58 protein-coding genes and 1 other annotated feature (2 of these 59 only partly in view) are annotated in these 57,671 nt (G+C 38.1%); of the genes, 35 read left to right on the top strand and 23 right to left on the bottom strand.

Annotated elements, in window-relative coordinates:
* A protein-coding gene (locus NYQ66_RS12340) for an MvdC/MvdD family ATP grasp protein (protein ID WP_259869930.1) crosses the window boundary here: on the bottom strand, positions 1-80 show its start. The gene continues 853 nt to the left of window position 1, outside the view; the window shows 80 of its 933 coding nt (coding positions 1-80); its start codon is at positions 78-80; its stop codon lies beyond the left edge, outside the window.
* A 194-nt stretch (positions 81-274) separates the two neighbouring features.
* Here NYQ66_RS12340 and NYQ66_RS12335 point away from each other — a divergent pair, with 194 nt between their 5' ends.
* Complete coding sequence (locus tag NYQ66_RS12335; RefSeq protein WP_259869928.1) at positions 275-2,035, top strand: recombinase family protein; 1,761 nt, start codon at positions 275-277, stop codon at positions 2,033-2,035.
* 277 nt (positions 2,036-2,312) lie between these two features.
* Here NYQ66_RS12335 and NYQ66_RS12330 read toward each other — a convergent pair whose 3' ends face one another.
* Positions 2,313-2,627 (bottom strand): antibiotic biosynthesis monooxygenase family protein, encoded by a 315-nt coding sequence (locus NYQ66_RS12330; protein ID WP_259869926.1) that lies wholly within the window; start codon positions 2,625-2,627, stop codon positions 2,313-2,315.
* Positions 2,628-3,495: 868 nt separating this feature from the next.
* Between NYQ66_RS12330 and NYQ66_RS12325 the strand changes: the two genes are divergently transcribed.
* Entirely contained in the window at positions 3,496-3,603 is a 108-nt protein-coding gene (locus tag NYQ66_RS12325) for a YjcZ family sporulation protein (protein ID WP_259869924.1), read from the top strand.
* Between the two features lie 172 nt (positions 3,604-3,775).
* Complete coding sequence (sda, locus tag NYQ66_RS12320) at positions 3,776-3,907, top strand: sporulation histidine kinase inhibitor Sda (protein WP_259869921.1); 132 nt, start codon at positions 3,776-3,778, stop codon at positions 3,905-3,907.
* Positions 3,908-4,085: 178 nt separating this feature from the next.
* On the opposite strand, the gene NYQ66_RS12315 is transcribed toward sda, so the two are convergent.
* Complete coding sequence (locus NYQ66_RS12315) at positions 4,086-4,268, bottom strand: hypothetical protein (RefSeq protein ID WP_259869918.1); 183 nt, start codon at positions 4,266-4,268, stop codon at positions 4,086-4,088.
* A gap of 208 nt (positions 4,269-4,476) precedes the next feature.
* Between NYQ66_RS12315 and NYQ66_RS12310 the strand changes: the two genes are divergently transcribed.
* Both NYQ66_RS12310 and panF read left to right on the top strand, forming a co-directional pair.
* Positions 4,477-4,767 (top strand): YhdT family protein, encoded by a 291-nt coding sequence (locus NYQ66_RS12310; protein WP_259869915.1) that lies wholly within the window; start codon positions 4,477-4,479, stop codon positions 4,765-4,767.
* The gene (gene panF / locus NYQ66_RS12305; RefSeq protein WP_259869911.1) at positions 4,764-6,230 is read left to right on the top strand and encodes a sodium/pantothenate symporter; all 1,467 of its coding nucleotides are present in this window, start codon (positions 4,764-4,766) and stop codon (positions 6,228-6,230) included. The genes NYQ66_RS12310 and panF overlap by 4 nt, the downstream gene beginning before the upstream one ends.
* A gap of 70 nt (positions 6,231-6,300) precedes the next feature.
* Here the strand turns inward: panF and NYQ66_RS12300 are convergent, their stop codons facing one another.
* Positions 6,301-7,728 carry a hypothetical protein gene (locus NYQ66_RS12300; RefSeq protein ID WP_259869910.1) on the bottom strand — a complete coding sequence of 476 codons (1,428 nt, stop codon included), beginning with the start codon at positions 7,726-7,728 and terminating at the stop codon, positions 6,301-6,303.
* A 181-nt stretch (positions 7,729-7,909) separates the two neighbouring features.
* Between NYQ66_RS12300 and NYQ66_RS12295 the strand changes: the two genes are divergently transcribed.
* Positions 7,910-8,242: a hypothetical protein gene (locus NYQ66_RS12295; RefSeq protein WP_259869908.1), complete on the top strand. Its 333-nt coding sequence runs from the start codon at positions 7,910-7,912 to the stop codon at positions 8,240-8,242.
* 131 nt (positions 8,243-8,373) lie between these two features.
* Here the strand turns inward: NYQ66_RS12295 and NYQ66_RS12290 are convergent, their stop codons facing one another.
* The gene (locus tag NYQ66_RS12290) at positions 8,374-9,171 is read right to left on the bottom strand and encodes an HAD family hydrolase (protein ID WP_259869905.1); all 798 of its coding nucleotides are present in this window, start codon (positions 9,169-9,171) and stop codon (positions 8,374-8,376) included.
* A 279-nt stretch (positions 9,172-9,450) separates the two neighbouring features.
* On the opposite strand from NYQ66_RS12290, the gene NYQ66_RS12285 reads away from it, so the two are divergent.
* The 6 genes from NYQ66_RS12285 (at position 9,451) to NYQ66_RS12260 (ending at position 14,402) form a co-directional block, all read left to right on the top strand.
* Positions 9,451-9,834, top strand: a complete 384-nt coding sequence (locus tag NYQ66_RS12285; protein WP_259869902.1) for a GntR family transcriptional regulator — start codon at positions 9,451-9,453, stop codon at positions 9,832-9,834.
* Positions 9,835-9,836: 2 nt separating this feature from the next.
* Positions 9,837-10,526: an ATP-binding cassette domain-containing protein gene (locus NYQ66_RS12280; protein ID WP_259869899.1), complete on the top strand. Its 690-nt coding sequence runs from the start codon at positions 9,837-9,839 to the stop codon at positions 10,524-10,526.
* Positions 10,523-11,356: a hypothetical protein gene (locus NYQ66_RS12275; RefSeq protein WP_259869896.1), complete on the top strand. Its 834-nt coding sequence runs from the start codon at positions 10,523-10,525 to the stop codon at positions 11,354-11,356. The genes NYQ66_RS12280 and NYQ66_RS12275 overlap by 4 nt, the downstream gene beginning before the upstream one ends.
* Before the next feature lie 13 nt (positions 11,357-11,369).
* The gene (locus NYQ66_RS12270; protein WP_259869893.1) at positions 11,370-12,596 is read left to right on the top strand and encodes a YfgM family protein; all 1,227 of its coding nucleotides are present in this window, start codon (positions 11,370-11,372) and stop codon (positions 12,594-12,596) included.
* Positions 12,597-12,644: 48 nt separating this feature from the next.
* Positions 12,645-13,187: a sigma-70 family RNA polymerase sigma factor gene (locus NYQ66_RS12265; protein WP_259869890.1), complete on the top strand. Its 543-nt coding sequence runs from the start codon at positions 12,645-12,647 to the stop codon at positions 13,185-13,187.
* Positions 13,188-13,445: 258 nt separating this feature from the next.
* Positions 13,446-14,402 (top strand): ROK family glucokinase, encoded by a 957-nt coding sequence (locus NYQ66_RS12260; protein ID WP_259869887.1) that lies wholly within the window; start codon positions 13,446-13,448, stop codon positions 14,400-14,402.
* Between the two features lie 117 nt (positions 14,403-14,519).
* Here the strand turns inward: NYQ66_RS12260 and NYQ66_RS12255 are convergent, their stop codons facing one another.
* The gene (locus NYQ66_RS12255) at positions 14,520-15,713 is read right to left on the bottom strand and encodes a M50 family metallopeptidase (RefSeq protein WP_259869884.1); all 1,194 of its coding nucleotides are present in this window, start codon (positions 15,711-15,713) and stop codon (positions 14,520-14,522) included.
* A 239-nt stretch (positions 15,714-15,952) separates the two neighbouring features.
* Between NYQ66_RS12255 and NYQ66_RS12250 the strand changes: the two genes are divergently transcribed.
* Complete coding sequence (locus tag NYQ66_RS12250; protein ID WP_259869882.1) at positions 15,953-17,233, top strand: M15 family metallopeptidase; 1,281 nt, start codon at positions 15,953-15,955, stop codon at positions 17,231-17,233.
* 74 nt (positions 17,234-17,307) lie between these two features.
* Here NYQ66_RS12250 and NYQ66_RS12245 read toward each other — a convergent pair whose 3' ends face one another.
* A complete protein-coding gene (locus NYQ66_RS12245) occupies positions 17,308-17,598 on the bottom strand; it encodes a hypothetical protein (RefSeq protein WP_259869880.1) in 291 nt (96 codons plus the stop codon).
* Positions 17,599-17,869: 271 nt separating this feature from the next.
* Between NYQ66_RS12245 and NYQ66_RS12240 the strand changes: the two genes are divergently transcribed.
* Entirely contained in the window at positions 17,870-18,238 is a 369-nt protein-coding gene (locus NYQ66_RS12240) for a hypothetical protein (RefSeq protein ID WP_259869878.1), read from the top strand.
* A 293-nt stretch (positions 18,239-18,531) separates the two neighbouring features.
* Here NYQ66_RS12240 and NYQ66_RS12235 read toward each other — a convergent pair whose 3' ends face one another.
* From NYQ66_RS12235 to NYQ66_RS12225, 3 genes are read right to left on the bottom strand one after another with little or no spacing between them, the layout of a single operon-like run.
* Entirely contained in the window at positions 18,532-19,455 is a 924-nt protein-coding gene (locus NYQ66_RS12235; RefSeq protein WP_259869876.1) for a glycine betaine ABC transporter substrate-binding protein, read from the bottom strand.
* Between the two features lie 17 nt (positions 19,456-19,472).
* Positions 19,473-20,132 carry a cysteine hydrolase family protein gene (locus tag NYQ66_RS12230; RefSeq protein WP_259869874.1) on the bottom strand — a complete coding sequence of 220 codons (660 nt, stop codon included), beginning with the start codon at positions 20,130-20,132 and terminating at the stop codon, positions 19,473-19,475.
* A 4-nt stretch (positions 20,133-20,136) separates the two neighbouring features.
* Positions 20,137-20,688, bottom strand: a complete 552-nt coding sequence (locus NYQ66_RS12225; RefSeq protein WP_259869872.1) for a GbsR/MarR family transcriptional regulator — start codon at positions 20,686-20,688, stop codon at positions 20,137-20,139.
* A 248-nt stretch (positions 20,689-20,936) separates the two neighbouring features.
* Between NYQ66_RS12225 and NYQ66_RS12220 the strand changes: the two genes are divergently transcribed.
* The 4 genes from NYQ66_RS12220 to NYQ66_RS12205 all read left to right on the top strand — a co-directional run bounded on the left by NYQ66_RS12220 (position 20,937) and on the right by NYQ66_RS12205 (position 23,456).
* Positions 20,937-21,791, top strand: a complete 855-nt coding sequence (locus tag NYQ66_RS12220) for an MBL fold metallo-hydrolase (RefSeq protein WP_259869870.1) — start codon at positions 20,937-20,939, stop codon at positions 21,789-21,791.
* 660 nt (positions 21,792-22,451) lie between these two features.
* The gene (locus NYQ66_RS12215) at positions 22,452-22,634 is read left to right on the top strand and encodes a hypothetical protein (RefSeq protein WP_259869869.1); all 183 of its coding nucleotides are present in this window, start codon (positions 22,452-22,454) and stop codon (positions 22,632-22,634) included.
* Positions 22,622-22,915 (top strand): type II toxin-antitoxin system RelE/ParE family toxin, encoded by a 294-nt coding sequence (locus NYQ66_RS12210; protein WP_259869867.1) that lies wholly within the window; start codon positions 22,622-22,624, stop codon positions 22,913-22,915. Before NYQ66_RS12215 ends, NYQ66_RS12210 begins: the two co-directional genes overlap by 13 nt.
* A gap of 139 nt (positions 22,916-23,054) precedes the next feature.
* Positions 23,055-23,456, top strand: a complete 402-nt coding sequence (locus NYQ66_RS12205; protein WP_259869864.1) for a DUF3888 domain-containing protein — start codon at positions 23,055-23,057, stop codon at positions 23,454-23,456.
* Positions 23,457-24,081: 625 nt separating this feature from the next.
* Here the strand turns inward: NYQ66_RS12205 and NYQ66_RS12200 are convergent.
* Together NYQ66_RS12200 and NYQ66_RS12195 are read right to left on the bottom strand one after the other, a co-directional pair.
* On the bottom strand, positions 24,082-25,560 hold the full coding sequence (locus NYQ66_RS12200) for an MDR family MFS transporter (protein WP_259869862.1): 1,479 nt from the start codon (positions 25,558-25,560) through the stop codon (positions 24,082-24,084).
* Positions 25,561-25,581: 21 nt separating this feature from the next.
* Complete coding sequence (locus NYQ66_RS12195; RefSeq protein WP_259869859.1) at positions 25,582-26,436, bottom strand: TetR/AcrR family transcriptional regulator; 855 nt, start codon at positions 26,434-26,436, stop codon at positions 25,582-25,584.
* 171 nt (positions 26,437-26,607) lie between these two features.
* Positions 26,608-26,832, top strand: a binding site (T-box leader).
* A 316-nt stretch (positions 26,833-27,148) separates the two neighbouring features.
* Here NYQ66_RS12195 and thrS point away from each other — a divergent pair.
* The 5 genes from thrS to NYQ66_RS12170 all read left to right on the top strand — a co-directional run bounded on the left by thrS (position 27,149) and on the right by NYQ66_RS12170 (position 32,718).
* Positions 27,149-29,074, top strand: a complete 1,926-nt coding sequence (thrS, locus tag NYQ66_RS12190; RefSeq protein ID WP_259869856.1) for a threonine--tRNA ligase — start codon at positions 27,149-27,151, stop codon at positions 29,072-29,074.
* A gap of 170 nt (positions 29,075-29,244) precedes the next feature.
* Entirely contained in the window at positions 29,245-29,568 is a 324-nt protein-coding gene (locus NYQ66_RS12185) for a PadR family transcriptional regulator (RefSeq protein WP_259869854.1), read from the top strand.
* On the top strand, positions 29,565-30,668 hold the full coding sequence (locus NYQ66_RS12180) for a DUF2812 domain-containing protein (RefSeq protein WP_259869852.1): 1,104 nt from the start codon (positions 29,565-29,567) through the stop codon (positions 30,666-30,668). Before NYQ66_RS12185 ends, NYQ66_RS12180 begins: the two co-directional genes overlap by 4 nt.
* Before the next feature lie 551 nt (positions 30,669-31,219).
* Positions 31,220-32,164 carry an SDR family NAD(P)-dependent oxidoreductase gene (locus NYQ66_RS12175; RefSeq protein ID WP_259869850.1) on the top strand — a complete coding sequence of 315 codons (945 nt, stop codon included), beginning with the start codon at positions 31,220-31,222 and terminating at the stop codon, positions 32,162-32,164.
* A 20-nt stretch (positions 32,165-32,184) separates the two neighbouring features.
* A complete protein-coding gene (locus tag NYQ66_RS12170; protein ID WP_259869847.1) occupies positions 32,185-32,718 on the top strand; it encodes a GNAT family N-acetyltransferase in 534 nt (177 codons plus the stop codon).
* Between the two features lie 66 nt (positions 32,719-32,784).
* On the opposite strand, the gene NYQ66_RS12165 is transcribed toward NYQ66_RS12170, so the two are convergent.
* Positions 32,785-34,488, bottom strand: a complete 1,704-nt coding sequence (locus NYQ66_RS12165) for a DUF2207 domain-containing protein (protein WP_259869845.1) — start codon at positions 34,486-34,488, stop codon at positions 32,785-32,787.
* Between the two features lie 222 nt (positions 34,489-34,710).
* Between NYQ66_RS12165 and NYQ66_RS12160 the strand changes: the two genes are divergently transcribed.
* Entirely contained in the window at positions 34,711-35,085 is a 375-nt protein-coding gene (locus NYQ66_RS12160; protein ID WP_259869843.1) for a carboxymuconolactone decarboxylase family protein, read from the top strand.
* 67 nt (positions 35,086-35,152) lie between these two features.
* Here NYQ66_RS12160 and katG read toward each other — a convergent pair whose 3' ends face one another.
* The 5 genes from katG to NYQ66_RS12135 all read right to left on the bottom strand — a co-directional run bounded on the left by katG (position 35,153) and on the right by NYQ66_RS12135 (position 40,747).
* Positions 35,153-37,369: a catalase/peroxidase HPI gene (gene katG, locus NYQ66_RS12155; RefSeq protein ID WP_259869841.1), complete on the bottom strand. Its 2,217-nt coding sequence runs from the start codon at positions 37,367-37,369 to the stop codon at positions 35,153-35,155.
* Between the two features lie 253 nt (positions 37,370-37,622).
* Entirely contained in the window at positions 37,623-38,777 is a 1,155-nt protein-coding gene (gene thiH, locus NYQ66_RS12150) for a 2-iminoacetate synthase ThiH (protein ID WP_259869839.1), read from the bottom strand.
* A 2-nt stretch (positions 38,778-38,779) separates the two neighbouring features.
* Complete coding sequence (locus tag NYQ66_RS12145) at positions 38,780-39,547, bottom strand: thiazole synthase (RefSeq protein ID WP_259869837.1); 768 nt, start codon at positions 39,545-39,547, stop codon at positions 38,780-38,782.
* A gap of 67 nt (positions 39,548-39,614) precedes the next feature.
* Entirely contained in the window at positions 39,615-39,809 is a 195-nt protein-coding gene (gene thiS, locus NYQ66_RS12140) for a sulfur carrier protein ThiS (RefSeq protein WP_259869835.1), read from the bottom strand.
* A 236-nt stretch (positions 39,810-40,045) separates the two neighbouring features.
* A complete protein-coding gene (locus tag NYQ66_RS12135; RefSeq protein ID WP_259869833.1) occupies positions 40,046-40,747 on the bottom strand; it encodes a bacteriorhodopsin in 702 nt (233 codons plus the stop codon).
* Positions 40,748-41,028: 281 nt separating this feature from the next.
* Between NYQ66_RS12135 and nirB the strand changes: the two genes are divergently transcribed.
* The 8 genes from nirB (at position 41,029) to NYQ66_RS12095 (ending at position 49,635) form a co-directional block, all read left to right on the top strand.
* Positions 41,029-43,437: a nitrite reductase large subunit NirB gene (nirB, locus tag NYQ66_RS12130; protein ID WP_259869830.1), complete on the top strand. Its 2,409-nt coding sequence runs from the start codon at positions 41,029-41,031 to the stop codon at positions 43,435-43,437.
* 18 nt (positions 43,438-43,455) lie between these two features.
* Positions 43,456-43,773, top strand: a complete 318-nt coding sequence (nirD, locus tag NYQ66_RS12125) for a nitrite reductase small subunit NirD (protein ID WP_259869827.1) — start codon at positions 43,456-43,458, stop codon at positions 43,771-43,773.
* A 21-nt stretch (positions 43,774-43,794) separates the two neighbouring features.
* Positions 43,795-45,282, top strand: a complete 1,488-nt coding sequence (cobA, locus tag NYQ66_RS12120; RefSeq protein WP_259869824.1) for a uroporphyrinogen-III C-methyltransferase — start codon at positions 43,795-43,797, stop codon at positions 45,280-45,282.
* Positions 45,261-45,989, top strand: coding sequence for a sirohydrochlorin chelatase (locus NYQ66_RS12115; RefSeq protein ID WP_259869822.1), 729 nt, complete (start codon positions 45,261-45,263; stop codon positions 45,987-45,989). Before cobA ends, NYQ66_RS12115 begins: the two co-directional genes overlap by 22 nt.
* Positions 45,990-46,119: 130 nt before the next feature.
* The gene (locus tag NYQ66_RS12110; protein ID WP_259869821.1) at positions 46,120-46,515 is read left to right on the top strand and encodes a FixH family protein; all 396 of its coding nucleotides are present in this window, start codon (positions 46,120-46,122) and stop codon (positions 46,513-46,515) included.
* 75 nt (positions 46,516-46,590) lie between these two features.
* The gene (locus NYQ66_RS12105) at positions 46,591-47,568 is read left to right on the top strand and encodes a YncE family protein (RefSeq protein ID WP_259869819.1); all 978 of its coding nucleotides are present in this window, start codon (positions 46,591-46,593) and stop codon (positions 47,566-47,568) included.
* The gene (locus tag NYQ66_RS12100) at positions 47,561-48,235 is read left to right on the top strand and encodes a response regulator transcription factor (RefSeq protein ID WP_259869817.1); all 675 of its coding nucleotides are present in this window, start codon (positions 47,561-47,563) and stop codon (positions 48,233-48,235) included. The genes NYQ66_RS12105 and NYQ66_RS12100 overlap by 8 nt, the downstream gene beginning before the upstream one ends.
* A gap of 11 nt (positions 48,236-48,246) precedes the next feature.
* Positions 48,247-49,635 (top strand): sensor histidine kinase, encoded by a 1,389-nt coding sequence (locus NYQ66_RS12095; RefSeq protein WP_259869815.1) that lies wholly within the window; start codon positions 48,247-48,249, stop codon positions 49,633-49,635.
* Positions 49,636-49,786: 151 nt separating this feature from the next.
* Here NYQ66_RS12095 and NYQ66_RS12090 read toward each other — a convergent pair whose 3' ends face one another.
* From NYQ66_RS12090 to NYQ66_RS12070, 5 genes are all read right to left on the bottom strand, one after another.
* Positions 49,787-50,488, bottom strand: coding sequence for an ABC transporter ATP-binding protein (locus NYQ66_RS12090; RefSeq protein ID WP_259869945.1), 702 nt, complete (start codon positions 50,486-50,488; stop codon positions 49,787-49,789).
* Positions 50,488-51,297, bottom strand: coding sequence for an ABC transporter permease (locus NYQ66_RS12085; RefSeq protein ID WP_259869813.1), 810 nt, complete (start codon positions 51,295-51,297; stop codon positions 50,488-50,490). The genes NYQ66_RS12090 and NYQ66_RS12085 overlap by 1 nt, the downstream gene beginning before the upstream one ends.
* A gap of 73 nt (positions 51,298-51,370) precedes the next feature.
* Entirely contained in the window at positions 51,371-51,967 is a 597-nt protein-coding gene (locus tag NYQ66_RS12080; protein ID WP_259869812.1) for a nitrous oxide reductase accessory protein NosL, read from the bottom strand.
* Positions 51,964-53,271, bottom strand: coding sequence for a right-handed parallel beta-helix repeat-containing protein (locus NYQ66_RS12075; protein ID WP_259869809.1), 1,308 nt, complete (start codon positions 53,269-53,271; stop codon positions 51,964-51,966). Before NYQ66_RS12075 ends, NYQ66_RS12080 begins: the two co-directional genes overlap by 4 nt.
* A gap of 254 nt (positions 53,272-53,525) precedes the next feature.
* A complete protein-coding gene (locus NYQ66_RS12070) occupies positions 53,526-54,383 on the bottom strand; it encodes a MurR/RpiR family transcriptional regulator (RefSeq protein WP_259869807.1) in 858 nt (285 codons plus the stop codon).
* A gap of 178 nt (positions 54,384-54,561) precedes the next feature.
* Between NYQ66_RS12070 and gnd the strand changes: the two genes are divergently transcribed.
* The 3 genes from gnd to gntK all read left to right on the top strand — a co-directional run.
* A complete protein-coding gene (gnd, locus tag NYQ66_RS12065) occupies positions 54,562-55,458 on the top strand; it encodes a phosphogluconate dehydrogenase (NAD(+)-dependent, decarboxylating) (RefSeq protein ID WP_259869806.1) in 897 nt (298 codons plus the stop codon).
* A gap of 24 nt (positions 55,459-55,482) precedes the next feature.
* Complete coding sequence (locus NYQ66_RS12060) at positions 55,483-56,826, top strand: GntP family permease (RefSeq protein ID WP_259869805.1); 1,344 nt, start codon at positions 55,483-55,485, stop codon at positions 56,824-56,826.
* 89 nt (positions 56,827-56,915) lie between these two features.
* Positions 56,916-57,671: the 5' portion of a gluconokinase gene (gntK, locus tag NYQ66_RS12055; protein WP_259869804.1), read on the top strand. 783 nt of this gene lie beyond the right edge of the window; 756 of the gene's 1,539 nt are visible here — the first part of the coding sequence; its start codon is at positions 56,916-56,918; its stop codon lies off the right edge, out of view.

The following is a 57,671-nucleotide window of genomic DNA, read 5'->3' as shown; positions in this document are numbered from 1 at the left end:
AAACTAACTGTATCACTGAATTGATGGATAATACTATCGACAGTGAGGTCCATCGAATTCGTTATGATTAAAATGTACATATTTGATTTCCTCCACTAATATTTTTAACCATTCCTTAATAAAACTTCTAAACCCATTTTAGACAATTATACCGTATTTACAATTTAAATAGTTTTTTTGAGAGGGTAATATAGTCTACTTGTTTTAAGTATGCATGACTCGTCCTTTTCCTTTTGGCCCGTTATAATAACATCTAAAATAAGGGGGAGTAAAATTGAATAACAAAAAAAAGGCATTAGCATACATAAGAGTTTCTAGATTGGGGAGAGAAAAATCAAAAAGTGAAAATGCTAGATTTCGGGATAAAGAGAGTCCTCAAACCCAGATGGAGCATATCAAAAGATATTGTGAGCAAAAAGGTTATGAGATTATTAATGTTTTTGAAGACTTAGATTATAGTGGTGGGACAGACGATCGCCCTGATTTCCAAAAAATGTTTCATGAAATAAGGACAAATAAAGATGTTGATGCGGTTATTGTATATAGTCTTAGTAGATTTGCGCGAGATGTTCTGGATTTAAATAAGTATTTAGTCGTTCTTGAGGAGCATAAAGTTGATTTTGTATCTTGTACCGAGGAGTTTCTAAGAACTGATACAATGTATGGGAAATTTTTAATTAATATAATCGGTGCTGTAGCTCAGCTTCAGCGTGAACAAATAGCTGAAAATGTTCGAGACAACATGCGTAATAAGGCACTTCGTGGTCAATTTTTAGGGGGCATTCCCCCTTTTGGTTATGTTTTAAATGAAGATAATCAAAAATTTGTTATTAAGGAAGAAGAAGCAGAAGTAGTAAAACTCATTTTTGATAGATATATAAACGGAGATGGAATAATCAAAATTAGAAATTATTTAAATAAGAATGCCTTTCTTGGTAGAGATGACTACTCTGTTGGAACACTTCAGTCTATCTTAAAAAACGTACATTATACAGGAGATTATGTATATTCGAAACGCAAAAATATTAGCCGCACAAAAAAGAAAAAAACTGATGAAGAAGAGTGGATAATTGTTGAAAATAATCACCCACCGATTATTTCAAAACAACAATACTTATCGGTACAAAAATTAATGAAAAAGCGAAATCGATCTAATCCAGAGAATTTAGACAAGCGAGTAAGTGGTAATCAATTCTTAAGTGGAATATTACAATGTTCTTCATGTGGGCATAAGTATTACCATGGGCCAAAAAGGAATGGTTCTGGGAATAAGTTCGACTACTATGTATGTGGAGGATATAAAACAAAAGGGAAACCTTACTGTACAAATAAACGGGGTCTGAGGATAGATTGGGTTGATCAATTGATTCATGATTCAATAACAGAAGTGCTTAACAAAGACACTTTTCTAAATATGTATAAGCAGACCTTTTCTGATATGATTAAAGAAATTGAGGCAGGGTTGAGTGAGAGTGCTGAGATTACTAAGGAAATTGATCGTTTAAAAGATGAACAGAGCCGCTACCTCAAATTAATCGTTCGAACAGATAATGATCAATTAATTAATCAGTATGAAGGTGAAATTCAGTTTAGAAATGAAGAGATTGAGAACTTAGAGGGGAAATTAAAGGATAACAGTAAGAATGAGAAAACAAAGGAAATGTTAATAGAATTAAAAAAATTGATAGAAGAGATGTTTTTTGAGGGCGAAAACTTCAAAGAATTTGTGGTTTTAGGTATTAATCAAGTTGGACCAATAACAAGAAACTTTGTTAGGGTTGTTGAAATACAAGATGAGGAAGAATTTAACCGGACGAAGCTGGATATCACTTTTGCTTTTAGGAAAGAGGAATTAAAATTATTGTTGAATATAAAATCTGCTTTTAAACTCTATAATAGGATGAAAGCTAACAAAAATGAGTTAACCGAAAATGAAGCAAAGGGAATACAGGAGATTATCGATAAGGCACTTAATGAATATAATAATTGTGTGTATAACGTCGAGTTCGGTCCACCGGTATCTTATAAACTGTAATATAGCGACATTCTAGCGATAAAAATCGTTGGAATGTCGTTTTTTTTTTTGTTATACGAGTCAAACCGTACAAACATGCGAGCAGATTATAAGCTCCTATACTAAATAACGAACAGGTTCGACGTAGGAACGAGTTACAAGGCACTATGTTAGATATTATTGAGCAAATAGACTCCAATATAATGTCGAGGAGAATAAAAGCTCGCCTACCTATAAAAGTTACACAGGTAGGCGAGCTCATCTTGCTTTTTGAAAAAAGAAAACTCAACTACCTTTTTCAAGCGTTTTCAGTATAATGATGCACAACTTCATATTGATGAATCTCATTAAAAACACCCGGCTTTTCTACCTTAGTTCTTAAGCGTTGCGCATGGGATGTGTGATATCCTTCACCTTCACGCCAGGCTAAATATGCTTCCTTTGATTCCCACTTCGTATAGACAATCTGTTTCCCGTCATTCTCTTCATTCAAGAACATAAACTCCAAACATCCAGGAACATCTTTCATTCTTTCTGGGCTTTGTGCATATCGGCTAGCTTTTTGTTGTTTTTCTTCTTTTGGAACGAAATGTTCATTCATAACGACATACATGATAAACTCTCCTATTTATTAAAGTTGTTACGGTTATTATACTAGTAAAATAGATAGAATAATCTTGGCATAATGAATGTTTGAAAAATGTCCATATATAGATAATAGCCTCTGATAGTGCACCTGTTTTTCATCGTTCACTTTGACTTCATAAGTCCCAACTCAGAATATCAATTATTGTGCTATAGTATCCTTGGAGCTATATCTTTCCTTTATTTTGAGATGTTTATTTATATATACCCTTAGCAATTTATGAAATAATAAACCTATGAAGAGGTGGAACAGTGAAGATAACAAACAAACGAAATATATACGTGTCTAATTATCTCCTTTCTATCTTGTTACGCATTATATAAGCAGTATGAAGTAATTGTTATTCGTATAGGAGAAAATCCTGAGATTGATAATGTTGCAGGTGCAGGGCTTGCAATGATTTTTGCTCCAATTTTTTTATTTTTGTTTAATGTTCTCTTCTATATACTTGTTTATTTTTTATCAAGTAGAACGTTTAGTGAAAAAGTATTTTCATGGAGATTACTATTTTTTTCAAAAGGATCTATAGGTTTAAATATGATCAGGTTTTGCATTTATATATATTTAATATGGACTTTTGTTGACCGATTTAGGATAGATGGATTACCACTATGGGTGATTGGTATTTTATCTATAAACAATGTCGTGTATGGATATTGGATATTACATATATTCTTAGAAAGAGCAGAGGCCGCTAAGGTATCGCCAAACAGATAGGCCTAGTTCTAATGCACGAAATGTTCTAAAAAACTCCTTAAATATCCGCATTTGTCCCTTCCGTTTCAGCCGAATATTAATAAGATACTACTATAACAGTTGAAAGGAGGCAAAATTGATGAGTGCAGGATATGGTAATGGATCAGGCTTTGCGTTAATTGTCGTGTTGTTTATTCTTCTAATTATTGTTGGAACTTCTTTTGTAGGTGGCTACGGCGCTTATTAAAATGCTACCAGGATAGAACTGTTATAACGATGACGGGGTATGATGGGGGGGGTTCCATCTTACCCCGTCATCTAGTGTAATTAAGACTTTAGTGCTATTATGAGCCTCACATGTTTAAATATAATAAATTGTGGAATTAGTATAATACAATGAACATAAGAGGAGGCAAATCATGCATTCTTTATCAGATAAGCAATTATTTGATAGTTACAAAAAGGGGATCGAGCTAAATCTAGATAAAGAATTTATTGATTTACTAGAGAAAGAGTTAAAAAGTAGAGGTCTGGAAGTGGAAATAGCTTAATTGGGTTCGTCATGAAATCACTACATACGATCTTTAAAAATTACATAAAGGTAAATAGATAAAAAGGAAGGTTATTCGCCTTCCTTTTTCGTGTTATTTATGGAAGAGCTAGATGCGAAAATCTGAATATATCATCCGATAAAAGACAAAAAAATAAGACAGTCAACTTGTGACGGTCTTATACATTTTGAATTTTGTTTAATATGTTTTTTGCTTGATTTGAATCAGCTTCCGAAAGCTTCTTCTTAAGTATTTCTTTTGTTGATTCATCACATTTTTCAAAGATAAGAAATGCCTTCATCTCATTAGATGTGACTAATTTCCTATAAAGTTTGGAGATACTCCTTTGTTTGGTTGCCATTTTGAAGATATTCCCCCTTATTTATATTGTATATTATATCCTATTCAACTACAAAAGATAAAGTGATAATATAATCCTTTTTTCTAAAAATTCTGGATAATGTCGAGTTTTCCTACGCACACAGATAGTTTCATTGGTACAATTGTGTAAAGGCTACTATAATAATATAGATTGCTAGTGATTGTGATATGGATAATGAGGTGATAGAGTGAAGGATCGCTATACAGATTTTAAAGAAGATCCAAGGTTCAAGATTGCAAACCGGGAAGCGCTTATTGGATGCGGTGTTGCAGTGATCAACTTTATATGGTGGTTTGGCTTTGCTTATGGTTTGGGATCGAAGCCAGTCGATACATATACTTATATATTTGGGTTGCCAGCATGGTTTTTCTATAGCTGTATCGTCGGAACCGTCGTCATTATTGGTGTTGTCATCCTTATGGTGAAAAAAGGCTTTAAAGATATTCCCCTTAATCATGAAGGGGGAGATGACCTATGAACTTGCCGGTAATCATCCCTTTGCTTATCTTTTTACTTATTATTATATTAATTGGATTATATGCAGCAAGGTTTGTAAAAAGCACGAATACTTTTTTGCATGAGTACTTTATAGGTAGCAGGAGCCTCGGTGGATTTATTTTAGCGATGACGATGGTCGCAACTTACGGAAGTGGTAGTAGTTTCTTAGGTGGACCTGGAGCTGCCTATTCGATTGGACTGGCCTGGGTGCTGCTCTCTATGTCACAACTAGTGACGGGTTATTTTACACTTTCTATTCTCGGGAAAAAATTTGCGATCATGTCGAGAAAAATAAACGCAATAACGTTGATCGACTTTTTAAAGGAACGATACCGAAGTAAATGGGTAGTGATTCTTAGTGCATTTAGCATTGTGATTTTCTTATTTTCAGCAATGGCAGCACAATGGGTTGGAGGCGCACGTTTAATTGAATCGATTACGGGTTTATCGTACACGACCGCTATTCTTATTTTTTCTATTACGCTATTATTATATGTTATATTTGGTGGTTTTCGTGCCGTGGTTATTACAGATGCCATACAAGGTGTCATCATGTTTGTTGGAACGCTTGTCATTTTAATTGCGACAATCGTGGCTGGTGGCGGGATCTCGAACATTATGGCAGAACTCGTGTCCGAAAATCCTAACCTGATCACACCATATGGAGCTGATGGTTCGTTAACGCCATTATATATTTCTTCTTTTTGGATTCTCGTTGGTGTTGGTGTCGTCGGATTGCCGCAAGTAGCCGTACGTGCCATGTCATACCGTGACTCTAAGTCACTTCATAAGGCACTGATTATTGGAACAGTGACTGTTGGGATCATCATGCTCGGAATGCATCTAACAGGTGTCTTTGGACGGGCCGTATTGCCGGGAATTGAAGAAGCGGATAAAGTAATTCCGTTGCTAGCGATGGATGTGCTACCGAACTGGATTGCAGGCATCCTACTTGCTGCACCACTAGCTGCTATTATGTCTACGGTTGATTCGTTGTTGTTGGTCGTTAGCTCGTCGATCGTAAAAGATATTTATATCAACTACGTAAAACCAGATGCCGATGAGAAAAGAATTCGGGTGCTAAGTGGAGCAGTTACGACAACGGTGGGTGTATTGGTACTATTTATGGCGATAGATCCGCCAGACTTGTTGATATGGCTAAATTTATTTGCATTTGGTGGCTTAGAAGCTGCATTTATTTGGCCGATTATTATGGGATTGTATTGGAAAAAGGGAAATGCCTATGGGGCGCTAGCATCGATTATCATTGGCGTATCCAGTTATATTCTACTTTATAGCGTGTATACGAACCCGTTTGGCATGCACGCAGTAGTCATACCAGTGATCCTATCATTCTTATGTTATGTATCAGTAAGTCTACTTACACAAAAGGTAAATGCCGTCGAACAAAAAGCAATTATTCAAAAACTGTGGAGTGTCTGAGATGTGAGCAGGGGGACGGTTCTTGTGTTTCCAATTTTGGAAACGCAAGAACCGTCCCCCTGCTTCCTTTTTAGAAGAATAGTAGTGCGAAGATCATGGTAGCTAATAGTCCGGTAACGACTGGGATAAAGCTTTTTCGTACTAAGTCAATGACTGAAATTTTGGCGAAACCTGCGATCGCAACGATTGGAGACCATGCGACAAGTGTACCGCCACCTACCCAAATGGCACCAATTTGACCAATCGATGCAAGTGTTGTTGGGTCTATTCCTGTTGAAGCGGCTAATGCTTCTGACAAGGAACCAATGAGTGGCAGAGCTGAGAAACCGGATCCATCAAGACCAGATACCATCCCTAAAACTAAGATACCTAACGCTGTGAAAAAGGCGTTATCTGGAATATAGCCCTGACCTTCCTGTACTAAGTCGAATAAAAATGCAGGAGTTGTATCTGGATCTGTTCCAAAGATCTGACCTGCAAGTTCACCGCTACCGATAAAGAAAAAGGCTGCAACAGGGATTACAAGCCCCATAACTTTAAAGGCAAACACAAAGCCGTTTACGATATGGTCACTCACTTCTTGTAATGTTTCTTTGTAGTTGCGGAACAGTGACATCACAATGATTAAAATGACTGCTGTACCACCCACTAGAGAAGAGCCTGCGCCATCTTCCATTGCTGGTAAAGCATCAGAAAAAGTAGTTAAGACAACATAAGCAACAATTACGAGAAAGACGGAAGGTACAAGAAATGCAAAAACGGGACTGTATTTACCTTTTTTAACCTCGTTGTCGTCTGATTTCAATTTTAGATCATCGTCTCCACTTTCTTCCCATTCCGTAAGGTTTTGTTTCGATGGTTTTCGAATTGATTTACGGAACATTAGATAAGCAATCGTTAAGGAAACGGCGCCGGCAACAAGGGATAGGATAAGTGTTTGCTCCCCAATTGCGCTAGCTTCCAACGCACTACTACTAGAAGCCGTTAACTCTGGTGCAACTTTTAAAATAAAATCGGAGGATAATGCCATCCCGTGACCAGAAAGTGAAATTGCAACTGCAGCACCCATAGGTGAAAGACCAGCTTGAATTGCAACCGGAATGAGAAGTGCACCAATTAGTGGCACTGCCGGCGCTGGCCAAAAGAATAGCGATAAAAAGTATGTGACTACAACAAGTACCCAAAATGATAAAGTACCAGTGCTCATGATCTTTTGGAACGGTTTGACCATTTGTTCATCCGCACCAATCGACTGAATCGAACGTAGTAACGCGGTCATAATCGCAATGATTAAAAAGATATTAAATAACTCAGTGGCTGCTGTTAAGTTTGCATTAAAAATAGCGTGAACGCCGTCTAGAAAAGACCCGGTGAAGGACCATGCGACGAAAAAACTCATTACTAATGCTGGAACAACGACATTTTGTCTAAATAACATCGTTAAAATGATAATTAACGTTCCGGATAAATATAGCCAATGTGCTAAGGTTAGTTCCATTTTTATCTATCTCCTTTACCTAGGAATATAGAGTCTACGGAACTATCCTATGAAGAAAATAGGCAGATGTGAGTAGGAGACAATATGGGTGGCAAATTGTAGAAGTGAAACTATTTACTGGATTCATACGTATATTCTTATAAAGGGGTATTTCCTTAACTATTACTAAGGGGGTTAACACTTGAGCACAGGAAAGAAAAAGAAATTTGATCTTAAGATATTTATCCTTATTGCACTGCCGTTATCCATTCTTATTCTAATTTTGGTACTACCAGGTTTTAATGTAGGTGGTGACCTTGAAAAAAATATAGTCGAGCCTCACTTGGACACGGTTATAGAAGGTGATTACGTGGTTGAACACATATCAGAAAATATGAAAGCAAGAGCTGGAGTTTCAGAAGAAGCTACTATTTACGAGGTAATCGTCGTACAGGATGATACGGAAACGACATATGAATTAATCGTAGAAGATGAGAAGGTTGTACATTCAGAGATCTTGCCTTTTAATAGGTGAGCTGGTTAAGTGCATAACATAGAAAAAGGAATTTGGAGCATTCATCCAAGTTCCTTTTTCAGTTTCAATTCGAAGGTAGCCTACTCGTATATGACATAAATGAAAACCGTCCATACATCTATATTAAAGAACTAAATCGCGAAGGGTTCATATGATTTAAGGAGATATCGTTCAATAAACTCCGCTACCCCATCATTCTCATGGTGTCCTGTAACAAAGTCTGCTGCTGACTTAACTGCGTTACTAGCGTTACCCATGGCTACACCAGTACCTGCTTGACGAAGCATTTCGACATCGTTCGGACCATCGCCTATAGTGACTATTTCATTTGGATTTATTCCAAATGCACGAGTTAGTCTCGGTATCGCAGACCATTTAGAAATGCTAGGAGCAAGGATTTCGAACCCGTCATTCCAATCAATAACCGCAGCTTCATTGTTAAACAAGGAGGATAATTCCGGACTTGGGGTGCCTGTTCGTACACTATATTTAAGAACATCATGATAATTTGCTTTTCTTAGATCTCCAATATAACGTGGAGAAATTTGACCAACTTCTGTCCAATAGTCTATTTCCTCACTTGTTTCCTTACAATAGATACCATTAGCTGTATGAACAATAACGTTACAAGGACTTTCAGCGGTTAGAGCATGAAGCCGTTGCTCGTCTATTCGAACAGGTGTCATTTGCATCACTCTTCCAGTCACTGCATCATGAATTGCTGCGCCATTTAGACAGATCATCGGGGTACGTAATCCAATTTCTTTATGGTAAGGAGCTGTCACCTCATAGTGACGACCAGTTGCTAGAAAAACTTTTACTCCCTGATTAATAAGTTGATAAATGGCTTCTTTATTTCGGCGGGAAATGTTGTTTGAGGCTGTTAGAAGTGTACCATCCATATCAATAAATATTGCACGAACATTCATTTTCACTGCCCCCTTATTGGTAGTAAGTCCATCATAACAATTAAATATTAAGTCCTAGTAAATACAATGTATGAGTTAAATGAAGATATATAAAAACTCTGAATAAAGCGTGTGATCCTCTTTCTTCTATCCTAATCATTAGATTCATGCCTTCATAAAATAAAAACCAAGATTGACAATTAAAGTGTATTAACCATATAATACACATGAGGTGTATGAACTACTTAATACACACACTTTAAAAAGAGAATTTTATTAGGTCTTATAGGAGATGTTTCGATGAATATAAAACTAAATAATCGAGATCCAGTTTATTTGCAAATTGTTCGGTATTTTAAAGAACAAATTGCAATTGGTAAATTGGAGCCTGGTGAGGAAATACCATCGAGACGGGAGTTGGCGAATAGGATGAAAGTGAACCCTAACACCGCACAACGAGCGTATAAGGAAATGGAGGAACAGGGATTGATTTATACAGAGAGGAATCTTCCAAGTAAAATTACAACGGATCAAGCAATATTAGGTAAGGTGAGAGAAGAACTGTTAGTAGAAGCTGTCGATACGTTTGTAGCTTCAGTTCGTTCCATAAATGTACCAGTCGAAGAGTTACTCGATTTGGTTAAGGTAAAGTACACCAGTAAGGATGAGGACAAGGAGGCATAAGCATGATTGAAGTAAAAGAGGTTGAAAAGAAATTCGGTCGGAAGAAGATATTAAAAGGCGTGTCTTTTACAGCCAATAAAGGTGAAATTACTTGCTTAATTGGAATAAATGGAGTTGGAAAGACAACTATTTTAAATGCAATTATGGCACTTACCCCGATCCATAAAGGTCAGATTTTAATAGATGGAGAACCGTTAAAGGAAAATACATTTGAGAAAATTACTTTTATTCCTGATGCGATTACGATGCTACCACAGATGACAATAGCGGAGTCGATGGAGTTTATGCATGACTTTTATGCGTCTTGGAACCAAGAGCGTGCCACTGAACTACTTAGCTTTTTCAAATTAAAGCCAAATGATCGAATTGCTTCTTTATCAAAGGGGAATTCCGCAAAGGTTAATCTGTTGCTTGGCTTGGCCCTTGATGTGGACTATGTATTAATGGATGAACCATTTTCAGGCATCGATATGTTTAGTCGTGAGGAGATTGCCAATGTTTTCACGAGTCATCTGATTGAAAACAGAGGTGTTATTATTACGACGCATGAAGTAGGGGATATTGAACACTTAATTGATAAAGTTGTCTTACTCGATGATGGCATGGTTACCAAAGAATTCAATGCGGAAGAAGCACGTGAGAACGAAGGGAAGTCTGTCATTGATGTGATGAGAGAGGTGTATGTTCGATGAAAAATTACATAAAACTCGCTAATTTTGAAATCAATCGAGTGTCGAAGTTATTTACTGTGTTACTAGGGATTACATTAATCGTGCAGATTGTAGGAGTGATAGTGGAGGCAAGGAAATATTTGAACATGGCGAATGAAAAAATGTATGAAGAAATGATGTCAATAGCAGAATTTCTTGAAATGTTTAATCAAATGAGTTTTATACAGGTGGTAAGAAGTGTCTGGTTCCTCGGGCCAATTGCGCTCTGTATCGCAGGTGTAGCATTTTACATTTTTCTAATTTGGTACCGTGATTGGTTTGGAAGAAACACATTTGTTTACCGATTGTTAATGCTCCCTACATCTAGATTAACTATTTTCTTTGCAAAGATTACCACGATCATGGTCATGACACTTGGTTTCGTAGCGTTTCAACTTATTCTTTTACCGATCGAGTTGCTAATCTTTAAAGGAATGGTACCGAGTGATTTCCGAAATGACATGGGTGTGAGAGAAGTTGTCAGTAGCATGCCTGAAATTAGTATCATTATTCCAGGAAGCTTATTGGAACTAATCTTATATTATGGAGCGGGCTTGCTAGCTGTCAGCATTCTTTTTACTGGGATATTATTCGAGAGAAGCTTCAAGTGGAAAGGTATTTTCGCTGCTGTTTTGTACGGTGCGGTTGCAGTAGTGCTGTTTATTTCCCCGCTGCTTTTGCAAGAATTTGTTGTGGATCATTTTTTCTACCCACTTGAATTGTTTCTGCTAGAGATTGTAATGGGATTAATTATATTTGCAGGATCCATATGGACGAGTGGATTCTTACTGAAGAAAAAGATCACCGTATAAGGAGTGTGTAAAAATGAAAAAGTATTGGAAATCTACTGCAATCATTGCTGTCATTGTGCTTAGTCTGGGAACCTTCTTTGTAAACGCTGCAACGTCAGCAGAACAGTATCCAGAATTTGTTATCCAAAAACAAAGCGGTGATGCAAGTGAGATAAAGCCTTTAGTGTTGGATGGTTCCTATGCGGATACATCTTCCGCGAGCTATGTGAGCACAAATTTAAAAATATCTACGAATGGTTCTAAATATAATAGTCGGTCTTTAATTGATCAGATTATCGGACAACCTCCAACTTTGATTAAAGACTTGCAGGAGCAATATCGTTCTTTTATGCGAGGTAAGAATGCCTGGGCGGACGTGTTTTTTGAAGACGAATCGTTTCTTGCCTATGCAGATGTAGATTATAAAAGAGGTTCTTTAAAGGCGAGTGATTTTACATTTAGTATCTCTGTCCTAAATAAAAAAGATGGGAATACAAACACCTTTACGGTGGAGGTTCCAGACAGTGGGGTATTGTCTCATATTTTTGTGGAAGATGTACAGGTCGTTGGAGATGAGCTACATCTTATTACCCAAAACATGATGCCAAATTATGAGGAATACCATGATGAAAAACATGTGTACACGATAGATCTAGCTGATCAACATATTACGCATCATGAATCTATTATTCAGTTTCCTAAAGAAGAGGGAGAAAAAGATCTCTATATAAATGCGGAGCTAATTGAGACTGATCCTACCAAAGCCAATGAACGTCTTGTCTTTCTAACGACAAAAGAAATAGAGAGCGACCATCCAGAATCATCTGACTTTGAAGTGATGAATAAAGAAATTATTACTTACAATCTAGCAACAAAAGAATCAGAAGTAATTGATGTGCCAGACTTAGATTTAATGGAGAATCAACTGAGCTTTTATGATGGATCTAATATTTATTTCACGAGAGCAGAAGGGCAAGAATTTATAGTAACGCCGTTTGATTTAGAAAATGAAAAAAACGGTCAGTTACTTCGTATTCCAATGTCAAACGATGAAAATGGGAATGTGTTAACACCAATGATTACAGTAAATGACGATAAACTTTATGCTGTCGATTCCTATATGAATGCAAGTACAAATGCTGCAATAACTGTTTCAGACTTAAAATCGGGTGACCCACTTTTTGAGGGAGAAATAGTGCTTAAAGATTCGTTAGAATTAGATAGTTTCGATTTATATGTACATGAAATATTTTTAAGGTAGAAATGTAATTGTGTAGGCATCAGACTTTCTAGAAAGAGGAGATATTAAATGGAAACAAAAGTGAATAGCTCCATTTTTCTAGCGAGTATCGATCGATATACAAGCGAACAAAAAATTAACGAGCTATATGAGGAATACAAAAACAAGGTGTACAGACTTGCACTATCCTATGTGAAAGATACCTATTTAGCGGAAGATCTCGCCCATGAGATTCTTGTTAAATGCTACTTAAAGCGTGATAAGTTTCATGGTGATTGCTCTTTTCACTCCTGGATGAATCGAGTTGCCATTAATCATTGCTTGGATTTCCTGCGAAAAGGCTATCGTCACCGGGACTTGCTTCAGGAAGATCTGGAAATTTTTCATGATGAAGCATTAACTACGCCAGAATCTGAGGTGCTAAGTAATAGTGAGCGTGCAGAACTCAGATGCAAACTAAGGCAATTACCTTCGAAATATGAAGAAGTCATCATCCTTTATTATTACAAGGACATGTCGCTCAAAGAAATAGAGCTTCAACTAAATATTAAACTATCAACAGTAAAAACGCGTTTATTTCGAGCAAAGAAGATGTTAAAGGAAATGTTCTAAAATGGTTTGGTTTGACTAAGAATCACAAGACGAATCTGTCTGATAAGGATAGATTCGTCTTTGTATGTAGTATATTGTTGTGAGGTGGTTTACCGTACACAAATAATTCTTAAATAATATGGTGAAAGTAATTGATAGTCATTTCGTCGTATGATAGCTTTATTAAGAAAGTATTCGTAGAGCGATTTTAATCATAGAACAATATTTAAAAAGGTGAATTAATAATAAATAATCGAATTCGTTTGTGGGAGGGAGAACATGAAAAAATTACTTGGGATAGATTTAGGTGGAACAACAGTAAAATTTGCAATTTTGACAGAAGAAGGCGAACTGCAACAACAGTGGAATATTGACACGGATATCAGTGAGGAAGGGAATAATATCGTCCCTACTATTTTGGATTCAATTAAGGAGCGATTTAATTTATATGGGCTATCTTCGGAAGATTTTTTAGGAATTGGAATGGGTTCCCCGGGCTCAGTGGACATAGAGAATGGTACCGTTATTGGCGCCTATAATTTGAATTGGCGTACGTTGCAGCCTGTGAAACAGCAAATGGAAGCGGCTCTTGGCATTCCGTTCTTTCTCGATAATGATGCAAATGTAGCAGCGCTAGGAGAACAATGGAAAGGTGCCGGTGATGGGAATAGCAATGTTGTTCTTATTACACTTGGTACTGGCGTTGGCGGTGGCATTGTTTCAGAAGGTAATCTGGTTCATGGGATTAGTGCTGCAGGTGAAGTAGGCCATTTAAATGTTGATCCGACTGGCTATGCATGCACATGTGGAAATGTCGGTTGTTTAGAGACAGTCGCTAGCGCTACAGGTGTTGTCCGCCTAGCAAAAGATTTTGCTGAAGAGTATGCAGGCGATTCCGAATTAAAAGCACTGATCGATGATGGACAAGAAGTGACGGCTAAAACAGTGTTCGATCAAGCAAAAGCGGAAGATCCACTAGCAAAAATAGTTGTCGATAAATTTTATTTTTACTTAGGCTTAGCATCTGCTAACATCGCAAACATTTTACATCCGAATACAATTGTCATAGGTGGCGGTGTATCGGCTGCGGGTGAAATGCTAATTAAAGGTGTGGAAGCGTATTTCCAAAAATACGCGTTTCCTCCTATTAAGACAACAACAAAAATAAAATTAGCGGAGTTAGGCAATACGGCTGGCGTAATCGGTGCAGCATCGTTAGTGAAATTGTATAGCTAATATTTTTAAATGCGTAAGTCCAAAAGATGGGCTTACGCATTTTGTTGTATATTCGCGTGCTAGCAAATTTTGAGCGTCCACCACTAACTAAGGTGGGACTGACGTGTACTCCTTATATTACAATGCTTGAATGGCACTACGATCCTGATTTAATTTTAATTCATCATCAAAATAACCATCAAAGTTTTTCCAAATGCCATGGGCAGGTGAAATACATATATTATTTTTGTCATTTAGAAATGCCGAATTGTCATGAAGTCCTAGCGCGTGTTCTGTTTGTTTTAGTAAATAAATACGCATAGTTGTTGAGGGTTTTAGTTCGTTTTTTATGGTTGTATAAAAGTGTATTGCTTTTTCCTTCGTCTCTTTTCGGGTATATAATAACTGAATGATGTGAAAGTATACCCCAAGTGATAGCTCGGTGCTTTGTAATTTGGCAAGGCGTTCCTGGTCTTCCGTAAGAAAATCGATATAATTCCAAACAACCTGTGGAAGCTCCTTCAACGTGTCTGATAAATATTCGGTAACCAATTGATCAATCAGACCAAGGGTGTAAATATGTATATCCTTTTCCTCTAATTTTGTCTCAAGACCTTCGATTAACATGCGTCTCAAAAAAGTGTTCCCAGCTCGAACGGTTTCGTAATCAGTTGAGAAAAGGGAATATTGGTATAACTGCATGGCAACAAAAAAGCGATTACGCTTGGCGAGTTCATACGCAGGAAAATCACCAATTGCTACTTCGCTCTTCACAAAGCAAGATCCTAATAAAAACATTGTGATAAACGTGATGGCTGCAGCCACTGTAAATGAGATAGATGATATTACTTCAGGCGAGAGCACCATCAAAAGCACAGAAAGAATCGTGAGTACACCCCATAAAGATATACTCGCTAAGGGTCCTGCAAGAATTGCCTTGGCATACGTTTTTTGAAGTCGATCGATGTCTTCGTTGTTTTTTACTACTTCCACATCTGGGATGGCTATACCACCTATTAACGTGACATTATTAGGTCGGAGCTTTAATTTCCACCGCCCATTCTCTTTAATAAAAAGAAACACGGTAATAAAAATAGCCCTCATTTTTATCCCATTTTTCGAAAAGCTAAAAGCATGGCCAAGCTCATGAATGCCAACTGCTAAAATATAAAGTATTAGTACAATAAAAACATTGCTATACCATGGAAGTATCATGTATTCCGGAGGGACTTCTATCATCGCAGTTAATATGCCGATCAAAAAACCAATGGCGCCCCCAATCAAGATCGTTAAGATAAAGTTCCTTAATTTGTTTCTCTTCCTATTTTCCATCGTAATGATTCCCCTTGTCTTTTTGATAACAAGATGTGAGATCTAGAAGAGTATGAAACAACTTTTTTTAGGAATATATGTCCATTATACGTTGAGGAAAGTTTTACCACAATGCTTATTATATGCGTTTTATGACTATTCTTGCGTGTAGTGTAATTATAATGATTTTCATCCGTCTAAGTATGGGAGAAGAAATAAGAAGAATAATAAGAATGCCGACTTAGAAAGGATGAATTGCATTGCGAATAGGGCAAGTTGTATTTATACTGTGCTTCCTAATTGTTACTTTAGGTGGCTGTTCGGGTGGCAATGAAGAACCGCCTTCAGACGATCAGAAAAATGCAGATCAAGATCAGTCTACGGATCATCAAAACGGACAGTCTGATTCAGGAGAAGAGGATGACCAAGATCAAGACAATACATTAGAAAAAGCTGAAATTGAACGTCTAAATCAAGGATTCAGAGAGAGTATTGTCCAAGCAACTGATGATGATCAAAAAGTCAAAAACTATGCTAGTAAGGATGAACTCATAGAAGATGTAACGAAGTATGCAGATCAAGCACTCGCAAAAGAATATGTAGATTTATATTATAAAGAAGAGAATGGCAACCTTTATCTGATCCCTAAAGAGGGACCAGTGTTATTACAGGAAGAAGTTCCGTATGAATTCGGCGAGAATGAAGACGGGGAGTACTATGTTTCCCAAGAAGATGAAGATGCATTACGAGGCAGCTATTATTTCTATATGACTTTTACCCAAAAACAAGATGGATGGGTCATTCAAGATATCAAGCTAGACTTTGAAGAAGACCATGTTGATGAAGATGTACCAGATCAGCCAGAGGAAGAGGACCAAGAGGAACCGGACCAAGAGCAAGAGGAAGCTGGTGATGATCAACATACGAATGAAGAAGTAGTCTATTCACCCAAACAAATACAACAAGAAGGAAAATTAATTTTAGTAAACAAGACACACAAGCTTCCGGCAGACTATGTACCTGAAGAGTTAGTAATCCCTGATGTGGATTTTTCATTTGAAGAAGATTTGCCAAAAAAACAGATGAGACAAATTGCCGCACAAGCTTTAGAGAATATGTTTGCGGCTGCATCCAAGGAAGAAATAACGTTATATGCTGTGTCTGGCTACCGTTCTTTTGATCGACAGGATATAATTTTTAATTATAATGCCAATCAACACGGGGAAGCGTACGCCAATCAGTTTAGCGCAAGACCCGGTGAAAGTGAACACCAGACAGGGTTAACGATGGATGTTACGAGTAGATCCGTTAACTTTGGCTTAATTCAACGATTCGGCGAAACGGAAGAAGGAAAATGGGTAAAAGCAAATGCACATAAATATGGATTTGTCGTGCGGTATCCGGAAGATAAGCAGCATATCACTGGTTACACGTATGAGCCGTGGCATTTGAGATATGTTGGCAATGAAGTAGCTACTGAAATGTTTGAAAGAGAAATTACCTTTGAAGAGTTCTTAGGTGTTGTGAAGGCAAATGGCTAGTCGATGTAACTTAAACAAAGGGAGTTGTTTTTAACAGCTCCTATTTTTTATATGTAATTCTTTATTTATAGCGATTAAGACATTACCTCGATGAAATACAACATACCAATACAAAATAGGATTAAGAAAGGATCACTTATAGCCACTTTTTTTCCTTCAGCCATATTATAGATGAATAATTTCAAAACAATAAAAGTAATCAAGACAATAAAAGTAATTTGGAAAAATGGAATTAATACGTTCTCACTAAATATCGATTGTATGACAAGTACTGTAATCCCAAACAAAAAACCAATAATCTTTTTACTTTTTTTATAAACGTCATCATTGAAAATAATATCTTTGACCGTAAATTCATTATTCACGATCCCTTCCCCCCTTGGTGCAATTTTAACATATTATTCCACTTTTTGTGAGAGGTTTGACGTTTTTCATCTTATCAGAGATGCATATAGTTTAACTTCAATTTACGGACCAACATATCCATAATAATGGTTCTTATACACCGATTTTCGGCATAAGGTAGTAATTGTTGGTAATAACATGTACAATGAAGAGTAAGGGATTTACCCTTTAGGTCGTTTGGTGGTAATAATCACCACTTAGGAGGGTAGGTCACACAGGAAGGATGACAATATGTCAAACGTATTATACCAAGCTAAAGTTGGAGATGGTTTTGCGAAGAAAAGTCTGCTTCGTAAGAATTCGTTATTTAAAACTGCTGGAGAGGCTGTTTCTGAAGCATTGGCGATTAAAGAATCGCTCGATAAGAAATATAAGAACAAAATTCAGTGGGATTATAACGGAATTATGTCTGGATCGGTAGAGAAGGTTAAAATTCTTCAGGGGCTTTTAAATGGAGATAAGAAGACAATACCTTTTTATCTTCAAATTGTAACAGTTGGGGACGAAACAAATGTAACGCCGTCATCTCCAAAAAAACCACAAAAGATTAGTGCTAAAGACAAAAAAGTAGTGAATCAGGCTATTAGTTTCTTGAAATAAGCTATTTACGCAAATGCATGTGTACTTATACGTACAAAAACGGGGTATTGTCTAGGACGATACCCCGTTTTTGTATGCCTTTTTTACTTTAACCTGAGGTAGGATTAATTACGGACTACTACGGACAGTAACTATGAATATCCTTCTGTTCTTGTCCGAGGAGGGGTCAACTATGGACTATGATTGTCCGAGTATGCAATCATGAGCAACAATAATTCACATAAAAAAAGATGACCCTTGATGAGTCATCTTTGCTAGAATAAAAAGTATTGTTTCATCTTCATATCAATTAATTATTCACCAATCATTTCATCTACTTTATCGCGGTTGTTTTCAATCCACTCTGCTGCTAAATCTTCGAAAGATGTACCGTTATCTTCGTTCTCACTGATCATCGCTTCTAGTTCGGCGATAGAAATACTCCAGTTCGATAAGATTTCATACGCCTCAGGATGTGTTTCTTCAATGCCTTTATAAGATAACACATAGACGTTATCAGCTTGGAAGTAGTCGTCTTGACCTTCTAAGAATTTCAAATCGTTACGCGCAAAGATAGAGTGTGGTCTCCAAGCAGTGAAAACAACTGGATCTTGGTTATCAATTTTACCTTGTACCACAGAAATCATTGCGCCCTCACTAGAAGGTTTTAACTCAAAGCCTTGGTCCTCTAGCTTTTCGCCCTCCATTAATTCTTTGGAAAGTTCTACAATCCCTGCACCTTCCGAGATCGTAATTACTTCGCCATCATATTTATCTGCATTTGCTTTCAAATCTTCAATTGAATTTTCCTCCACGTAAGAAGGTACGACCCAACCTAGATTTGCATTTTCATAACTTGTAGCTACTTTTACTAGATCATCTTGGAACTCTTCCCATCTTGGCGCTTCCGTATATGGTAACCATGCATCCATGAAGAAATCAATCTCTTCGTTTTTCATTCCTTCCCAAATCATCGGTTGGGAAACGTGTTGTACTTCTACCTCATAGCCTTGTTCTTCCAATATCTGTTTTGCAATCTGTGTTGGTGGTGCAGTACTTGACCAAGGAGTTTGTCCAAAAACAAGCGTACCTTTTTCATCTGATCCTTCATTATTTGTTTGTTCATCTGTTGTAGTGTTGTCGGTATTTTCATTTTCAGTCGTATTATTTTCCTCATTACCACAAGCGACTAGCGTTAATAATACTACAGTTATAATTGCGAATAAAAACTTTTTCATCATCGTTGTCCCCTTTTCTAGTTGTTTAATTTATTAAATACCTCTTGCATAGTATCTGGCGTATATTGTAGTGAATCTACGGCTTCTGATTTCCAGACATCGAATGCTTCCCCGTTTATACGGTTGAGGATGTTGGTTGTGTCATATATGTTAAGATTGTATATCCAATTTGCCATCATCATCATAGCGGCCATGTGCGAGCCAGTATTGGAGGCAGCGCATATGTCTTTGATGAGGTGGATTTTATAATCTCTGAAATAGGCATCAAATACAGATGTTAATAAACATCCATCCGTTACCACGCCACCAATGACAACATGTTCGACGTTGAGGCTTCTTAGTGTAAGGTCAAGACTTGTTTCGTGAAAAGCACTCCAACGATACTTATCGATAACAATGTCCCCGTCTTCTGGCTTGATCTCATCTAAGATTTCGATGCTTTCGTTTGCTGTGTTGTAGTAAAATGGTGAGCCATCCTCGTTTAAAGGTTCTCCTAAGGAAAGCCCTACGCCATCTTCTCGGTTTATTTGACGCGTGTATATAATCGGGATGTTTTGTTCTCTAAATCCATTAATCAGATCTCGTGCATTGGATACTACTTGCTCCATTTGCTCAAGTCCAAAATTACTTTCCTTTTGGAGATCAATGAGTACCAGTGCGGTATTCTGTCTGTTCATGTTGTTATGTCTCCTTTTTGTTTGCTTGTTTTGGTAAAAATTCGAATATCTCTCCGGACTCCATGGAGTTGGCAAGTCGCATGGTCCAATCAAAATACTCGTAGGAATCTTTAATGAGTGTTAGATCTTGTTTTGCTTTTTCTCTTACTTGTGAATCTGTTGTTGTGTCTTGTACAATTTCTTCGAGTATCGGTTCTACTTGTTCAGTTGCCTTCATGATTAAACTGCGTTCCTGACGTATTTTTTTAATATAGAAAGTAAGAAAGTTTCGCAAGTAGTCCTTTTCTGCAACATAGTGGTCTTTACGATCGCCTTTTTTCCAAACTTTCGTAACCATATCGGTCTCTAATAGTTCGCGCATACCATTGCTGACACTTGCTTTACTCATAGCTACTTGGTCTTTTATCTCATCAAGCGTTAATGGTTCTTGTGAAAAATAAAGCACACCGTAGATCCGTCCCACTGAAGGGGTGACACCATAAATCACCATCGATTGTGCAATCGCACTAATCATCATATCTCTGGCTTGTTCTACGGACTGAGACTCGTTAGACAAAGCTTTCACCTCTTTCGTTCAGTTTGTTTAGTTTGTATTGAATATATTAAACATAATAAACAACAAGCGTGCCAATGTCAAATGCAGTTAAGGGAAGTGGAGCTACTAGAACGTAGAAACTTCGCATAACCACTGGACCTAGGCTATGCTTTTACTTATTATCTTTAAGACAAAAATACATACCCGATAATATTTATTTTGATAGGAGATAGAATAAAGGTGTGTGCGGTAAACGAAGGAGGATTTAGATGGATAAAGATATGCATTATGGTGATGATTATAAATTTATTCCTGCAACCTCTATTGGAAGTGGTGTTGGGATCGAGGTTTTACCAGACTTGTTCAGTTATACCGTTCAAATCGTTAATATTATGTTAGTGGGGGCAACTAGAGATGCTTTTGTTTTAGTAGATGCGGGAATGCCTAATCAAGCGGAGGAGATCATTGCCGCAGTAGAAGATCGGTTTGGGCCGGATAGTCGTCCAAAGGCAATCATCTTAACACATGGTCACTTTGATCATGTTGGTGCTATTATTGAGTTAGTACGCCGCTGGGACGTTCCTGTTTATGCCCATGAATTGGAGTTACCTTACTTAACGGGGAAAAAGAGTTACGCTGAGCCAGATCCAACGGTGGAAGGTGGGATGGTAGCGAAAATGTCACCGCTATTTCCAAACGAACCGATCGATTTAGGAAGTAGTATTGAAAAGCTACCTTCAGATGGGTCCATCCCTCATATGCCAGATTTTAAGTGGGTGCATACACCTGGTCACACGCCTGGACATGTTTCTCTGTTTAGGGAAAAAGATCGGGCATTAATTGTAGGAGACGCATTTGTAACAGTTAAACAGGATTCTCTTTATAAAGTATTAACACAAGAACAGGAAATAAACGGTCCGCCTAGATATTTAACAACAGACTGGAAAGCAGCAAAGGAATCAGTCGATAAATTAGAAGCGTTAAAGCCGTCTGTTGCGGTTACAGGACATGGAAAACCGATGTCTGGAGAACAATTAACAAACAGTCTAGCGCAACTAGCACGTGATTTTGATCGGATTGCAGTTCCGGACCATGGGAAGTATGTGGATAAGGATGTTCATTAAGTAGAGGAGAAAAAAATTCCTAGATACACAGTGACGGGTTCGATTGAGAGGGAGATAATTGTAATTAGTATTGAAGAAAACTCCTTTTCCTAATTTATATAATTAGCATGTTAATTAACAAATTAAATACCAAGGAGATTAGCAGACCGAATCTTGGGTCTGTTTTTTCTTGTTTTTTGGTAGAACTTTACCATTTAGTGATACAATTAAGTGAGATTGTGAAGTGTTGATCTTAAAGTAACTGGCAGGAAATAGTGACTTATATACAATTAAGAACATAGTATCTGATAAGAATTAATTTTTATTGAATTTATTTAGACTCGGAAAAAGGGGGATAGTATGTCAAACAGAAGAACAGATAGAAGAAGGGGTTATTTAGAAGCAATTCTAACTAATATTGCACTAGTACTTATGATATATGTTGGATTTACCTAAAGTTCCAAGTTATATCATAATAAGGTTTTGTGACTGTTTTCTGTATTGTGTGGTATGAGTTATTCGTACTTAAAAGAAAAAATAAGTATTAGTTAGATTATCACTAACGGATGAATTACGAGCAAGGAAAGCTTAACGGTTGGCACTTTGTCTAAATATTAATGTTATAAAGAATGAAGTGTAATATAATAATTTATATAACACCTTAAAAAGGAGGTATAACACATGAGCACGAAAGAAGAAGTAATTAAACTAATTAGGGATTTACCGGAAAGTGTAACCCTCGATGATATCATGCAAGAACTTTATATAAGAAAGAAAATAGAAAAAGGAATTAAAGAACTGGATGCACAAAAATATGTTTCTCATGAAGTAGTTAAGGAGAAGTTAGGGAAATGGCTGAATTAAGATGGGCAGAATCTGCTGTAAAAGATTTAGATAACATTTGTACCTATATTGCTGAAGACTCCGAAGAGTACGCAAGGATGTTTGCAAGAAAAATTATGGATGCAATTGAAACTACTGCTGTTTTCCCTAATTCTGGTCGGATTGTTTCAGAACTGAAAGATGAAAAGATTAGAGAAAAAGTATTATCTAACTACAGGATAATTTATCGAATTAATAATGATGCAGTAGAAGTCGTTCGAATCATCCACAATGCTAGAAACTTTAAATATATAAACCAATAAACATCATGGCTCTGAATTGTTGGCTATGATGTTTTTTTATGAAAATTTAAGAAGTATTGTCAAGTAATACACTTAAAGTAACGGCCAGATACTTGAATAAGACCAGTTTAGGTTCAGATACTAAACTGAGGTGAAAATTATGAAAAAGTTAACTGCAATCCTTACTTTAACAATGATTTTAGTAAGCTATGACACTCCAGCATTTTCACAAACGATAAATGAAGCTGATACGGAGTTATGCGAAACACTTAAGTATGCACTAATCAATAGCTTACGAGAGCCAATTGATAAAGCAATATTTGAAATTTATAAAGATGACGAAGATGCACCAGAAGGTCTTAGGTGGGATTCATATGATACGGAGATACTAAAGATAAAGCAGTTATATGGTGTAGGTGGAGCATATGAACTCACATTAAAAGTAAAACCTTTTTATCGTGCCCATATTACTTATGGTGAAGATATAATTGTAGTAAGTGCAGATGGTGAGTTAATTGATTATGAACATCTAAAAACTTATCCAAGAGTGTATTTTAACTAACAAATAGTTCTACTCTTATTCCACTAAGCACCCATTACTGGAACAACACTAACTACTATTCAGAAAGGGTTTTTAGATGTAGTTTTCGAAACAGGAATGTTGAACAAGCAAAGATACTGACAAAGTACCTTCATTGTTTAATTAAAAGGTCAGGTATAAGTGAGCTGAAAGACATAAAGACGGACATTGGTGAACTAAAAACGGAACAAGCAAGGTTAGAAGTAGGGCAACAAAAGTTACAGCAAAACTTGATTGAAAGTTTAGGGACTTATACAGAGAAAATTACTGAACATGTTATGACAAAAGCGAAGTATGGAATAAAAGAGTTTATAAAGTTGAATCTGAAATAGAGAGATTAAGCAGACAGTAAGAAAGCAAAAGCATCATAACTGTCTTTTTTCTTTTGCAATATTGTGACCTTCTTCACTTATAGTAAAACTCCCTTTTAGTTGTCTGTTTTTATTATCGTATATATTTAACATTAGTTTTAACACACTAAATAACACCCCTTTTAGCAACTATGGATAAATTTATTAATTGATTTGATACGAAAAGGGGTGTTAAAAATATGTGATTTGGTCTGTTAATTAATATGCTATTTCCTATGTTTTTCTAACAAAATGTTTTATGTTGCTTTTTCCATCTTAGCGGCTTTTTGTTCTGCTTTTTCTGTAACAAAAAGCGCAATGACCATGCCGACGAGTGATAAAATCGAAGCGAATAAGAAGGCGCTATTATAGCCGTGTAGCATGGCGTTATTGGCGACTTGCAATTCTGCTTCTTTTTCACTTAGCCCCGCTAAAATAGAAAGGTCAGGCTTGTAATTACTCATACTTGTGGTTAAGATCGTGAATAAAATGGCGGTACCGATTGAACCGGCAACCTGCTGTAACGTGTTAGCCATGGCGGATCCGTGCGCGTGCCAAGCATCCGGTATTTGGTTTAAACCGGCAGTCATGACTGGCATCATAGCCATCGCGAGGCCAAACATTCGAATGGCGTAGATGGTTGTCATAAATGCAAATGATGTATCCATGGATAAATTGGTGAACACAAAAGTTGTGACGGCTACGATCGCTAAACCAGGTACTGCTAATTTTCTTGCTCCAAATTTATCGAATAACATGCCTGTAATTGGCGACATGATCCCCATGACAATCGCACCTGGAAGTAACATTAATCCTGATTCTAATGCAGAGAAGCCTCTTAATGTTTGCATGTACATCGGCAACACCATTTCTGCACCGATCATCGACATCATTACAATCATTGTAATAATTAAGGCAAGTGTAAAAATGTTAAACTTAAAAACTTTAAATTGTAGTAATGGTGTAGCTAGTTTCAATTGACGCCAGATAAATAAAGCTAATATCACTGCACCAGCAATGATCGAAATGACCACGATTTTATCTTCCCAACCGTGTTCACCAGCAGTACTAAATCCATATAGTAAACCACCAAATCCGAAAGAAGATAGCAGGATTGATAGAATATCAATTTTTGGCTTCGTTACTCTGGTTACATTTTTAACGTAGAAAAAGGCCAACACAACCGTTAACACAACGATCGGCAACACAACATAGAACAATGCGCGCCAATGGAAGAATTCTATGATTAGACCGGAGAGTGTAGGACCGATTGCAGGGCCAAATGAAATGACGATTCCGGCCATACCCATCGCGCGACCTCGACGCTCTTTAGGGATAACTGTTAAAATAACCGTCATCATCAACGGAAGCATAATGCCTGAACCAGTTGCCTGGACGATTCTACCTGCTAAAAGTACAGGAAATACATGTGCGATCGAACTGATAAATGTTCCAAGCCCAAATATACTAAAAGCAGTTAAGAATAGTTTTCTCGTAGTAAAACGCTCAATTAAAAAAGCGGAAATCGGAATCATTACCCCATTTGTTAATAGAAAGGCAGTAGTGAGCCACTGTACTTTGTTTTCCGTAACCCCTAAGTCATCCATAATGGATGGCAGTGCAGTTGCTAGTAATGTTTCGTTTAGAATACCAACAAATGCACCAATAAGCAAAACGGCCAGCATCGGACCGGTTTTTAAATTTTCTTTATCAAAATTGTTTATTTGTTCCCCCATAAACTAGATTCTCCCCCATCTTCAAAAAATCATTTTTTCTAGTTGATCTATGATAGACCTTAATTCTTGTTCTTGTTTTAAGTAATGTAAAAGTGCTTCAACCAAGTATGGATCAGCTTCATCAGTTTTTTCTAATTCTTGTAGTTTCCTGACAGCATCTTGATATTTCTTTATTTGATCATCGGGTATATTCAAGCTATTCACTGCTATGACAAGCTCACTAAATAGCTTCTCTAGTACTTCATGATCCAAAGGCTCATGTAATTTTTCTGTATTAAACAAAGATGATTCTTTGAGAATTGGTTGTAAGTGTTGTCTTGCTGCAACTAGAGCGTCGAGACTTGAGATAATAAACTTACTTACATCTACGGTGGATATTTTTAAATCGTAAAAAATGATGAGTCCCATGTATTCCTTCATCATACCTTCGAGAATTACGGTAAGGTCACATGCTAGTAAGTCAATTGCGTCACCATAAGCTGCTTCTAGCAATTGTTTATGCATCCGCAATAAATCGGTTCGAAACTTTTCCATTAATTCCGTCATGTCATTTCCTTTTTTCGATGGAAACTCTTTGAATACGGTTAATAGAAAAGAACGATTTTTGTGTGCGAGTCCAAGTTCTGTTTCTATTTGTTTCTGAAGTAATTGTTTGTGTGAAGTATGGTCAGAACTGTCATTGTGATAAGTGAATATAGCGGCATGATGATCTTTAATTAGTTCTGTAAACAACTGTTCTTTCGAATCAAAATGATTATAAAAGGCACCTTTTGACATACCTGTTTCTTTTGCGAGTTGTTGAATAGAAGTAAGATGATAGCCGTTTTCGGAAAAAATACGTTGTGCAGTTTCTTTTAATTCTAGTTTTTTGCTCAATGAGGAACCTCCTTTCTGTGTTGTAACCGATTGGTCAATAAGGTGACTTATTGGTCAATAATCCATGATAAACATTTTATTGTACTGTTGTGAAAAAGTCAAAGAAAGGAAACTTTTAAAAAAGAGTTGACTTTATAAATAGTTTTCATTATATTTATTAATAATTTAAAATGGAACGCGATGAGAAGGACATGAGTTTTTCTATACGGTTTACAGAGAGGGAAGGGTGCTGGGATCTTCCTAACTAATAAGATAAACTTACCACCTTTGAGTAGTACTAGTGAATGAAGTAATTAGTACCGTAAAGCTACGATACAGCACAATGAGCCGTCAACTTTTTTTTGGCGGGAAGTTGGGTGGAACCACGAGACTTAAACACACATGCTCGTCCCTTTGATAGGGATGTTTGTGTGTTTTTTTAATACAAAAAAATGAATACGTGAATGCAATGATAAGGACATGAGTGATGTTTTACGGTTTACAGAGAGGGAAATCTCGGCTGCAAATTTCCTAACACGAAAACATGTCTTACCACCTTAGAGCAGTCCGGATGAACAAAGTACTCCGAACCGTGAAGCTACGATACAGCTGAAACGAAGCCATCATACAAATCTGTTTGATGGGAAGTTGGGTGGAACCACGGGTAAAAGCACGCTCGTCCCTTTTGTAGGGATGGGTGTGCTTTTTATTTTGAATAAGAGGAGTGTTAGTTATGAAACAAGAAGAAATTATTGTTCAATTTCCGGATGGAAAGGAACAGAATTATCAAAAGGGTGTGTCACTCGCAGATGTTGCAGGATCGATTAGTTCGAGCTTAAAAAAGAAAGCAGTCGGTGCGAAAGTAAACGGGGCACCTATGGATCTAAGTCATCATTTGCAGGAAGACGCATCGATTGAGTTTTATGATCTACAGGCAAATGCGGGAGTGGAAGTCATGCGCCATTCAGCGGCACACATACTTGCGCAAGCCGTAAAGCGCATATACGGAAACGTCCACTTTGGTGTGGGACCCGTTATCGAAAATGGTTTTTATTATGATGTTGAATTGGAAAAAACACTTGCAGCGAGTGAGCTTTTGGCTATTGAAAAAGAAATGAAAAAGATTGCATCCGAAAATATAATGATCAAGCGTGAAGAAGTGTCAAGAGACGAAGCGAAAGAAATCTTTGCTAAGGATCCATTAAAGCTTGAATTATTGCAAGATATTCCGAGTGAGGAAGTTGTTACTGTGTACAGACAGGGTGAATTTGTTGATTTGTGCCGTGGGCCACACTTACCGTCGACAAAGTTTTTAAAAGCATTCAAATTAACACATGTGTCTGGAGCTTATTGGCGAGGGGATAGCAACAATAAAGTGCTACAACGCATTTATGGTGTTGCTTTCTCTTCACAAGCGGAACTAGAGGAGTATTTTCATTTCTTAGAGGAAGCGCATAAACGTAACCACCGAAAGCTAGGAAATGAACTTGAGTTATTTATGTTTTCGGAGGAAGCGCCAGGCATGCCGTTTTACTTGGCAAATGGACAAATCATTCGAAATGAATTGGAGTCTTTTTTAAGGGGAATTCAACATTCTTTTGATTATCAAGAAGTTAGAACACCACTCATGATGAACCAACGACTTTGGGAGCAGTCAGGTCATTGGGATCATTATAAAGAAAATATGTATTTTTCAGATGTAGATGACCAACGCTTTGCGCTTAAACCGATGAATTGTCCAGGTCATATGTTGGTGTTTAAAAATAAGTTGCATTCGTACCGAGAGCTACCAATCCGGATGGCTGAATTTGGTCAAGTACACCGTCATGAATTTAGCGGTGCATTAAATGGATTGTTACGCGTTCGTTCTTTTTGCCAGGATGACGCCCATCTTTTTGTTAGGCCAGATCAAATCGAAGATGAAATCATGTCTGTACTAAAGCTGATTGATGATGTGTACAGTACTTTTGGTTTTGACTACGATATTGAGCTTTCGACTAGGCCAGAAGATTATATGGGGGAAGAAGCTTTATGGGACCAAGCAGAAGGGGCATTAAAGCAAGTATTATCAAAACGAGGCGTTGCATATCGAGTGAATGAAGGGGGCGGTGCGTTTTACGGGCCGAAAATCGATATTCACATTAAGGATGCTCTAAAAAGAAGTCATCAATGTGCAACTGTTCAACTTGATTTTCAAATGCCGGAGAAGTTTGATCTTACTTATGTGGATGAGCAAAATAATAAGGTGCGACCAGTCATTATTCATCGTGCTGTATTTGGATCAATTGACCGTTTTCTCGGAATATTAATCGAGCATTATGCAGGAGCATTTCCGGTATGGCTTGCACCAGTGCAAGTAAAAGTGATTGCAGTATCCAATGAAGTCCATCAACAGTATGCAGAATCAGTCAAGGATCGATTTAAGGGAGCGGGGATTCGAGTCGAATTAGATCTGCGTGAGGAAAAATTGGGTTATAAAATAAGAGAGGCACAGATGAAGAAGGTGCCTTTTATCCTCGTGGTTGGTGATAAGGAAATGGAAAACCAATCTGTTCATGTAAGAAGGTATGGAGAGCAGGAATCAGAAGCGGTGGATGTGGAAGTGTTTTTGTCGAACATAAAGCAGGTTATTGCGGGTAGAGTTTTAAATGAAGAATAAAATTTGTGAGTAGAAGGGACTGCGAGGCTTAGTGCTAAATAGTTAAGTGATTTGGATATTGGGAGGTATTGTGTTGAACAATACCTCTTATTTTTATTGCTAACTATGTCACGACGTGATATAGTAATGATATAACATATGTCATAGCGTGACATAAAGGAAGGGTTACGATGAACAAAATTATAAAAAAATACGTGCCAATGACAGAGACAGCTTTTTACATCCTTTTATCATTAACAGAACCTAGGCATGGATACGGCATTATAAAACGAGTAGAAGAGATGACGGAGGGACGTCTTATCCTCGGATCCGGCACGATTTATGGTACGTTGACAAAAATGCAACGCGATCAGGTCATAACGATTTATTCGGATGAGAAGCGGAAAACCATCTATGAAATTACTAGTTTAGGAAAAGAACTAATGCAAGTAGAGATGGGACGTTTAAAAGAACTACATGCTAATGTCTTGCGTTATGAGGAGGACTTTAAATGATAAAAAAGGTAAGGTTGTTTTGGAGTTACCAGGTAGATAAAACAGAACGATGGCTAGAAGAAATGGCGCTACAGGGTTGGCATCTTATTGGATTTAATCTTTGGAATCGTGTGTTTACATTTAAAAGAGGAGAAAAAAAGGATCTTACGTACCGCATCCAATATGGCAAGTACATCGAATTATCTCCTACATTATTAAAAAATGGCTGGAATGCAGTTGCTGCAGAAGGGAAGTGGATGTTCCTTTCGAATGAACAGCCGAATATCACGCTATATCCTGTGAGAGATGCGATGATCAAGCGGAACCGTCTGCATGCCTATCTGTTTAGCCTAATCGCGATCTTTCTCCTGTCAGTCCATATACCAATCTATTTAATCTCATTCGCTTTAGTTAACACTAGCATATTGCCAGATGGATTATGGACAATTTTACCATTATTCATAGTGGATGTTTTGTTAGCTGCTTTTGCTATATATGTTTTTAGATCGTATCGTTCGTTTGAGGTTCGGGAAATGGATGCAAGCATACATCCTATTAAGAAAGGTGAAAAGATGCGAAAAATCAAATTAGGGTGGATGTACCATTTAGAGGAAACGAAAGAGTGGCTCGAACGAATGGCTGAAGAAGGCTATGAATTAGAAAAAGTTAAAGCTGCTCTTTTCACCTTTCGTAGAAAAGAGGCGAATATGATTAAATATGAGTGTGCTTTTGAATTCAAAGTTCAGCCTTCCTTTTTTTCGACACATAAAGAACTAGGTTGGCAGCTCAAGTTTTCTTCTAATATATCTTTGTTAAATTACTCAATATGGGCAATGCCTTATGACAATGACGCGGAAGTGCCACAGTTTACGTATGATAAGAGTGAGAAAAGAGAGTCGATGAAGCGTGCTTTTAAAATGAATATCGGAATGAGTATCTATTTGATTGCTATTTTATCGTTCTCACTTTACACGAACACACAAATAATGGATGAATCTTTCATAAATTGGAGTTTTAGTGGATTCATCCGACCGGTATTATGCCTTTTATTAGTGTTGTGGTGTGTGAAATGCATGCAGATATTTTTAGGGCATAGGAAAAATATGAGGCGAATGAGATGATGAAGTAGCCATTATTGTATGGGGTTTTATAAAACATACAGGAAAATTGAGTTATTGATCAAACGTTTGTACAAATAGTATTTTATTTCTATATAGAAGAGTTTACGTAAGCACATAAGGTAATTTGTATAATGATGTTCGTTAAACGGAGAGAATTGTCCTTGAACCATGTTATCTGTCAAAGAGAATATTTCCTTGGAAATAATTGAGATGTCTTGTTGAGATATGGCGAATGTAATCTTTTGTTTTGCATATAATGTCAGGCTTGTCGAGTATAGCAAGAAAGAGTAAAAGATAGATATTTTTTTAAGTGTTAGTCGCTTACAACGAAGAAAGAGGGACTAACACTCCTTTTTTTGAGGAATCCGTTGTCACAAGAAGAGTGTAAGTTAGTTCAAGAATTGGACATATGAAAAATAATGCTATTACATATAAATGATATAAAATATAATTAGAGTTACAACATTGAAAAGGCTACCGGTGTGATAGTCTCCTTGGTTAATAAACGAAAGTGTATATTTTTTGAATAGATAATTGGAGGGTGAATGCGGGTGGGCAAAGAGAGGATTGTTGTAATTACTGGTGCAAATTCAGGAATTGGAAAGACGGCTGCGCACATGTTTGCAAAAGAGGGCCATTCAGTTGTTATGGCCTGCCGGGATCTTGAAAAAAGTAAGCATGTTCAACAGGAAATTAAAGAGGAATCGAACAATACTAGGATTGATTTGCTCAGACTAGATATGAGTTCTTTTGCGTCAATTCGTCAGTTTTGCACAGTATTTAAGGAAAAGTATGAGCGGTTAGACGTTCTAGTCCACAATGCTGCATATTTCAATCACGGTTCAACATATCGATTGAGTCCAGACAATATTGAACTCACATTTGCTACAAATACCTTTGGGCCTTATCTCATGACTACATTACTACTAGAGCATTTGAAAAAATCATCAGATGCGAGAATCCTACATGCCTCTAGTAGCATAACCAAGCATTTTTTTGACCCTAAACGACAAATTGACTTTGATCAAGTAATAGGTGAGATGGAAAATGTAAAGGGATTTAGTGTGTATAACATGTATTGTCAGTCGAAAATGGCACTTATTTTACTTACATTTAAAATGGCGAAAGAGTTTGAGCAATATGGTATCAAAGTCAATGCGCTGCAAATTAACGGTGCAAAAATGTCGAAGGAGACCCTTCAAAAAGTAACGCCAAAATGGAGAATGATAGCAAGAATACAAAATCTATTTTTTCCTCCTCCAGAAAAAATGGCGGAGATTTATGTTTACATGTGTACGTCCGATGCATGTAAGGAGATGACAGGAAAACTTATGAATGATAAGAAGGAGATAATGGTGAGAGGTGTGAAGAAGCCTAATCTTCTTATGGAGATTAAACAATTGGTAGGGACTAGCTACTATCCTTTATATGCGGATCAACAGGAAAACCAGGATAAAATGTGGGAGCTATGTGAAGAAGTAGCGAATCATAGGTAAGGTGTTTGGAGGGGAATGGGTTGGAGCATTTTGAATTTCGTCAATTAACTGCAGGAGATTGTCACCGGTTGAGAGATATCGACGCCTCGCAATATATAAAAAATGCATGGAGAGAAGTAGATGGTGAGCGCAAATTAATTGCAATAGACTATCATGATAAGGGTTGGCCGAATGGATATGATGCCCATCATCAAGCATTACTAGAAACGATAGAAAATAGCGGCATTGCGATCGGTGCTTTTGATCAGGAGCGAAAACTAGTAGGGTTTGCGAGTATGAACCGGGAGTTATTTGGTGAAAAGTACAAGTATGTTCTTTTAGACCAACTATTTATTACAGTAGAACTACGTGGTAAAGGAATTGGTAGCAAGTTGTTTATGTTAGTGGCGGAAGTTGCTAAACAATGGGAAGCAGAGAGATTATATATTTGTGCAGGCTCTGCAGAAGACACGATTCAATTTTACCATTCCATCGGATGCCGAGAAGCAGAAGAAATAAACAAAGAACTATATGAAAGTGACCCAAGAGATGTACAACTAGAGTATGTGTTGTAAACATAGGGACGGTTCTTGTGTTTCCAAATTGGAAACACAAGAACCGTCCCTGCGTTCACGTTTTGATTAAAAAGCCCCTGAACCGCCGCCGCTGCCACCAACGCCGGTTCCGCCACCAGTGCCACTGCTACTTCCATCCATCGTTGCTGCAGATACAGTTCGATCTGCTTCATTGAAATGATTGGTTAACGTTCCTGAAAGGATCATAAGCATAACCATATCGTTCGATGACACACCAAGATCAGTAGTAGGTTGAGCTGACATGTTTTTTAGGAATGCTTCATTTTTTGTCTGCATCTGTTTATTACCAGTACCGATGGCATAAATGAACGCCTTCATTTGTTCGTCACTCATCCATTCATTCCATTGCTTTTCCTCTATATTTGCGTACCTCGTGCTAAATTGTTGCCACTCTTGTTTGATTCGAACACCTTTCTCTGTTCTTGGTTGGTAAAAAAGAGCGAATCCAAAGAACGAAAAACTGAGGAAAAACGATAGAGTCATCCACCAATAAAGCTCATAAACTAAAAACAGAATAGCTGTCGGAATTAGTAACATGCCAATTATCCCGGTTGTCAGACGCATAGCAAGTTTCTTCTCCATCAATTGATTTTGTTTTATTTCAGTTTTGATCGCCTGGTACCATTCTGAAAGATATTTATGGTAGTAGGATTGATTTAGTTTCTTCTTCGTATATGTTTCAAGGTCTGAAGTAGAGAACTTTCCTTTATTACCGACCTTATAAAATAGCCAGTCGATTAATATGCTTTCGTGTTCATGATCCGTGTTTTGGTGGACCACAACAAACTCATTTTCTGTTTCTCTCTTTACGAGTCCTTTACGAACTAAATCCATTAAAGCTGCTGAAATTAACGGGCCATTCCCAGCCGTTTGTCTCATGTAGAGAATTGTTGCGGGTAGGCTCATTTCTTCTTTTGGTAAAAAGGAAGTTTGTAACGTATTTCGGTCTACTTCCCATAACGTCATTCGTTTCTTTCTCCAGGCTATAATAAATACAGTTACTAAACAAACGGTAAAGAGTCCAATCACAAATGGGGCAATTTTGCTAAAAAGGTCTTGTCGATTTTCAAAGGCGATCAATTTTTCCTTAAGTGCCGTTTGTTCGGCTATAATAGCATCACGTTTATTTTCCTCTGCTATTATGTTAGCGCTTGGGAAAAGAGACGCATCATATGCAACTTGTATATTGCCGTTTTCTCCACTCTGTACTTTCCCTAAGGCAAAGTGGGCTATACCATCTACTTCGGAATGAAGAGTATTTTGTGCTTCATCGTATCCAAATGCAATGACCTCTTCTGTTGATTGTGGAGGATGAATATAGATATCCATGTTTGCATAAGTAGATTCATTCGTACTGTCGAAAAATGACCAGTAGAATTGTGCAACATCTAAGTAACGATCTACGCCATTTTTTATGGTGTATGTAAGATCAATAGTAATACTTTCATCCGAACCACTGCGATAGACTTTGTATAGATTATTGTCCTGCTCCACTTTTAATGCTTGGTTATTTTCGTGTGCCTGAACATTCTCAATTGGTGTGTTTTCTTTCTGGTGAAGTGTACGGGTAATCCCATTAAAGTCCCCATCAAATTGATATTGATGCTGTTCCGTCACTTTCACATCACCGTTTTCTTGCAAGTAGGCGTTAATTTGTGTGTTTTCTATCGAAAAATCTACTGCCAATACCGACATTGGCCATAATAATATCGAAATCGAAAAAACAAGGAAGAATATTATTTTTTTCATGAATGGTCAACTCCTCTATTTTGTTATACGACTCAAGAGAGGAAAAGTTTCATCAAAATAAGCAGGGATGGTATTATAACGAATCCGTTTCGTCTGAGAAATCTCCAATTTTTGTTGTGGAGATGGGTCTTGTGTTTTTAAGGGAATACAAAATAATTTTATGTATATTTATATCCTAAATATTAGAAGATAAGATGTAGCAAAAAAAAGAGGTGATGGAAAATGGATATCAATCCAGATGAATTACACAATTATTTTGATGCATCTATTTTAGACTATAAGGAAGGTAGTTCTCGGTTTAGAGAAAGACTTCCTAAGATGACACAAGGTTATTTTGACTTTACCGAGGCTTGTTTTCAAGATGGTGCCATAGCTAAGAAAGAAAAACAACTAATGGCTTTAAGCATTAGCATTTATGCACAAGATGAATACTGCATTATGTACCATACGAAAGGTGCTGTCGAAAACGGTGCAACGGAGGATGAAATTATGGAGACCGTTGCAATTAGCGCAGCTTTGGGCGGAGGCGCAGCCTTCTCGCAAGGTGTTACATTAGCAATGGATACATTTGATTATTATTCAGAAGTAAAACATTAAAGTAAACAGGAAAACGGTTCTTGGTTTCCAATTTGGAAACACAAGAACCGTCCCTATGTTCACGTTTTTATTTTCCTGCTAGTTCTGTTTTCTTTGCTTCTGTTTGTTTTAGGTCGAAGCGGTCTGCATTCATCACTTTTACCCATGCAGCGATAAAGTCATGGACGAATTTTTCTTTGTTATCGTCTTGTGCATATACTTCTGCAAGAGAGCGAAGTACAGAGTTAGAACCAAACACAAGGTCTACTCTTGTAGCAGTACGAACAACTTCCCCAGTTTGGCGGTCGCTTCCTACATAAAGGTTACTTTCAGTTGGCTTCCACTCAATTCCCATATCAAGTAAGTTAACAAAGAAATCGTTTGTAAGTGTGCCAACTTTTTCTGTGAATACACCGTGTTCTGTACCATCATGGTTAGTGCCTAGTACACGCATACCACCAATTAGTACAGTCATTTCTGGTGCAGTAAGTCCAAGAAGTTGAGCTTTGTCGATCAGAAGTTCTTCTGGGCTTACACTATATTGCTGTTTCTGGTAGTTACGGAATCCATCAGCAACAGGCTCCAATACTTCAAAGCCTTCTGCATCTGTTTGTTCCTGTGTTGCATCTCCGCGACCAGGTGCAAATGGAACGGTAACATCAAAGCCAGCATCTTTTGCAGATTTTTCAATTGCAGCACTTCCACCAAGTACGATTAAATCAGCAAGGCTAACTTCTTTAGCAAAATTAGACTGAATTTCTTCAAGCGTGCTTAGTACGCGAGAAAGTTGTTCTGGTTGATTTACAGCCCAATCTTTTTGTGGAGCAAGACGGATGCGGGCACCATTAGCGCCACCACGGAAATCAGAGCCACGGAACGTACTCGCAGAGGCCCATGCTGTTGTGATTAATTCACTAACAGTAAGTCCTGAATCTAAGAGTTGTGTTTTAAGGTTTTCTACATCTACTTCTGTTAAATCATAATTACCTGCTGGAACTGGGTCTTGCCATATGAAATCTTCTTCCGGAACTTCTGGACCAATGTATCTTGCTTTAGGTCCCATATCACGGTGAAGAAGTTTAAACCACGCACGTGCAAATGCATCAGCAAATTCTTCAGGATTTTCATGGAATCGACGAGAAATTTTTCCATATTCAGGATCATGACGCAATGCTAAATCTGTTGTAAACATCACGGTTTGTACTTTTTTCGAAGGATCTTCTACGTCTGGTGCAAGATCCTCCTCTTTAGGATCAACAGCAAGCCACTGCCATGCGCCTGCAGGACTTTTCGTTAGCCACCATTCATATCCGAATAACATATCAAAGAAACCATTATCCCATTTGGTTGGGTTAGGCGTCCAAGAGCCTTCAAGGCCACTAGTGATTGTATCTCGGCCTTTACCACTGCCATATGTGCTCTGCCAACCAAAGCCTTGTGCTTCAATTGGAGCAGCTTCTGGTTCTGGTCCAACGTGAGCAGCATCACCAGCACCGTGTGCCTTACCAAAGGTGTGACCACCAGCGATTAGTGCAACTGTTTCTTCATCGTTCATTCCCATACGACCAAATGTATCACGAATATCATGAGCAGCAGCAAGTGGATCTGGCTTACCATTTGGACCTTCTGGGTTTACATAAATAAGTCCCATCTGCACAGCCGCAAGTGGATTTTCAAGATCACGTTCACCTGAATAGCGCTTATCGTCTAGCCATTCTTTTTCTGCGCCCCAATAAACGTCTTCTTCTGGATGCCAAATGTCTGCGCGTCCTGCACCGAAACCAACTGTTTTTAATCCCATGTCTTCAATCGCAACATTCCCTGCTAACACAAGTAAGTCAGCCCAAGAAATTTTATTTCCATACTTTTGTTTAATTGGCCATAGTAAGCGGCGTGCTTTGTCTAAGCTAGCGTTATCTGGCCAGCTATTAAGTGGAGCGAAACGTTGAGAACCAGTACCACCACCACCTCGGCCGTCACCAGTACGATATGTACCTGCAGCGTGCCAAGACATACGGATAAAGAATGGACCATAATGACCGTAATCAGCAGGCCACCAATCTTGACTGTCTGTCATGAGATTATGCAAGTCTTGCTTCAATGCATCGTAGTCTAGTTTTTTAAACTCTTCTACATAATCAAAGTCTTCACCCATTGGGTTTGATTTCTTGTCATGCTGACGTAAGATGTTCAGGTTTAATGCGTTTGGCCACCAATCTCTATTTGTCGTACCACCAGATGTCTGACTCGTAGCACTACCGTGAAATGGGCAACCTTCAATATTAGCATTCTCTTTCTTGTCCATATAGTTCCTCCTCCAAGTTAAAGTGACGAAAATAATTATGTTTTTATAGTAGAAACTACTAAACAATAATTATTTTAATCTCTATAATTCTATTATAAATAAAACTTACGTAAATATGGACAAAAAAGCACCGATTCTTTAAAAAAAATTAAAACGCAAATGACACAAAATGTACAAAAAGCAGAAACACGGGGACGGTTCTTGCGTTTCCATTCTATGAAATGGAAACACAAGAACCGTCCCCGTGTTTACGTTACACTCGTATATAGTCTGTGTAGACGGGTTGTAGTCCTTTGCTGCGAATGATTTGGTCGATTTCGCTTACGTCACGTTCGTCTGAGATCTCAAACTGTTCGTCGCCTTGTTGCTCATCACTATGCCCACCAACTCCGACGTTTACGCCAGCAGACATTTTGTTGGCCACCATTCCGATTACTTGGTCTCGGAATCCTGCTCTTTCACGTGTTGAGATCGTAACGCCTGCGTACGGCATGAATAAGCGATAGGCTAGCATCACTTGTAGTAGCTCTTTCTCATACACATCTTTAGAATTATTATCTGCATTGTTAATGTAAGGTTTAATTCTAGGTGTGGAGAACGAGATCTCTGCATGTGGATACTTTTGTTGCACAAGATGAGCATGTAAACCTGCTGCAAAAGCATCCTTTCTAAAATCATCTAACCCAAGTAGTGCACCAAAGGCAACCCCGCGTAATCCACCTTTTAATGCGCGCTCCTGTGCATCAAAGCGATATGGAAAACTACGTTTCGATCCCCATTTGTGTACTTCTGCATAGGTATCTGTGTCGTATGTTTCTTGGTAAACGGACACGAAATCAGCACCACACTCACGGATGAAGGTATATTCATCTGTATTAAGCGGATAAATCTCAATCCCGATAGTAGTGAAATATTTAGTTGCTAGTTTAACAACGTCGCCGATATATTGAACATTTGATTTATAACGGGACTCGCCAGTAAGTAACAAAATTTCCTTAAGTCCCGTATCGGCAATGGCCTTTAGCTCTTCTTCTGCATCTTCCATTGATAAAAGCGCACGTTGAATTTTGTTCGTCGCTTTAAATCCACAATAAACACATTCATTTGTACAGTAATTGGCAATGTATAAAGGTGTGAATAGCGAAATCGAATTTCCAAAATGCTTTCTCGTTTTTGCCATCGCTTTTCTAGCCATTACTTCTAAATAAGGCATTGCTGCCGGCGACAATATGGCTTTATAGTCCTCAAGCGATAAATGCTCCTTGCTAAGTGCTTTTTCTACATCAAACTTCGTATATTGCTTATAATCGTATTCCCCTATAGCTGTTAATACTTTGTCCATAAGGTCAGATTCAATAACTTCCATCCCGTCCTGATACGCCATATGATCTACGATTCGTTTAGCCATCATTAACCCTCCAAAAATCCTGTTAGTGGACTAGATGCTTCCCCTTCAAATTCCAACACACGTCCTAAACCTGCAAGATAAGCATTGCGTCCTGCTTCAATCGATTGTTTGAATGCTTTCGCCATCAGTGCGACGTTGCCTGCTGTTGCGACAGCTGTATTACACATAATCGCGTCAACTCCCATTTCCATTGCTTCACATGCTTGAGACGGGCGACCGAGTCCAGCATCGACAATGATAGGTAAGTCAATTTCGTCTACTAGAATTTGAATGAAATCCTTTGTGCTGAGTCCTTTATTACTTCCAATTGGAGACCCTAAAGGCATGACAGCAGCTGCACCTGCGTCGACTAAAGAACGAGCGGCATATAAATCTGGATACATATATGGCATAACGACAAAGCCTTCTTTTGCAAGGATCTCGGTTGCTTTCGTAGTTTCATAGTTATCCGGTAGTAAGTACTTCGAGTCAGACATTACTTCCACTTTGACAAACTCCCCACATCCAAGCTCCCTCGATAAACGAGCAATTCTTACTGCTTCTTCTGCATTTCTGGCACCGGATGTATTTGGTAGTAACGTGATGTTATTTGGAATGTAATCTAAAATATTTTCTTCTCCACCCGCATTTGCACGACGTAAAGCAAGTGTCACCATTTCAGCCTCTCCATGTTCAATAACTGCTTTGATTAACTCTAATGAAAATTTCCCCGAACCTAAAATAAATCTAGATTGAAATTCACGACCACCGATCATTAACTTGTCACTCATATTGTCAAAATCCTCTCTCGTTTTGAATGATGTCTTGTGTTTCCTAGACTTGTTTATTATTAATCTCTCAACCTCCACCGACAAATCGGACGATTTCCAACGTGTCAGTATCGCTTAGCTGCACATTAGCATACGTATCTCTTGAAACAATTTCCCCGTTATATTCCACTGCGATTGTTGTCACATCATAATTTTGACTGGTTAAAAATGCATACAAAGTCTGTCCATTCTTTAACGTAACGGTAGTGCCATTTACTCTCATGTATATTACACCTCCTAAATTTTTCCATTAAAAAAGCACAAAACGAGTTAACACCCTTTCGGTGGTGTTCCCCATTTTGTGCTTTCGATGTATGAATTTATAGTACAATCATATAAAAAATACGATTCCTCGTCAAGGGTTGTAAACAGGGGGACAGATCTTGTAAGCAAGGGGACGGTTCTCCCGTTTCCATAAATGGAAACAGGAGAACCGTCCCCTTGCTTACACCTAAATTTTTATAAAGTTAAGTTAGAATCGTTAACTTTAGTTAAACCTAGTCTTCTTAGACCAGCTAGATCTAGAATGCTAAATCCAACCTTAGAGAAAATAGGTAAAATAATAAAAGCTAGTAAATCAACAATGCTTTGCGTAAGCCCTAAACCAGATGGTCCCAATAACCAAACTGTAGGATAAGCAATCCAAAACAAGGTAAGATATAAGGCTGTACGGGTATAGTGTTTCCCTAACTCCTCAGATGAAGTTGTTGCTATTTGGCGTAGAGGGTACCAAATAATATATAGGATAATAACAAGTGCGATTACGCCAAGACTATACCAAATATATTTCTGTGCTCCCTCAGAGAAATCTGCAATTAAACCTGTCAAAATCATAAACACATCTGCACCTATTAGTGATCCGATAATAGCCTTATCTTTCTGCTTTTTGTAGAACATTGCTGTTAAGGAAAGGGCGAGTAAGAGCAATGGTGTTGTGACAACCCAATCGAGATATCTTGCAAAGTAAATCGTTCTTTCATTCATTTCTAAGAAGCCCTGTCCCAAAGCAATGGACATGTATGCGGTGCCTGACCAACAAGGAATAAAGATTGCAATTACATATTCATATCTAGGTACTCCAGAGGGGTTTCTGCTCAATAAATAAAAATATAGAGCCCCAATTGCCATAATGATAAAATAAATCCAATGTAATGTGTACATTAAATATCTCAACCTCCACAAATTAACTTGTTACTCAGTATAGGGAAGTTTCCTGCTTTTCATACAAAAGGAAACATGGGGACGGTTCTTGTGTTTCCAAAATGGAAACGCAAGAACCGTCCCCATGTTTCCAAAAAAATTGTTACAACTTTATAGACATGGATCATTTTTGTTTGGGTATGTGATGCAGATCACAATGTCTGTTTAAACTTCTAAGTAAAATAAGGATATAAATAAAACTAAATAGTTTATAAAACTTCAATAGAATAGGAGTGATCATAGTGGCAAAGCAAAAGTTAGTCATGATTGGTAATGGTATGGCTGGTGTGCGAACAATAGAAGATTTGATAAAAGAAAATCCAGATGCCTATGAAATTACTATATTCGGTAAAGAACCGCATCCGAATTATAATAGAATCCAACTATCCAACGTACTTCAAGGGGATATGTCGATTGAGGATATTATCTTAAACCAATTAGATTGGTATGAGACAAATAAGATACAATTATTTACTGGAGAAACAGTGGTCGATATAGATCTAGATAATAAAGAAGTTATTTCTGATCAAGGGCAACGTGTTGCTTATGACAAATTAATTTTTGCAACAGGATCCTCTCCATTTTTTATCCCAGTAGAAGGCATTGATAAACAAGGGATTATCGGGTTTCGTGATGTGAGTGATTGTGAAGTGATGATCAAAGGTGCGGAGGAATATCAAGATGCGGTCGTTATTGGTGGCGGTTTGTTGGGGTTAGAGGCTGCCAAAGGATTAAAGAATCTCGGCATGAATGTATCAGTTGTCCATCTAATGCCGCATTTAATGGAGAGACAGCTTGATGCAGCAGCTGGTGCGATGTTAAAACAAGAGCTAGAAAAACAGGGCATTAACTTCCTGATGGAAAAACAAACAGTAGAAGTGTTAGGTGATGAACGTGCGACAGGATTACGGTTTAAAGATGGTTCAGAAGTAAAAGCCAATCTAGTCGTAATGGCCGTTGGTATTGTGCCAAATAAGGAATTAGCACAACAGGCAGGCATTGTAACAAACCGTGGGATTATCGTGAATGATTTTATGGAAACAAACATAGAAGATCATTATGCAATCGGAGAATGTGCGGAACACCGCGGCATCGCTTATGGACTAGTTGCTCCATTATACGAACAAGCAAAAGTTTTAGCAAAACGCCTTGCCAATGTTCCAACAGAGCCATATGAAGGTTCAGTAACCGGAACGCAGTTAAAAGTAGCAGGCGTGGATTTATATTCTGCCGGTGAAATAGAGGGGGACGATCAAACAAAAGCAATCCGTGTGCATAATGAGTTCGAAGGTGTCTATAAAAAAGTACTCATTCGAGATAACCATGTAGTTGGAACTGTGCTTTACGGGGAAACAACAGAAAGCACAAGACTATTTAGAATGTTATCCAATAAAGAAGATGTTCGAGATATGACGAGCCTTTCTATTCTACAAGCAGCAGGTGAAGCAGAAGAAGATGATGTAGCAGCGATGGCGGATGAAGTTGTTGTTTGTGGGTGCAATGGGGTTACGAAAAAAACAGTTGTTGATGCTATTCATGCTCATAATCTCACAAGTGTAAACGAAGTCGGAGGATGCACTAACGCAGGTCGTTCTTGTGGTCGTTGTAAGCCGCTCATTGGTCAGATATTGGAGCACACACTTGGTGATAGCTTTGATGGGGCGGCAGCTAAAGATGCGATCTGTAGCTGTACGACGCTAGACCGTGATGAAGTCGTAGCTGAGATTAAAGAAAAAGGCTTAACATCCGTAAAAGAAGTCATGCATGTATTAGGTTGGAAAAATGAAGAGGGTTGTTCGAAATGTAACCCTGCACTTAATTACTACCTAGGAATGATTTATGCAGATTATAAAGATGAACGCGATGCGCGTTTAGTGAATGAAAAAATGCACGCGAATATCCAGAAAGATGGCACTTACTCTGTTGTTCCTCGTATGTATGGAGGTGTAACGACTGCGGAAGATTTGAAAAAGTTAGCGGAAGTCGCAACAAAATATGAGGTACCACTTGTCAAACTTACTGGTGGACAACGAATTGGGTTGTTTGGGATTAAAAAGCAAGACCTACCAAGCGTTTGGGCAGAGTTGGGTATGCAGTCAGGTTATGCGTACGGGAAAACACTTCGTACAGTAAAAACTTGTGTCGGAGCGCGCTTCTGCCGTTATGGTACCCAAGATTCTATGGGCCTTGGGATGGAGCTAGAGAAAAAATTTGAACGAATCGACACACCACACAAATTTAAAATGGGTGTATCTGCTTGTCCACGTAACTGTGCCGAATCTGGAATTAAAGATATTGGTGTTGTTGGTATTGATGGTGGTTGGGAGATTTATGTAGGAGGAAACGGTGGTACCGATCTTCGTGCAGGAGACTTGCTATATACAGTTAAAACAAAAGAAGAAGTCATGGACATTGCAAGTGCGTATCTTCAATACTACCGTGAAACAGGACATTACTTGGAACGTACATCGAAGTGGGTGGAACGGATGGGGCTAGACCATATTAAATCCGTGATCGAAGACGAAAAAGTAAGACGTGAACTCATTAGCCGTATTGACCAAACACTAGAGAGATATAACGAACCTTGGCAAGAAGCGATTGAGAGTGACGAAATCCAAGGAAAATACTATCGTCCAGTCGTTACGAATTAAGAAGGAGAGGTGGAATAGATGACAACACAAACAAGGGTGAAAGTAGCGAAATACTCGGATTTGCCCGTCCGTAATGGCGTAGCTATAACCGTTGGCTCAGAAAAAATTGCTTTATACAAAGTAACATCTGGTGAAGTATATGCGATTGCAGACAAAAGTCCACATCCAAAAGGTGGTGTGCTTTCCGAAGGTTTAGTGAGTGGGCATTATGTGTTTTGCCCGGTCTATGATTGGAAAATATCTTTAGCCGATGGTCAGGTACAAGCGCCTGACCAAGGCCAAGTGAAAACTTATGAAGTAGAAATCGAGCGGGATGAAGTTTTTCTAAGACTATAACAACAGGAAGGGTGACGATAGGTGAAACAGGGGAAGGTGTATTTAGTTGGTGGGGGACCAGGGGATAGCAAGCTTATTACGGTAAAAGGAAGAGAAGCAATAGAAAAAGCGGATGTAATCATCTACGACAGATTAGTTAATCCGCAATTATTAGCTTATGCCAAAGCAGACTGTGAATTGATTTTCGGTGGGAAATTGCCAAAACGTCACTTCCTTCGTCAAGAGCAGCTTAATGCGCTGTTAGTGAAAAAAGCACGTGAAGGAAAAGTCGTTGTTCGTTTGAAGGGTGGAGATCCTGGCGTATTTGGACGTGTGGGAGAAGAGGCGGAAGAGCTCAAAAAAGCTGGGATTGATTATGAAATCGTACCAGGCATTACATCTGGAATTGCTGCTCCCATCTATGCCGGAATTCCAGTGACGCACAGAGATTATGGCACATCTTTTGCGATGGTAACTGCTCACGGAAAAGCGAATGATGGTAAACCAGTGATTAACTTTGAAAGTCTCGTTGGCATTGATACAATCGCTTTTTATATGGGAATTGCTAATCTCTCTTATATTAGTGAAAACCTGATTCAACATGGGAAAACCCCTAATACACCTGTCATCCTGTTGCAGTGGGGTACGTACGGTCGTCAACAGCAACTCGAGGGACGTTTAGATACGATTGCAAAACAAGCAGAAGCAGTTAAGTTTCAAAATCCAGCGATTATTTTAGTTGGGGACATCGTCAAGGTTCGTGACAAAATGAGCTGGTTTGAACATAAACCGTTAGTAGGACGTCATATTTTATTAGCGAGAACAAGTAATCAAGAGAGTACGTTAAAACAACAATTAGAAGAACAAGGTGCAGAGGTAATAGATTTTCCGAAATGGAAGAAAACACCTGCTCCGATTGACCAGACTAAAGTAGCTAAGCTAACAACTTATAATTCTATTTATTTTTCATCACCGGAAGTAATCGAAGACTTTTTTGAGATTATTATGGAAAATGAAATAGATATTAGAACGATTCAGGCTACGTTTTATGTAGAGTCGGTTAAGTCTCAAGCATTATTAAAGAAACGAGGTTTGCTAGCAAAAATCGAAAAGGTAGATGCTATTGCTGGGGAGAATGGATTAATTGTGAAAGAAAAACTATCTTATGAAGAAAAGATAGAAACAAAGCATGATATATTCGTAACGAGCATAAAAGAGATTGATCCAAATTCTGTCGAGGTTTTTCAAAGAACGATGGATTCACTCCGTTTTGATACATTGATTTATCCAAGTAGCAATTCTGTTCATGCATTGCACGAAGGACTCGAAAAATGCGACTTGGAGCCAGAACAAATAGTTAGAGGGTTAACGACCTGTTGTTTAGGGAATCATACAAAACAGGAATTAGCAGGTCTGGGGATGAAAGTTGATGTCATGCCGTCATCTCCAAGTGTAGCTGCGTTTGTGAAAGCATTCATTGATGAACATACACTAGAGGAGGAGCGCAAGTGGATGCAATTGTCTATGTAGGACATGGGAGCCGTGCCGAAGCTAGAAATAAAGAATTTATTCAGTTTATGGACATGGTCTATCCGCAGATCCCGGTAGATGTGCAAACCTATGCTTTTTTAGAGCTAGCAGAACCGAGTATTACCGATGCAGTGACGGACTGTATTCGTAAAGGAGCAACGCGTGTCACGGTTGTGCCAATTCTATTGCTATCAGGTATCCATGTTGTGGAGGATATTCCGAATGAAATCGCGGAGATATGCTCTCAATATCCTAATATAGATATCGATCAAGTAGGGCCACTAGGTGCAGATGAAGTTGTAGTAAATGTGTTAAAGGCAAGATTGGATGAGGCAATTGGCGAACTGCCAAATAAAAAAGCGGTACTACTCATTTCACATGGTAGTAGGAATAAAGATGCGCCTCACGAATTTGAGCAGTTAGCTAGCCAACTGAAAGAGATGCTTCCTTTCGATGCCGATGTTTCTACCGCATATTTAAAAACGACACAACCATCGATAGAGCAACAATTAGAAAAAATGGCGATGAATCAGTATGATGAGATTTACGTCATTCCACACTTTTTATTCGCAGGTGGTTTTGTGAAGACAATAGAAAATGTGCTTGATAATTATCATGATCGTATGCCAAAAACCAAACTGATTTGCTGTGAGCCTACAGGATTCGATCAGTCCTATACGGAACTTATTGAAAAACGACTAGAATAAGTGTAAGCAGAGGGACGGTTCTTGTGTTTCCAAAATGGAAACGCAAGAACCGTCCCCTTGTTTACGACTTCATAATTATTTCACATTTAGGTTTTATAATGTTGGGTGCTAAGTGATAGGGGGAGATATAATGAAATTAAAACGAGCAATAGTAGTAATGTTTCTTTTTATACTTATAGTGGCAGCCTGTGATAACACAACGGAAAATAAGGAAGATTTTCTTGGTGAGGTGGTCGAGGTGGAAATTGAACTAGAGCCTGAAACGCCACGAGTGAATACGGATACAACCATAAAAGCTATAGTCACCCAAGGTAAGGACAAAGTGAATGATGCGAATGAAGTGATATTTGAAGTCTGGAAAGAGGGGCAAGAGGATCACGAAATGATTGAAGCGTCCAATCAGGGTGATGGTATTTATTCGATCACAAAACAATTTAAGACAGAGGGAAATTACTTTGTCGTGTCCCATGTCACTGCACGAGACATGCATGTTATGCCTAGAAAGGCATATACAGTTGCAAAGTAGTATGGAATCTATACATAATGAAGTAAACGATTAGTCACCAAGATGAACAGAGACCAAAAATAAGATGGTGAAAAAATGAAGAAATATCATGCGATGATCTTACTTGTCATTACTATATTTTTAAATGGATGTAACGAAGAAAAGATATCCATACCAAATAATATGAATGATTCTGTGATGATCTCCCACTTGAAAGAGCCAATCATGTCATTTATTGATGAAGATACTTTCGAAGTAGCAACGAGCACGTTACCATACAGAATAACAGCTATGGCAAAAATCAGCCCCAATTCTGTTGTCACTTCTGGAGAACAGGTTGAGCATTTACATCTGCTTGATTTAGAAAATGGACATATATCGGAATTGCATAAAAGTGGCATAGGTGTCAATGAGTTGTTATATCAAGCAGATGCAAATTTGCTTTTTTTTGCGAATAGTGAGGAGCATACGGTTGGGATTTTAGATGTAAATAGTAGGGATGTTATTGCAAATGTTCCGGTTGGACATGTTCCCATTGCAATGACGTTGGATTCAACAGGCAAGCTTTTATACGTGGTAAATTCCGAGGATGCAACAGTATCTGTTCTAGATATACATGCGGAAAAAGTGGTAAACAGCATTTCAATCATGACCCGCCCGAACGGTGTATTTTTTGATGGGGAATATCTGTGGATTGGTGGACATGGGGAGTATGGGACACTTAACAAATATGTTATTTTATATGATCCTACATCTGGAGAAGAAGTAGATCGCATTGAGGTTGGATTAATGCCAATTGCTATCTATAGTGACCGTTCAAGTAACGTTGTTTATGTAATCTGCCATGGATCCAATACTGTTGTAAAACTGGATGTTAAAGAAAGAACGGTAATCGACTCGGTTGAGGTCGATGCAAATCCATATGCGATCAATGGTGATGAGGCGAATTTATATGTCACGAGCATAGATGGCAACACCTTATCGATTATAAATAAAGAAGATTTTCATGTAGTAAAAAAAGTTCAATTAGAGGATGGACCATATCGAGTGATTTTAGGTGAAAACAATGAGTAGATATAAGATATTAATCGCGGATGATGAAGAGCAAATGCTTTTGCTATTATCCTCCTACTTAGAAAGTTCTGGCTTTGCTATTACAACGGCAGGTAATGGAAAAGAAGTGCTAGATCTCTATCATCAACAAGTTTTTGATTTAGTAGTGTTAGATATTATGATGCCTGAAGTGGACGGGTTTACGGTTTGTAAAAAAATTCGTGAAAAGTCCAATGTGCCAATCATTATGCTAACAGCAAAAAGTGAAGAGTTAGATCGTATTCACGGGTTGAAAATTGGAGCAGATGACTATATTGTGAAGCCGTTTAGCCCTAAGGAATTGGTTGCGCGCGTAGAAGCATTACTAAGAAGATCATTAAATTATAATCAAAGACAAGATGTCATTTCAATAGGCGACTTGGTCGTCGATTTAGTAGGGCATAAGGTAACCGTTAATGGAAAAATTATAAATCTAACGCGCAAAGAGTTTAATCTCTTGGAGTTTTTTATTCATCATAAAGGACAAGTATTTGCACGAGAGCAATTGTTAGATCGGATTTGGGGTTTAGAAAGTACTGGAACGCTTAGAACCGTCGATACACATATTAAGACACTCCGATTAAAATTAGATACTGCAAGTGATTATATAAAAACAGTTTGGGGAGTTGGGTACAAATTCGAGGTCTGAGATTTGTTTCAATGTTTGGATTAAAGCATAAGATTTGGACAACGATTATGGTTGTAGCCTTATGTACGATTGTAATCGGAACAGGTCTAACGTATTTTTTATATGAGCAGTTTTACGTGGAAAAACAAAGAGCGACCTTAGTCATGCAAGGGGAGGAGCTCGAGAACTTTTACCATACATCGCAAGCAAAACAAGAATTTTTACAACGTGTTGCGTGGACAGATCAGACATCTGATGCAAATGTGTTATATACAGAAGATCCAATGATGCTTAGCGCAGGTATTCCTGCAGAAGGATTTTCTGATACAAGTTTGATCACTTTTGAAGAACGACAACAATTGTTGGAAGGGGATCAAATTACTTTTATAAGACAACATCCAAGGTTTGATCAAGATATATTAGCCGTTACGATTCCTTTATTACAGGAAGATCAATTAGAAGGGGCTATTTTTCTCTACATGCCACTTACGGCAATGGAGGAGCCTTTTCAATCAATTAGGCTTGTTTTATTTATATTTCTCATCGTTCTTTTAATTGTGATCACATGGATTGGTCTTAAGATGACAGATCACTTAATCAAACCTCTAAAAGAGATGGAAACAATCTCCTACCAAATGGCTCAAGGTGATTTTTCTAAACGGATTATAGTAAGTAAACAAGATGAAATTGGGAATTTATCTAACTCGTTTAATACGCTTGCTGCATCGCTCGAGGAAGTAGACCAGAAGCGGAGAGAGTTTTTGCAAAATGTATCCCATGAACTTCGGACGCCACTAAGCTATATCAAAGGTTATACAGAGGTTCTTCAGGAAGATTTTGTAGATGAAAAGAGTAGAGAGAATTATTTGTCGATCATCAATAATGAGGTCGCACGTTTAATACGTTTGGTCAATGACCTGTTGGACTTAGCGCAGTTAGAGGATGACTCTTATCCGATGAAAGATGAGCCTTTGCCATATGCGCAACTTATTCTTGATGTTGTAGAACGATTTGAGTTATTCGCAAAACAAAAACAAGTAACCATTGAAGTAGAGGTGGACCACGACATCGTTGTAAGTGGTGATGCGGATCGACTAGAACAAGTGGTCAGTAATCTGCTAGATAACGCCATTCGGTACACACCCAATGGGGAAAAAATACTGGTAGGGTTGGCACAAGAAGACAATCAAGCACAATTACTGATCCAAGATGATGGTCCAGGTATTCCGAAAGAAGATTTACCAAAAGTAGTGGAACGATTCTACCGCGTAAATAGTGCCAGAACAAGAAAAGAAGGCGGCACAGGCATCGGCCTATCGATCGTCTATCAAATCATAAAAAAACACAAAGGTGACCTAACCATCGAATCAGAAGAAGGAAAAGGAACCACAGTCAAAATAACCATCCCCCAATTCTCGTAAACGGGGGGACGGTTCTTTTGTTTCCATTTTTTGAGTTGGTAGCCAGTTTGGAAAGAGCAAGGTCACTCTTTCCTTAGAAAGAGCAAGTCATTCTTTCATTAGAAAGAGCAAATCCCTCTCCCTTATGACAAAGAGCTATCCCACTGTCCTACTATGCATTACGATGCAAATCTAATAACTGTAATGTTGTCCTTTCATTATCTTCGCTTCGTTTAAAATCTTGTACTACTTTTCCTTCTTTCATAAAGTAAATCGTATCACCTAAGTCTGCTGCAACGTCCATCATATGAGTGGACAGGACAACAATTGTTCCGGTTTGTTGCACTTCTTTTACAATACGGACGAATTCGTTAATCCAATAGGGATCAAGTCCGTTTGTTGGCTCATCCATTAATAATAGTCTGGGTGACCCTAATAGTGCCTGACCAAATAAAAGTCGTTGCCGCATTCCTTTCGATAGTCGCTTTATAATTTCATCTTTTTTCTCCATAAGTCCAATGCGCTCCAAAATCGCAGGTACTTGGTCTTTAGAAGCGCTCGGTCGATAAGAAGCATAGAATGCTAGCATTTCCTGCACAGATATAAAGGGTTGTGCAGGGAAACTATCAGGCATATAGCCAATATGCTCCACGTAGTGTTCACGAGCTTGCCCCAGGTTAATGTCATCCAGCATTACATTACCAGTAGTTGGCGTAGATAAGCCAGCTAAGATTTGAATCATCGTACTTTTCCCGGCACCGTTCCCTCCACATAAGACAACACACTGACCAGGTCCTGTTTCAAAGGAAAAAGGAGATAATGCTTCATTATGTTTATAGCTTTTTGAAATATGCTCTACTTTTAATGTCATTATTACAACTTCCTCCTTTGTAATTTCCAGCCGGCGATGGTTAGAACAGTGGCTAGATAAAGAACGGTATAAATCACAAGAACTGGTAAAGACAATGTCATCTTGAAAAAGGTAACTAACGTATCAAATTCCTGACCGAAAACAGCCCCTCCACCAAACTGGACAACAAAAAAGACACGGACTAATTCAGCTGGATTTAGAAAGAGAGTAATTCCTAACACGTTAGCAATAAGTGGATACGGTACAAATTGTAAGATGGCAATTAATAGACTTGCCCACATCATAATAAAGATGAACCAAATAACAACAGAACTCATAAGCGCTTGCCAACGTGTAGAGGCAAATGTACCTATTAAAATTCCTATGCCTAAGAAAAAGCTAATCAAAAATAGAGCAAACAGATAGATGAGTACCATCCATTTTAGGGAGACGGGAAATTGTAAGATCGTGCAAAGGACCATGCTAATGCCATAGCTAACACTAAAGACAGCAATTTGAGCAACTAGTTGCCCAACAAATTTTCCTACCACATAACGAAAAGTGGATATTGGATAGGTGCTAAGCAATGCCCATTGACCACTTTCTAGTTCATTCGTAATGGATAAAGATCCAATAATTAACATAAAAAGAGGGAGAAGATATAAAAGCAAATTGATGATCGTACCCAACACATTTGTATAACCGTCAAATTGTGGTAAGCCTCTATTTAGCAAAAATAACAAGCTAATTACAACGGTCCACAGAATCACAAAGGTGAAAGATGATGGTTGTCTTAGCGTCGTTCTCCATTCGGTAAAAAATGCTGTTTTCATCGTATCCATCCTTACTTAGCGAATTAAAGAAGACGGTCTACTTATCAAAAAGTGACCGTCTTAGGCCTACTAATTATTCATGGTCCTCGTGGTCCGAGTTAGTTTCACTATCATGATTCATGTCCATTTCTGTATCCGTTTCATCAGCGTGGTCTTCGTGCCCACTGTGCCCTTCCTCACCAGCATGCTCTTCTCCATGGCTATGCTCTTCCATATCCATACTCATTGCCCATGCGTGATTTTGCAGGTCATCATACGATAATAAATTGCCTTCGTTTTCTGCAATGAATTGCTCTGCATCTTCTGCGCTTTCAAAAGATACAACATTGTAACTCATCGGTGTTTGGATAGATGGATTAAATACATAGGTTGCTTGGTCGCCCTCAATCCATTCTTTCGTATGGTAGTCTCTTACAAACTGTGCTGCGACTTCCTCTGATTCATTTTCATCAAACCACGTGTACATACAACCAATATCGTCAAATACGTGAACTTTTTCATTGGAAAGGATTACTTGTGTAGCAAACGCACTATCCTTTACTTGCATATTACAGATGGCGCATGTATCTGTAGACTCATCAATGGCAACGGGTTCGACCTCGTTATTCCCACATCCTGCTAACAGGATAAAGGAAAGTAGCAATAGACCTAATATTTTACTAATTTTCATATACGTTTCCTCCTAAATGTAAATAATTTAATTCCTATAAGGGTTAAGCAACTGCCTAGAACCAGTTTTAGAATAGTAGGTAATAGTTGAAACCCATCTTCTTCGTGTGTAATCGGTGGTTGCATTAATGGATAGGCATCTTGCATGACAGTCTCTTTTGGTACTTTAAATAACGCTTCGATTACGGTCATGCTTGGTGAATCAAAAAATAATTGATACGCAGGGACATCCTCTGTTAATAAGAGATAAAGAGGTTCTGCCTGATATGGAAAAATACTAACGCCTTCGCTTTGTTTTTCAAGTTTGATGGAGGAATCCCAAAAGTTTCGCTCCACGTCATTTTCTGTGCTATTCACAGCTTGAAGTTCATTGACATTCCCATTGAAACTGTTGTCAGAAATAAGGTTGTCCTTTGTGGTATTAAATTGCAGTCCGATAAAATTGCTAGTAATCCCATTTTGCGTAAGGCTATTATCCTCAGCAGAGATCATGTTAATGCCAATACGATTTTCACTTAGTGTATTTTCTGTCACGGTTGCTTGATGTGCATCAAACAGGAAAAGGCCCTGTGAATTAACATTAAGATTATTTTCACTAAACGTATTTCCAGTTATCGTTGCGTTGGTCGAGGTCATCACCATGGCCCCTGTGAAATTTTGATACGAATGATTTTCTTTTATAAGTACATCATCTGAATACATTAGGTGAATCCCATATCTCGCAAACTGAATATCATTTTCTGAGATCTCACTATCACTACTTCTCTCAAGGTATATACCATCAATCACAGTTTCGATTTGGACTCCTTGGATTCGGTTCTGTGATGATTCCCAAACATCAATCCCATTACTAGTGCCATTTGTTGTAATACTTCCACCTTCAATAACAGAATTTGTTACGCCGTCAAACTGAATCCCAATACTCTGGCTATTCACATGGAGTTTTTCAAGGTGGATGTTATCACCTGATACGAAAATTGCTGGTTCACTTATACTTGGTTCAGGATCCTCGCAATGCTCTATCTTAATGTTTTCTAGCCGTACGTGATCACTTTCTACTTGAATAATCGGTTGATTAGAGCATGAACGAATAACCGTATGATCTGATCCGATTAGGGTGACTGGCTTTGAAATAGTGATTTCCTCTTCATACGTATGGTCCAGTAAAGTAACTGTACCGCCTTCAGGTGTTTCATCAATTAATGTTTGAAGATGACCTTGAGCTGAAACGGAAGGAACATAATAGGGAAATAGATTCAACAAACCTAGTAAGATCGTAAGTTTGAGAAATGCTTTTAATTTCACAACCTAAGATCATCTCCTTCTAAAAAGTAATTCCATCTGTTGATGGATCATTGCGATACAGTATGTAATCATAAGTGAGATTTGTGAAATAAGAATGAAGTTTTTGTGTAGTGAAAATGAAAAGTGATACACCTTAGTTATTATTGGTATATTTTGACTATTATAAACAGAGAAAATTCATCGGGGTGTAAGCAGAGGGACGGTTCTTGTGTTTCCAAAATTGGAAACACAAGAACCGTCCCTCTGCTTACATATTACAACCTTTTTAGAGATATAGCTTGTCTTACTTTTCGAAGGGATTCTTTTCCTTCTTCTTTTCTTGCCATCATCACATTGACATAGATAGCATCAATAATTGATAACTGCGCAATCCTTGATGCTAGTGCTTCGGAGCGGAAATCTGTTTCCTCTGACACGGTGTGTAAAGAGATGTCAACAGCCTGGCTTAGTTGTGATCTCGCAAAGCTAGTAATGGCGATGGTTTTGACACCGTTTTCTTTTGCTATTTCTAAAATATTCAAAATATCCTTTGTAGCGCCAGTGTGTGAGATCAGGACAGCGACATCTTGATCGGTCATTTGGGATGCAGACATGTGCTGCATATGTGTGTCGGTTTGAGCAAATACGGGTAAACCTGTCCGAATGAGCTTATGATAGGCATCTAGTGCAATCACATTGGAACCACCAATGCCAAAGAATTCTACTTTTCTAGCTTGTAAAATTGCTTGAATGGTAGAGGCGAAATCCTGTTCATCTAGCACTTTCAACGTGTCCTCTAGTGTTTTCATATTCGAATGAAACACCTTTTCAACTACGGTAATCTCATTATCAGTTCCTAGAATTCTCTCATGAATATCTTGCATCGGTTCGACAAGTTCAGTAGCTAAGATGATTTTCATTGCTTGATAGCCTTTAAATCCTAAGCGCTTACAAAAACGAAAAACAGTAGAGTCCGCGACACCAAGATCATCCGCAACCTGATTAATTGTTCCATGTACAATATTTTCGGGCTTCTCTAATATATAGTCAGCAATTTTCTTTTCTTTTTCACTGAAAGTAGGATAGTAGGAACGTATTCGCATCAAACATTGTTGCATGCCTTTTGGGGTCATCTGTTATCCTCCTCAAATGGAATCTATTATATTTATCATAAACGCAATCGACATAAAAAGAAATATTTTTTTAAACCGTTTACAAAAAATAAAATTTTTTTCGAAAACGATTGCAATCGAATAATATTTTTTTATATAATGTGTCTACGAAATAAAATTTTTCCTGGGGGACAAATATATGAAACTAGCTATGATTGGTTTAGGAAAAATGGGACTAAACCTTACACAAAATTTAATGGACCATGGGCATGAAGTAGTTGCCTATGACGTTTTCCCATCATCTGTAAAGGAAGCGGAGCAAAAAGGAGCAATTCCAGCAGACTCTTTACAGGATGTAGTATCTAAGTTACCAACTCCTAAGGTTGTCTGGGTAATGGTACCAGCAGGGGAGCCAACAGATAAAGTAGTAACAGAGATTAGTAGTTACCTTAAAGCCGGCGACATTTTGATGGATGGTGGAAATTCTAATTATAAGGATACAATTCGTCGAGCGGACAAGCTAAAAGAACAAGGTATCCACTACTTGGATATTGGAACAAGTGGCGGTATGGAAGGTGCAAGAAATGGTGCATGTACCATGATCGGTGGAAACGAAGAAGCTTTTCGATATGTTGAAAAACTTTTTTCAAATACGTGCGTGGAGAACGGTTATCTTTATACGGGAAAACCTGGAAGTGGTCACTTCTTAAAAATGGTACATAACGGCGTGGAGTACGGAATGATGCAATCGATCGCTGAAGGTTTTGATATTTTAGAAAAAAGTGATTTTAATTATGACTACGAAAAAGTAGCTAAAGTATGGAATAACGGTTCGGTTATTCGATCATGGTTGATGGAGCTAATGGAGGATGCGTTCGCAGAAGATGCAAATTTAGATGCGATCAAAGGCGTTATGCATTCATCAGGTGAAGGTAAATGGACGGTGGAAACTGCATTAGATTTACAAGCTTCTGCACCAATTATCGCTTTATCATTAATGATGCGTTATCGTTCATTGGAAACGGACACGTTTAGTGGAAAAGTGGTTGCAGCCTTAAGAAATCAGTTTGGTGGTCACGCAGTAGAAAGCAAATAATAATACATCTAAGGGGAGAAAGTCATGTCAGCAACCATGTTAATTTTAGTAGCAGTAGCGGGGATTTTCACATTACTGTTTTTAGTTATTCGTACAAAGCTTCATGCTTTTGTATCATTAATGTTAGTAAGTCTACTTGTAGGTATCGCAGCAGGAATGCCACTTGATGGAGTTATTCAATCCGTTCAAAACGGGATGGGTGGAACACTTGGATTTGTTGCGATTGTCGTTGGTTTAGGTGCAATGTTCGGTAAAATGCTAGAAGTTTCCGGTGGGGTTGAGCGTCTTGCTCAAACCCTACTGAAAAAATTCGGTGAAGACAGGTCCCAATGGGCGTTAGGTATTACCGGTTTCTTAGTAGCAATACCAGTATTTTTTGATGTAGGTTTTATCATCTTAGTACCATTAGTGTACGGTTTAGCGAAGAAAACTGGTAGATCACTTCTGTATTACGGCATTCCTTTACTTGCAGGTTTGGCTGTAACACATAGTTACATTCCGCCAACCCCAGGTCCGATTGCTGTAGCAGATTTAATTGGTGCAGATCTTGGTTGGGTTATCTTGTTCGGGATCATTGCAGGTATTCCGTCCATGATTATTGCTGGGCCGATTTTTGGTAAATATATTGCTAAAAAAATTCATGCAACTGTTCCAGATTATATGAACTTTGAAGAAAAACAGTATGACAAAGATTTACCAAGCTTCGGTATGATTACTTCTATTATTATGGTGCCATTAGTTTTAATTTTAATTAATACGCTTTCGACAGTAATCTTACCTGAAGAAAATGGTTTCCGAGCGTTTACAACTTTTATCGGTAACCCAATCGTTGCATTAACGATTGCAACATTATTAACATTTACGTTCCTAGGTACAAGACGTGGATATTCAAGACAAGAAGTACAAGATATATCAACTAAAGCACTGGAGCCAGCGGGGATCATTATTCTTGTTACAGGTGCTGGTGGGGTATTTAAGCAAGTCCTGATTGATTCTGGTGTTGGTGATGTATTGGGAGAAATGATGGCAGGCTCACCGTTACCTCCAATTCTACTAGCGTTTGTGATTGCAGCGATCGTTCGTATTGCGCAAGGTTCTGCAACAGTATCGATGGTAACTGCAGCTGGGTTAATTTCACCAGTAATTGGCATCCTAGGTTTACAAGGTCCGGTTTTAGGTTTAATTGTTATCTCGATTGCAGCTGGAGCAACTGTATTTTCACACGTAAACGATTCGGGGTTCTGGTTAGTAAACCGTTATTTTGGCCTTGATGTGAAAGATACATTGAAGACATGGACAGTAATGGAAACAATTATTGGTTTCGTTGGTTTAGGGGTTGCACTTGTGTTAGGATTATTTATTTCATAATAAATAAAAAGAGAAGCGCTTCTTTGTGAGCGCTTCTTCCCTTTATAATGAAACTATAAAAGATGCATCAAAAATAGATGGAGGATCATATGAAAAACTTCTTATTGGGTGTCGATATAGGCACAACAAGTACAAAGGCAGTCTTGTTTGATCGCAAAGGGCAAGTAGTTAGTCAGCATGCAGTTGAATACCCTTTACATACGCCAGTTCCGGGTGCAGCAGAACAAGACCCAGAAGAAATTTATGCTGCTGTTAAAGTTTCGATTCGAGAAGCTGTAAATAAAAGCGGAATTAACAAAGAGGAGTTACTTTTGATTTCGTTTAGTTCGGCAATGCATAGCTTAATTGCTATGGATCAACATGACCAGGCACTAACGAAAAGTATCACATGGGCAGATCAACGAAGTGAACCGTGGGCAAAGAAATTGAAGGAAGAGTGGAATGGACATGACATCTATCTGCGCACAGGAACGCCGATTCATCCAATGTCACCGTTAGCCAAAATTATTTGGTTGAAAGAGGAACACCCGAGGATTTTTGAGCAAACAAGTAAGTTTATTTCGATTAAAGAATATGTTTTTCATCGTTTGTTTGGCGCGTATATAGTGGATCATTCGATTGCATCGGCGACAGGTATGCTTCATCTCAAACAATTGGATTGGGATGAAGAAGCATTACGCGTTGCTGGAATCACTCCAGATAAACTGTCCACACTTGTTTCAACTACACATACCATCAATGGCTTATCAGATGAATTAGCAGCGGAACTAGGTATTGATCCAGATGTTCCATTTGTGATTGGAGCAAATGACGGCGTCCTTTCCAACCTTGGTGTAGATGCGATC

Source organism: Aquibacillus koreensis (assembly GCF_025154055.1).
GTDB classification, from domain to species: Bacteria; Bacillota; Bacilli; order Bacillales; family Amphibacillaceae; genus Aquibacillus_C; species Aquibacillus_C koreensis.
This window is presented reverse-complemented; position numbering and strand designations above follow the sequence as displayed.

Excerpts from the sequence above, each read along its gene's own strand:
- NYQ66_RS12330 (WP_259869926.1), bottom strand. The coding sequence starts at position 2,627 with ATGTATGTCGTTATGAATGAACATTTCGTTCCAAAAGAAGAAAAACAA.
- NYQ66_RS12325 (WP_259869924.1), top strand. The coding sequence starts at position 3,496 with ATGAGTGCAGGATATGGTAATGGATCAGGCTTTGCGTTAATTGTCGTG.
- sda (WP_259869921.1), top strand. The coding sequence starts at position 3,776 with ATGCATTCTTTATCAGATAAGCAATTATTTGATAGTTACAAAAAGGGG.
- NYQ66_RS12315 (WP_259869918.1), bottom strand. The coding sequence starts at position 4,268 with ATGGCAACCAAACAAAGGAGTATCTCCAAACTTTATAGGAAATTAGTC.
- panF (WP_259869911.1), top strand. The coding sequence starts at position 4,764 with ATGAACTTGCCGGTAATCATCCCTTTGCTTATCTTTTTACTTATTATT.
- NYQ66_RS12300 (WP_259869910.1), bottom strand. The coding sequence starts at position 7,728 with ATGGAACTAACCTTAGCACATTGGCTATATTTATCCGGAACGTTAATT.
- NYQ66_RS12290 (WP_259869905.1), bottom strand. The coding sequence starts at position 9,171 with ATGAATGTTCGTGCAATATTTATTGATATGGATGGTACACTTCTAACA.
- NYQ66_RS12285 (WP_259869902.1), top strand. The coding sequence starts at position 9,451 with ATGAATATAAAACTAAATAATCGAGATCCAGTTTATTTGCAAATTGTT.
- NYQ66_RS12280 (WP_259869899.1), top strand. The coding sequence starts at position 9,837 with ATGATTGAAGTAAAAGAGGTTGAAAAGAAATTCGGTCGGAAGAAGATA.
- NYQ66_RS12275 (WP_259869896.1), top strand. The coding sequence starts at position 10,523 with ATGAAAAATTACATAAAACTCGCTAATTTTGAAATCAATCGAGTGTCG.
- NYQ66_RS12270 (WP_259869893.1), top strand. The coding sequence starts at position 11,370 with ATGAAAAAGTATTGGAAATCTACTGCAATCATTGCTGTCATTGTGCTT.
- NYQ66_RS12265 (WP_259869890.1), top strand. The coding sequence starts at position 12,645 with ATGGAAACAAAAGTGAATAGCTCCATTTTTCTAGCGAGTATCGATCGA.
- NYQ66_RS12260 (WP_259869887.1), top strand. The coding sequence starts at position 13,446 with ATGAAAAAATTACTTGGGATAGATTTAGGTGGAACAACAGTAAAATTT.
- NYQ66_RS12255 (WP_259869884.1), bottom strand. The coding sequence starts at position 15,713 with ATGGAAAATAGGAAGAGAAACAAATTAAGGAACTTTATCTTAACGATC.
- NYQ66_RS12240 (WP_259869878.1), top strand. The coding sequence starts at position 17,870 with ATGTCAAACGTATTATACCAAGCTAAAGTTGGAGATGGTTTTGCGAAG.
- NYQ66_RS12235 (WP_259869876.1), bottom strand. The coding sequence starts at position 19,455 with ATGAAAAAGTTTTTATTCGCAATTATAACTGTAGTATTATTAACGCTA.
- NYQ66_RS12230 (WP_259869874.1), bottom strand. The coding sequence starts at position 20,132 with ATGAACAGACAGAATACCGCACTGGTACTCATTGATCTCCAAAAGGAA.
- NYQ66_RS12220 (WP_259869870.1), top strand. The coding sequence starts at position 20,937 with ATGGATAAAGATATGCATTATGGTGATGATTATAAATTTATTCCTGCA.
- NYQ66_RS12215 (WP_259869869.1), top strand. The coding sequence starts at position 22,452 with ATGAGCACGAAAGAAGAAGTAATTAAACTAATTAGGGATTTACCGGAA.
- NYQ66_RS12210 (WP_259869867.1), top strand. The coding sequence starts at position 22,622 with ATGGCTGAATTAAGATGGGCAGAATCTGCTGTAAAAGATTTAGATAAC.
- NYQ66_RS12205 (WP_259869864.1), top strand. The coding sequence starts at position 23,055 with ATGAAAAAGTTAACTGCAATCCTTACTTTAACAATGATTTTAGTAAGC.
- NYQ66_RS12200 (WP_259869862.1), bottom strand. The coding sequence starts at position 25,560 with ATGGGGGAACAAATAAACAATTTTGATAAAGAAAATTTAAAAACCGGT.
- thrS (WP_259869856.1), top strand. The coding sequence starts at position 27,149 with ATGAAACAAGAAGAAATTATTGTTCAATTTCCGGATGGAAAGGAACAG.
- NYQ66_RS12185 (WP_259869854.1), top strand. The coding sequence starts at position 29,245 with ATGAACAAAATTATAAAAAAATACGTGCCAATGACAGAGACAGCTTTT.
- NYQ66_RS12180 (WP_259869852.1), top strand. The coding sequence starts at position 29,565 with ATGATAAAAAAGGTAAGGTTGTTTTGGAGTTACCAGGTAGATAAAACA.
- NYQ66_RS12165 (WP_259869845.1), bottom strand. The coding sequence starts at position 34,488 with ATGAAAAAAATAATATTCTTCCTTGTTTTTTCGATTTCGATATTATTA.
- NYQ66_RS12160 (WP_259869843.1), top strand. The coding sequence starts at position 34,711 with ATGGATATCAATCCAGATGAATTACACAATTATTTTGATGCATCTATT.
- katG (WP_259869841.1), bottom strand. The coding sequence starts at position 37,369 with ATGGACAAGAAAGAGAATGCTAATATTGAAGGTTGCCCATTTCACGGT.
- thiH (WP_259869839.1), bottom strand. The coding sequence starts at position 38,777 with ATGGCTAAACGAATCGTAGATCATATGGCGTATCAGGACGGGATGGAA.
- NYQ66_RS12145 (WP_259869837.1), bottom strand. The coding sequence starts at position 39,547 with ATGAGTGACAAGTTAATGATCGGTGGTCGTGAATTTCAATCTAGATTT.
- thiS (WP_259869835.1), bottom strand. The coding sequence starts at position 39,809 with ATGAGAGTAAATGGCACTACCGTTACGTTAAAGAATGGACAGACTTTG.
- NYQ66_RS12135 (WP_259869833.1), bottom strand. The coding sequence starts at position 40,747 with ATGTACACATTACATTGGATTTATTTTATCATTATGGCAATTGGGGCT.
- nirD (WP_259869827.1), top strand. The coding sequence starts at position 43,456 with ATGACAACACAAACAAGGGTGAAAGTAGCGAAATACTCGGATTTGCCC.
- NYQ66_RS12110 (WP_259869821.1), top strand. The coding sequence starts at position 46,120 with ATGAAATTAAAACGAGCAATAGTAGTAATGTTTCTTTTTATACTTATA.
- NYQ66_RS12105 (WP_259869819.1), top strand. The coding sequence starts at position 46,591 with ATGAAGAAATATCATGCGATGATCTTACTTGTCATTACTATATTTTTA.
- NYQ66_RS12100 (WP_259869817.1), top strand. The coding sequence starts at position 47,561 with ATGAGTAGATATAAGATATTAATCGCGGATGATGAAGAGCAAATGCTT.
- NYQ66_RS12095 (WP_259869815.1), top strand. The coding sequence starts at position 48,247 with ATGTTTGGATTAAAGCATAAGATTTGGACAACGATTATGGTTGTAGCC.
- NYQ66_RS12085 (WP_259869813.1), bottom strand. The coding sequence starts at position 51,297 with ATGAAAACAGCATTTTTTACCGAATGGAGAACGACGCTAAGACAACCA.
- NYQ66_RS12080 (WP_259869812.1), bottom strand. The coding sequence starts at position 51,967 with ATGAAAATTAGTAAAATATTAGGTCTATTGCTACTTTCCTTTATCCTG.
- NYQ66_RS12070 (WP_259869807.1), bottom strand. The coding sequence starts at position 54,383 with ATGACCCCAAAAGGCATGCAACAATGTTTGATGCGAATACGTTCCTAC.
- gnd (WP_259869806.1), top strand. The coding sequence starts at position 54,562 with ATGAAACTAGCTATGATTGGTTTAGGAAAAATGGGACTAAACCTTACA.
- NYQ66_RS12060 (WP_259869805.1), top strand. The coding sequence starts at position 55,483 with ATGTCAGCAACCATGTTAATTTTAGTAGCAGTAGCGGGGATTTTCACA.